Raw genomic sequence first — 53719 nt, forward strand, 5'->3', positions numbered from 1 at the left:
GATGGCGGGGTAGCTCAGGTGGTTAGAGCAGCGGAATCATAATCCGCGTGTCGGGGGTTCGAGTCCCTCTCCCGCTACCATTTTTCCTTAGTTGCGTCCAAACGATCAGTCGAGCGACTATTTCGGCCTCGATGTACGGTAAGCCGCATACCGCCTTGCCCAACGCTATTGTTTGTCCGACATTATCGTCATGATCGACTGGACTTATGTGCAATCCCATTTCGACTGGCTTGGCCATATCGTGGAGGCTCTCATCATGGCTGGCTTCGTCGGGCTGGCGGCCATGGCGCTCTATGAAAGGCGTATTGCCATCTTGATAGGGCTCGCCTTTGCGGGCGGCCATTTTCATGGGCGTGAAAAGCGGGACTACGAGATCAGTGTCGATATGCCGCCGCCGCATCTGGATGGATATCTGATGTGGCGGTGGTCATGGGATCAGATGACGGATTTCTGGCCGGCTGCTTTCGTGGTTCTCGTGCTTTCAATCCTGCTTTACAGGCGGTGGTTCCCAGTGCCCTAGACAGGCGAAATTCCCTTCTTTCGGGAACATCTTCATCCCTCGTGCGTTGCAGTGCAACCAACGAAGGAGAAAAACATGGCCGAAGCCACGACCAACAAGGAAATCGAATCTCTGCGCGCCGAGGTCTCACGTTTGACCAAGATCGTAACCGCCCAAGGGGCCCAGGCTTTCTCCGATGTGCGCCATGGCGCCGCCAATGTCGTCGATGCCGCAACGCCGGCGGCCAAGAAGGCGGCGGAAGTTGCTAGGGCCGAGGGAAGCGCGATTGCACAAACGGCGCGCGAGCATCCGGCGGCGACCGGTAGCGTGCTGTTCGTGGCGGCTGCGATCGGGCTTGGCATCGGTTACATTCTCGGCGCCGCCTCACAGCCTGAACCGACCATTCGCCGGCGTTACTGGTAATGCCCCATGACGGAACCCCGGCTGAAACCTAGGCAGAAACGCGGCGAGCCTTATTCTCTCGAGGAGTTTCGGCGGAAATACGGTTTGAGCGAAGAGGAGGCGCGTACGCTCCATGAGCGCTTTGGGCCGTCGTCCATCGAACTCGATCTGCTGATGCTCGCAAAAGGTAAGCCACCTGTGCAGTGACGGGAACCAAACTGTTACTCGTGCATTTACCCCTCATCGAAGCGAAAGCCCCCTCAGCGCTTCGACATTACCGATGCCATTGCCCCCATGTGCATCGGTTTAAAAGCCAAGGTCTCTCTCCGAGACTTTGGCTTTTTCTTTGCACCCAGCGAAGCGCGCTTGCGGAACATTTCACGCCTGATTCGGTTGAGTTTCTCACCACGAAAACTGATGGAAGGATATTCATATGATGGATCGTGAAACCAAAATCAGGGAGCGGGCGCACAGGCTATGGCAAGAGGCGGGCTCGCCGGATGGGCAGGAGCATGCGCATTGGCTTCAGGCGGAGCATGAAATCGATCACGGCACCACCGACGGCGGCGGGATTGAGCCGGACGAGCGGCCGAACCTCGATGCGATGCGGGAGGCGGCTCGGCAGCGCAGCGATAGCTATGTCGTGGAAGCCGATCTGGAGGACGCCGATCAGCGCGAGGCGGCGGCAGGAACACGCGAGCAGCCGTGACCAATCGAGGCTGGCCGAAAAACAAAGGTTGGACCTGAAAAAAGTGTCAGGGTTCTTGGCGCGTTTCTACCGCGTGAAGAAATAGATCACGGCGCCCCAAAACATCAGGCAGAGAAGAAAGGCAATACCAAGAGCCTTCAGCCGCAGCGTCGGCGAAAAAGGACGCTTCTCTGCTCTCAGATCGCGGTGGTCTTCCTCGAATGCCGAATAGGCGTTTCTTGACTGGTGCCGCATCATGCGATCCTCCTATTGCTTGCGGTGAGGATATCGGGACCCGGTTAAGTGGCTGTCGAGAAGATGCTTAAAATTTGAACGATCATTGATATTGCCGGTGGGGATTGCCACCGGCAATCACCGTGATTATCGACAAATTCCTACGAATGCAGGATCTTTTCGATCATCGTGGTGAAATCGCCGCGTATGCCGCCAAGCTCGTAGACGCCGGTTTCCTCCACCTGCCGGCAGACGAAATTGACGCGGGCCTCATCGTAATCGAGCGCCTTGAGCAGCGTTTCCCGCAGGCCGACCGCTGTCAGCAATGTCGGTTCGCGCAGCAGTTGTCCCTGCCGCCAAGAGCTCAGTTTGACCGTCACTGGCATCATGTGGTGATTCTCTCCATTCCGGGCGCTTATCGCGAAGGAATGGCTCACCGTCGATCCCGAGGATTAGCGATGCCTTTGGCCTGAAAGCAGGGCTGCCGGCGGTTCTTGCCGTGGCATCAACCCTCGCTCAGCAACTCCATCCCGCCGGTCAGACGATCCATCAAGCTGCGGCGGACGCGACCGACATCGCGCAGCGGCGGCTCGCCGAATTGACGGGCATATTCGCGGCTGAATTGCGACTGGCTTTCATAGCCGACCTGATGGCCGGCCGAGCCGGCGTCCAGCATGTCCTCCAGCATCAGCCGGCGTGCTTCCTGCAAGCGCAACTGCTTCTGGTACTGCATCGGGCTCATGGCGGTGATCGCCTTGAAGTGATGATGCAGCGAGGAGACACTCATGCTCACCCGGCTTGCCAGGTTCTCGATCTTCAACGGCATCGCGTAGTGCTCCTTCAGCCAGATACAGGCGCGGCTGATCTGGTGCGACTGGCTCTCCGTTACCGCCATCTGACGCAAACGCCCGCTCTGCGGTCCGGTCAGCAGCCGGTAGATCATTTCCTGCTCGATGAGCGGCAGCAGCGCGGGGATATCGTCCGGGCGGTCGAGCAGCCGCAGCAGCCGGATAGCGGTATCCTCAAGCTCGGGCGTCACCGTGCTTACCGCCATGCCGCGCGCCACGGGAGTGCTGTTTCCGTCCGTCGCATGATCGAGCATGCCGGCGATCCGGTTGGTGTCGATCTGGAAGGTCATGCTGAGATAGGGCATGTCCTCCGATGCTTCGACGATCTGGGTGGTGACCGGCAGGTCGATCGAGGTCAAAAGGTAGTCCGTGCCACCATAACGCAAGACGTCGTTGCCCAGAACCACCTGTTTCGCGCCCTGCGCGATCAGTGCCAGGCTCGGCTTATAGGCACCGCAGGCCTTCATGCCGATTGCCGAGCGCCGATGGACGCTGAGGCCGGGAATAGCCGTAGGGTGGTCACCATCTTCCGTGGCGTAACAGGCAATGAGGTCGATCAACTCCTGACTGCGATAGGTTCTGGGATTTGTCATAATCGAAAGCCTTTCCAGTCATTTAGAATTCATTTCGCGTTTCCGAAATTAGTCATTCGAAACGGCATTTCAAAATGCGATTCCTGTCATTTGCAGGATTGTACAAGAATCTTGCAGGATTGCTCTAACGCCTTTTCTACTGCTGTTGCATAGTGCGCTCGGGGTGAAGCCGATCGTGCTTCCACGTCAAACCCCGTTTCACAGAATTAAAGGAGTGACCCATGGCCCTGGCAAGAGGATATGCGGCGACGGATGCGTCCAAACCGCTTCAGCCCTTCAGTTTCGAGCGGCGCGAACCCAATGATGACGACATCGTCATCGACATCAAGTTCTCCGGCATCTGCCATTCCGACATTCATCAGGTCCGCAACGAATGGGGCAATTCCAGCTACCCCATGGTGCCGGGCCACGAGATCGCCGGCATCGTCACCGCTGTCGGTTCCAAGGTAACGAAGTTCAAGGTCGGTAACCGCGCCGGCGTCGGCTGCTTCGTCAACAGTTGCACCCAGTGCGCAACCCGCGATCTCGACCTCGAGCATTACATGCCCGGCCTGATCGGCACCTACAATGCCTTCGAGGCGGATGGCGTGACCCCGACCTATGGTGGTTATTCGGACAGCATCGTCGTCAAGGAAGGCTATGCACTGTCGATCCCCGAAAACCTGCCGCTCGACGCGTCCGCGCCGCTGCTGTGCGCCGGCATCACGCTCTATTCGCCGCTGGTCCACTGGAAGGCTGGTCCCGGCAAGAAGGTCGCCATTGTCGGCATGGGCGGTCTCGGCCATATGGGCGTCAAGCTTGCCCATGCGATGGGCGCCGATGTCACCGTGCTCAGCCAGTCGCTGTCAAAGAAGGAAGACGGCCTCAAGCTCGGCGCCGATCACTATTACGCCACCAGCGACGCGGAAACCTTCAAGACGCTGGCCGGCACCTTCGATCTGATCCTATGCACGGTCTCGGCCGAAATCGACTGGAATGCCTATCTCGGCCTGCTGAAGGTCGACGGCTCGCTGGTCCTGCTCGGCATTCCGGAAAACGCCGTTCCTGTCCACGCCTTCTCGCTGGTTCCGGGTCGTAAGAACATTTCCGGCTCGATGATCGGCTCGATCAAGGAAACCCAGGAAATGCTGGATTTCTGCGGCAAGCACGACATCGTCTCGGAAATCGAGTTGATCCGCATGGATCAAGTCAACGAAGCCTATGAGCGCGTCATCAAGAGCGACGTCCGCTACCGCTTCGTCATCGACATGGCGACGCTCTGAGAGCGAAAGCTTGATAGCGCCCCTCCCTTGGACAGCCGGGGGAGGGGTCTGCTTTTGACTGCGCTATTTTTACGGCCTGAAGATATCAGTTGGCTTCCGTCAGCACCTCGGTGCCGGAGCCATCCTTGCCGGTGATGGTCCATTTGCCATCGAGCGTGCCGTCGCCATTGACCTTATAGACGACGAGGCCGATCGCGTCGCCGAGCATATAGGCGGCTGCGAACGCATCGCCGTTCAGCATGCAGACGCCGGATGACTTCGAGCCACCCGTGTCCCATTCGATGACGCAGGTCGTGTCGCTCGCCAGTGTGATTTCCACCGTGCCCTTATAGGGCGATCCGTCAAGGTTGGTGCCCTGAAGCGTATATTTCCCGGCATTGACGGTCTGTGCGTGTGCAGTCGAGACAGCCGCCAGCGAAAGCACGGCGGCAATGATGAATTTCCGCATTGAACCCCTCCCCCAAAAGCGCCCGATCATCGAGCGGCGGCGGGAGCCTAAGCGGAATCCGGGAGGTTTGAAAGGATCATCGATATATAGCCCAATTTTGGTGCATGAGCATTTCCGGCCGTCAGATCAACGGCAACGGTCCGTCGTTCTTGATCTCCTCCATGACAGCGTAAGTCCGGGTTTCCTTGACGCCGGGAAGCGTCCAGAGCACGTGGCCGAGGAAGTTGCGGTAGGCTGCCATGTCCTCGAAACGGGTCTTGACGAGATAGTCGAAACCGCCGGCCACCATGTGGCATTCGAGCACCGAGGGCGCCTGCTTGATGGCGGCGGCAAACTTGTCGAAGACTTCGGCCGTCGTCTTGTCGAGCATGACCTCGATGAAGACGAGCAGGCCGAAGCCCAGCTTGTGCGGATCGAGCCGCGCGCCGAAACCGGAGACATAGCCTTCCTTCAACAGCCGGCGTAGCCGTTCGCTGGTGGCGGTCGGCGAAAGGCCGATGCGGTCGGCCAGTTCCAGATTGGTAATCCGGCCATCGGCCTGGAGAATGTTGAGGATCCGCCGGTCGATCTTGTCTATCTCGTGCATGGCGCGATCCTCATGTCATCCTTCGGTCTGCAGGATCAGGCGGCCAGCCGCGTTTCGGCGAGCTTCACCCAGTAGGAGATGCCGTGCGGAATCGCCTCGTCGTTGAAGTCATAGGCCGGGTTGTGCAGGCCGGCGGTTTCGCCGTTGCCGATGAAGATGAAGGCGCCTGGACGGGAAAGCAGCATGTAGGAAAAATCCTCGCCACCCATCATCGGGTCGAGATCGCCCGAGACCTGGCTTTCGCCGGCTATATCGGCTGCCGCCGCCAGCGCATAATTCGTCTCCTGGCGGTGATTGACCGTGACCGGATAATTGCGACCGTAATGGACCCTAGCCTTGGCACCATAAGCAGCGGCAAAGGTTTCGGCGATCTGCTTGATGCGCTGTTCGGCAAGGTCGCGCACCTCCGGCATCAGGGTGCGCACAGTGCCGGCAAGAATGGCCTGTTCCGGAATGATGTTATGGGCAAAGCCGGCATTGAACTTCGTCACCGACACGACGACGGATGCCAGCGGATCGACGGTGCGCGAGGCGATGGTCTGCAGCGCATTGACGATCTGCGAACCGATGACGATCGGGTCCACAGTCTTGTGCGGCTGGGCCGCATGGCCGCCGCGACCGTCGATGGTGATGGAGAATTCATCGGTCGACGCCATGATCGGGCCGGGGCGCGTGCCGAACTGGCCGAGCGGCATGCCCGGCATGTTGTGCATGCCATAGACCTCGGCGATGGAGAAACGCTCCATCATGCCGTCCTTGACCATCTCGTTGCCGCCGCCACCACCTTCTTCGGCCGGCTGGAAGATCACAGCGACGGAACCCTTGAAATTGCGGGTTTCCGAAAGATATTTGGCGGCACCGAGCAGCATGGCGGTATGGCCGTCATGGCCGCAGGCATGCATCTTGCCTGATGTCTTGGAGGCCCACGGCTTGCCGCTGGTTTCCGTCATCGGCAGCGCGTCCATGTCGGCACGCAGGCCGATGGTGCGGCCTTCGCCGAGATTGCCCTTGATCAGTCCGACGACGCCGGTGCGGCCCATGCCCGTCACGATTTCGTCAACGCCGAATTCCCGCAGTTTCTTTTCGACGAAAGCTGCCGTATTTTCGACGGCGAACAGCAGTTCCGGATTCGTGTGGATATGGCGGCGCCATTCTGTCACTTCGTTTTGAAGTTCGGCTGCGCGGTTCAGAATAGGCATTGTTCGTTCCTGTCGGTCCATTGCGGGCATGGGATACGGGATTTTGGCATCGACGTTTAAAGAATGGTCTTTGCCATCACCTCGCCATATAGGTTAAATAGCCGGACGATACGAGGCAATTCCCGAAATTTCGAGGTTTGATTGTGGTGACAACTGGAATTCGTATGGGTGGCAAGGTGAAACTCCTGGCCGTTCTGGCAGGCGCGGGCGCGTCGTTTCTGGCCGCTGTCCTGCCGGCCGCCGCCAATCCGAAACTGGTTGTCGACGTCAACTCGCTGAAGGTCTTCGAGCAGCAGGAAATCTACCAGAAATGGTATCCGGCCTCGCTCACCAAGCTGATGACCGCCTATACGACGTTTCGCGCACTGAAATCCGGCCAGTTGACGCTGGAATCACCGGTGGTGATGTCGAAAAATGCGGCCGGCGAACCGCCGAGCAAGATGTTCTACAAGCCCGGTCAGGCGCTGACGCTGGACAGCGCGCTGAAGATGATGCTCATCAAGTCGGCCAACGATATCGCCGTTGCGATCGGCGAGACCGTTTCAGGCTCCGAGCCGGCTTTCGTCGCGCAGATGAATGCCGAGGCGCGGCGCATCGGCATGTCGTCGTCGCATTTCGTCAACCCGAACGGTTTGCCCGGCCCCGGCCAGTACACCACGGCGCGCGACCTGGCGGTTCTGGCGATCACCATCAAGCGTGAATTTCCGCAATACGCGCCCTATTTTGCTTATGAGGGTTTCACCACCGGCAAAAAGAATTATCCCAATCTCAACATGCTGATCGGCCGTTTTGACGGTGCCGACGGCATGAAAACGGGCTTCATCTGCGCCTCCGGTTTCAACCAGGTCTCGTCTGCCACCCGTGGTGGCCGCAGTGTCGTTTCGATCGTTCTCGGCGCGGACAGCCTCGGTGGGCGCGCGGATGAATCGGCCCGCCTTTTGCAACTCGGCCTGACCTCGAGCGGTGGCGGCAAGCCCGGCCTCGGGCAGATCGCCCCCTATGGCGAAGGCCGCGAGACCGTTGCCGATGTCAGCAAGGAAATCTGCAATCCGAAGGCCGCCAAGATCCGTTCGGAAAACAAGGACGAGGTTGGCCGCCAGAAGCTGCTGTCGCCCTATATTCATGAGATCAACCGGCCGCTGAATCTCGTTGCGGCAGGACTCATTCCTGGCGCCGACAAAGGCAAGGGCGCGAAGGGCGAAGTCGCTGACGTGCCGATCCCGACACCGCGCCCCGTATTCTAAATCCAGCATAATCCGATCGGATAGTTCATGAGCCCTGTTCTCAATGCCGTGCCGGTATCGATCCTTGCCGGGTTCCTCGGTGCTGGAAAAACCTCGCTTCTCAACCGGTTGCTGAAGGATCCGGACCTCACCGATACCGCCGTGATCATCAACGAGTTCGGCGATGTCTCGCTCGATCATCTTCTGGTCGAAGCCTCCAGCGACGGCATTATCGAACTGTCGGATGGCTGCCTTTGCTGCACGGTACGCGGCGAACTGGTCGATACGCTGGCCGACCTGATGGACCGGATGCAGACCGGCAAGATCAAGCCGCTGAAACGCGTCGTCATCGAAACCACCGGCCTTGCCGATCCGGCACCCGTGCTGCAATCGGTGATGGGCAATCCGGTCATCGCGCAGAGCTATCGGTTGGACGGGGTGGTCACCGTCGTCGATGCGGTCAACGGCCTGTCGACGCTCGATCATCATGAGGAAGCGGTCAAGCAGGTCGCCATGGCTGACCGGCTGGTGATCAGCAAGATGTCGCTGGCAATTCCGGACGCCGTCATTGACCTCAAGGTCCGTCTGCGGGACCTCAATCCGCGCGCGCCGATGATCGATGGCGATCTTCCGGAAGCCGGCAAGGCTGAACTCTTTCACTGCGGTCTCTATGATCCCGCGACCAAGATCGCCGATGTCGGCCGTTGGCTGCAGGACGAGGCGGCTGCTGATCACGATCATGACGACCACCACCACCATCATCACGACCATGATTGCGGCCACGATCATCGTGGACATGACCACCATCACGACGCCAATCGTCATGGAGCCGATATCCGCTCGTTCAGCATCGTCCATGACCGGCCGATCGATCCGATGGCACTGGAAATGTTCATCGATCTCTTACGATCCGCCCATGGCGAAAAGCTGCTGCGGATGAAGGCAATTGTGTCGATGTCGGACAATCCCGACAGGCCGCTGATCCTGCATGGGGTGCAGACCGTGTTCCATGCGCCGCAGCGTATGGCGGCCTGGCCGGACCCCGCCGATCGCCGCACGCGCATGGTGCTGATCACCAAGGACCTGCCCGAGGCCTTCGTGCGAGACCTGTTCGACGCCTTCACCGGCAAGCCGCGCATCGACCGTCCGGACCGGCAGGCGCTGGAAGACAATCCGCTGGCGGTGCCGGGACTGCGACTTTAACAAAGTCGACCGAACTGCTAGGATCATGCTCATGGATCGTCGTGATGTCATCGTCCGTTTGAAAGCTGCCGAACCTGCTATCCGAGCGCGAGGTGTGGCAGCGCTTTACCTTTATGGATCGTATGCGCGGGACAACGCCCAACCTGACAGTGACATTGATATTCTGGTGGAATTTGAAGTTGATCGAGGGTCGGGACTTCAAGGGTTCATGGCGCCATACCGCGTTTTGGAGGACCATTTTCCCGGCATGACATTGGTTATGGGACACGCGAGACGCTTGTTGCGCACTATCGATCCCATATCGAGCAAAGCGCGATACGGATTTTCTGAATGACATCGGCCAAGCTACCTGAAGTTCGCCTTCGACATATGTTGGAAAACATTGATGGAATTATCGCCGCAACAGCGGATATGAGGCCAGCCGAAGTTGCAGAAAGCTCTCTGGTTGTCCGTGCGGTCGAAAGATCCATTCAGATCATTTCAGAGGCCGCCAAGGAATTACCGTCGGACCTACGCTCATTGGCACCGGAGGTACCGTGGCGTGAGATCATCGGGATGGGAATCTGCTGCGGCATGAATATTATCGGATTCGGGAAGATGACCTCTGGAATATCCTGCACGTCCATTTGCCGCAGCTTAGGCCCGTCGTGCTGAATCTTTTGGCCCACCTTGAAGACCCGCGCTGAGCAGCGCCATAGCGTCATGCCTTACGGATAACGAAGCGATGGCCGGTGGCGAGCGTTTCGGATCGTTCCAGCCGGTGGCCGTCCTCGTTGCAGAAATGCGGGATATCGATGATCGCCAATGGATCGGTGGTTTCCACGGTGATCAGTGTGCCGGGAGCAAGCGTCAGCATACGCTTACGCGTCCGAAGGACCGGCAAGGGACATTTCAACCCCTTGAGGTCGTAGACCAGGCTGGTTTCCTCGGGCATCAATTGCCCCAGATTTTCCAGAATGGACGTTTCTTCGGCTGCTCGGCCACGACCTGCTCGACGGCAGGCGCGGTGTCCGTTGCGGCAGCATTCTGGCCGGTAGTTGCTGCCGGCTTCACGGCTGTTTCGGTCTTGGCCTTGGCAACCGCCTGCGGTTGTTGGGCGGTCTTTGCGACGGGTTCCTGGTCGGCGTTCGGCTGTTCAGCGGTCGTGTTGACAGGCGCTATAGCCACCGGTGTCACGGTCTGCGAAGCATCACCCTTCGAGAACAGGCTTCCCCAGAAGCCTTTCTTTGCCGGTGGGGTCTGTTCCACGGATGCCTGCTGAAGCGTTGCGGCATCCTGTGCTGCCGCGTCTGATGGTTTGATGGCGGTTTCGGTGGCCACGGTCTTTGCCTTGGCCGCGGTCTCTGCCGCCTGTGCGGTGGCTCCATCCGCATTCTGGTCCGTTGGGCGCAACTCCTCGGGGGTCGTCGGCTCCAATGTCTGGGGCTGCGATCCATTCTTTGTAAACAGGCTCCAGAAGCCCGTCTTCGTCGTCGTCACCTGCTCGGTGGAAGCTTGCTCGACCGGACGCGGCAGCGGGTTCTGGGCTGGAACCGGTACGCTCTTGCCGCCGCGTGTGCTCTTTTCGAGTTCCGCGGTCTGCAGTTCGATCGCCTTCTTGGCTTCAGCGAGTTCCGCGCGACGGGCTTCGAGTTTCGCGAGGTCCTCGGCTTTCATCAGCTTGCCCGCGTCGATGGAACGGCCTGTCGGCGCATAGGCGAGTTCCTTGCCGACGCGATCCTTGGCGACGATCGCCTTGCGCTCGCCTTCGCTCGGTTCGTACCATACCATGCCGTCGTATTTCTTCAGGGCCTTGGCATAGTCGTCATCGTATTTCTTGTTGTAGTTCGCCAAGGCCACCTGCATCGTCGATGGCGTCGACATGGCCGGGCACTGTCCCGCCGGGCTGAACTTGCCGTCGGTCTGCTGGTTGAAGACATACTTCTTTTCGCAGATATTGACTTCCGGCGGCCGCTTGGTGATCTCGAACTGGTCGTAGCCGGTCTTCAGCATCTTCCAGAATTCGATATGCGGGCTGTTCTTGTGACGCGCCATGTTTTCGGCCGTCATGCGGAAGGGCAGGGCCTGCAACTGGATCGACTGCTGGCCGCCCTTATAGGCATCACGCGCCAGCGCAAAGATTTCCTGCATCTGTTCGTCGGTCATAGAATAGCAGCCGGACGACGAGCAGGCACCATGGATCATCAGGTTCGTGCCACGGCGACTGTTCGCCTGATCGTAGCGGTTGGGGTAACCTGTATTGATGGCGAGATAATAGCTGGAATTCGGGTTCATCTGCCCGGGGTTGATCGGATAGAAGCCTTCTGGCGCCTGCCGGTCGCCTTCCTTCACCTTCGGGCCGAGCTTGCCGGACCAGGCGCAGATCTTGTACTCGCGTAGCTTGGCAAAGCGATTGGTGGCATCCGCCTTCCAGATCTCGAGCGCACCTTCTTCCTTGAAGATGCGGATCATGATTGGCGAAGTCTTCGGCATGTTGGCCGAATGCATGTTCGAAACGATCCTGCCGGAAAGCTCGTAGGTCGTCTTGTTCCTGACGCTCCTGATGTCGACCTCGGCCTTGTCGAACGTGTCGAGAGTCTCGTTCGTGCAGCCGGCAAGCAGTGCGGCAAAGGCAGCGGTGGCAACGAGATGTGTCAGACGCATCAGCAAAGGCCCATCAAGAAAACGATCGAACGCGGAATTTCCCGCAGGGCGGACCGCAGGGAATCAATACGTCCTTATACTTCACAAAATATTAACCTTGCAGAGCCGCCTTGCCCCAACCGTTCCAGAGCGCAGGAATATGGCCAAGGTTGGACGTCAAGCCGAGTTTGCCGCGCCCAGCCCGTGGAATCCATCAAATATCTTTAAAGCTGGCGGCCTATGCTCAGATATTTCTGCCGGCGGTCGGAGCGCAATTGCTCGCCCGTGCGGCCGGAAAGCTCTTTCAGTGCGTCGGCGATGACCGTGCCGGTCTTCTCGATCACGGCATCCGGATCGCGATGGGCGCCGCCGACGGGCTCGGTAATGATGCCGTCGATGATCCCCAGCGATTTCAAATCTTCCGCCGTGATCTTCATGTTGGTCGCGGCTTCCTTGGCGCGGGTACTGTCGCGCCAGAGGATGGAAGCAGCACCTTCCGGCGAGATGACGCTGTAGATCGCATGTTCGAGCATGTAGACGCGGCTGCCGGTGGCAATGGCGATGGCGCCGCCAGACCCGCCTTCGCCGATGACGACGGAGATGATCGGAACCTTCATGTTGAGGCACATTTCCGTCGAGCGGGCGATGGCTTCCGCCTGGCCGCGCTCTTCCGCGCCGATGCCGGGATAGGCGCCGGCGGTGTCGATCAGCGTGATCAGCGGCAAGCCGAAGCGATCGGCCATTTCCATGACGCGGATCGCCTTGCGATAGCCTTCCGGACGGGCGCTGCCGAAATTGTGCTTGATACGCGATTTGGTGTCATTGCCCTTTTCCTGGCCGATGACGGCGACCGGCGTGCCGCGAAAGCGCGCCAGACCAGCCTGGATCGCCTCGTCATTGGCGAACTTGCGGTCGCCGGCAAGTGGCGTGAATTCGGTAAAGAGGCTGGCTGCATATTCCTGGAAATGCGGGCGCTGCGGATGGCGCGCGACCTGCGTCTTCTGCCAGGGGTTAAGCTTGGAATAGATTTCGGCCATCGCCTCGCGGGCGCGCACTTCCAAGCGCTCGACCTCGTCCGTGGTGTCGATGCTCTCATCTTCACTGGCAATCTTCTTCAGTTCGTGAATCTTGCCTTCGAGATCGGAGATGGGTTTTTCGAAATCGAGATAATTGTGCATGTGATGCGTTTCCGATCATATTGCGCCAGTGTTCGCGGACATGATGAGCCAAGTCGACGCGAAGGGTTCTGGCGCTCCTAATCCTGTTTTTTCGCCTGTTTGGCAAGGGGGTGATGGTTTTGGACCAGCTGATGAAGCCGCTCTTCCAGTACATGGGTATAGATTTGTGTCGTTGAAATGTCCGAATGTCCGAGAAGTTCCTGGACGGCGCGCAGGTCAGCACCATTGGCGAGCAAGTGGCTGGCGAAGGCATGGCGCAGGACATGCGGTGAGATTGCCGCCACACGGATGCCGGCGCGGGCGGCCAGATCCTTGAGATCGCGGGCAAAGACCTGGCGCGGCAGGTAGCCGGCCTTGCTTGAGGAGGGAAACAGCCAGGGGCTTTCCGGCGCCGGTGTTTTCTGGGCGGCGTTGTCGCGCGCCATCGCCTCGCCATAGGCCTGCATCGCCCGGATTGCCGAATGGGAGAGCGGCACCAACCGCTCCTTGTTGCCCTTGCCCTTGATGACGAGGAAACGTCCGTTTTGTGCCAGCACCGAGGCGGGCAGGGAGACGAGTTCGCTGACGCGCATGCCCGTCGCATAGAGAAGCTCGATCAGCGCGTGCATGCGCAGCCGCGCCACCGGATCGTTGCTACCCGCTGCCGCCTCCTGTTCCGCCTGGCCGATCAGCTTCGACACATCGTCGACGCTGAGAATCTTCGGCAGGGTGCGAGCCTTTTTCGGCGCATCGAGAATGCCGGTGGGATCGTCGGTGCGCAGGCCTTCGGCATAAAGAAATTTGTAGAATTGCCTGAGCGCCGAAAGGCGGCGCGCCTGAGAGGATGCCTTGAAGCCCTGTTCAGCCAGATGCGAGAGATAGGCGCGCAGATCGTCGGAGCCCGCTTCGGTCGGCTTGATGCCGCGCTGCTTCAGGAACGAATAGGCGTCTTCCAGATCGCGCTCATAGGACAAAAGCGTGTTGTTGGCGGCGCCGCGTTCGGCGCTCATCATCTCCAGGAAGGATTCCATATGGGCGGCGGAAAGGTCGATCATGGCGTTTTGTTGATCCTTTCCGAGGGGATGCGGATGGTCACGTCGCGCTCGACCGGATCGACGAAGGTCACCAGCGCCACCATGGTTCCGTAAATCACCCCGGCAACAAGGGCGCAGATGAACAGGAACCGGAACAGGGTGGGCATTTTCAAATCCTCGACTGGTCGTCACTATGACCACGGCTGTTGGCAAGCGCAAGAACGACGGTTTTACAGTCGGTTTCCTTGTCTCATCTATGAGGCCATGTCTTGACGCTTCCCGCTGATTTGTCGATACCGGAAGAGAATGGGGAAATTGAAACTGCATGAGCGACGTGATCGAATCGGTTTCGGAGGCGCTGATCAGCCAGGCGAAGGCCGCGCTGGGGCGACGCAACCTCGTCTTCGTCGGTCTGATGGGGGCCGGCAAGTCGGCGATCGGCCGGCTGACAGCGGCTGCACTTGGCGTTCCCTTCGTCGATTCCGACCATGAGATCGAGCGCGTCTCGCGCATGACGATCAGCGAACTCTTCGCCGCCTATGGCGAAGACGAATTTCGCGCGCTGGAAGCACGGGTGATCAAGCGGCTGCTGCATTCCGGCCCGCGCATCGTCTCCACCGGCGGCGGCGCCTATATCAATGAGCGCACCCGCAAGCATATCAAGCGCCATGGCCTGTCCGTCTGGCTGAATGCCGAACTCGATGTCCTTTGGGAGCGGGTCAACAAGCGCGACACGCGCCCTCTGCTGAAGACCGAGAACCCGAAGCAGACGCTCGAAAACCTCATGCACGCCCGTTATCCCGTTTATGCGGAAGCGGATCTCACCGTGCTGTCCCGTGACGTCAAGAAAGAAGTGATGGTGGAAGAGGTTCTCGCCGCCCTCGTCAACATGCCGAAGAAGTGAAGCCATGACCACTGCCAGCCCGTCCGCTTCCCAGAAAACCGTTCGCGTTGATCTGGGTGACCGCTCCTATGACATCCTGATCGGCCCGGGGCTGATCGCCACGGCTACTGCCGAAATTGCAGGACGGCTGAAGGGCCGGCGGATGGCCGTCATCACCGACGAGAACGTCGCGCCACTCTATCTCGAACCGCTGATGGCAAGTCTCAAGGAAAAGGCCATCGACGCAGTCTCGCTCGTTCTTCCTGCCGGCGAAAAGACCAAGAGCTTCGAGCATCTCATTCCGGTCTGCGAGGCGATCCTCGGCGCCCGCATCGAGCGCAACGATGCGGTGATCGCGCTCGGTGGCGGCGTTATCGGCGACTTGACGGGGTTTGCCGCCGGTATTGCCCGGCGAGGCTCGCGCTTCATCCAGATCCCGACCTCGCTTCTGGCGCAGGTGGATTCCTCCGTCGGCGGCAAGACCGGCATCAACTCGCCGCACGGCAAGAACCTGATCGGCGTCTTCCACCAGCCGGACCTGGTGCTGGCCGATACGGACGTGCTCGATACGCTGAGTCCGCGCGAATTCAAGGCCGGTTATGCCGAGGTCGCCAAATACGGCCTGATCGACAAGCCGGACTTCTTCGACTGGCTGGAGAAGAACTGGCAGGCCGTCTTTGCCGGCGGTGACGCCCGTATCGAGGCGATTGCCATCAGTTGCCAGGCCAAGGCCGATGTCGTCGCCGCCGATGAACGCGAGAACGGTCGCCGCGCTCTTCTCAATCTCGGTCACACCTTCGGTCATGCGCTGGAAGCAGCAACGCAGTATGACGGCGCGCGGCTGGTGCATGGCGAAGGCGTGTCGATCGGCATGGTGCTGGCCCATCAATTCTCGGCGCGCATGAACCTCGCGAGCCCCGACGATGCGGTGCGGGTCGAGGCGCATCTGAAGACAGTCGGCCTGCCGACGCGGATGAACGATATTCCGGGCGGCCTGCCGCCGGCCGAAACGCTGATGGATGCCATCGCCCAGGACAAGAAGGTGAAGGGCGGCAAGCTGACCTTCATCCTGACGCGCGGCATCGGCCAATCCTTCGTCGCCGATGATGTGCCGGCCTCCGAGGTCCTCTCCTTCCTCAAGGAGAAGCACCCGGTATGACAGCGGAAGGCGTTCTCGGCTTTCTGGCAGCGGAGTGGCCGGTTCTGGCCACGATTCTCCTGCTCGTCGCCTGTTCGGCCTTCTTCTCCATGGCCGAAACCGCGCTTGTGAACGCCTCGCAGGCGCGCATGCATGCGCTGGAAGCCAATGGCGATGACCGGGCGCGCCTCGTCACGGAACTCAATACAAGGCAGGACAGGCTGATCGGCACGCTGCTGCTCGGCAAGAACATCGTCAACATTCTTGCCGCGACGCTGGCGGCCGAGCTGTTCATTCCGTCCTTCGGTTGGTGGGGCGTGCTTTACGCGACCCTGACGATGACATTCCTGCTGGTCATTTTTTCGGACGTCCTGCCCAAGAGCTGGGCGGTGGCTTCGCCGGATCGCTTAGCCCGCGCCATGGCCCCTGTCGCCCGCTTCTTCGTGGTTGTGCTCGGGCCTATATCAAGCCTCGTCAACCGCTTCGTCCGCATTATTCTCGGCTCTTTCGGCTACGAGTTTTCAACGGAAAGGCCGATGTTGACGGCGCATGAGGAACTGCGTGGCGCTGTCGATTTCCTGCATCGTGAAGGCGCGGTCGTAAAGGCCGACCGTGACCTGCTCGGCGGCGTGCTCGATCTTGGCGAGCTTGAAGTCTCCGATATCATGGTTCATCGCACGTCGATGCGCGGCCTCAATGCGGACGACCCGCCGGCGGTCAATGTTCGCGCCGTGCTCGAAAGCCCCTACACCCGCATGCCGGTCTGGCGTGGAGCGACAGACAACATTATCGGTGTCGTCCATGCCAAGGATCTTTTGCGCGCGCTCGCCGAGCCGGACGTCGAGCCGGACAATCTCGATATCAGCCGGATTACGCAAAAGCCGTGGTTCGTGCCCGATACCACCAATCTCAAGGATCAACTGAACGCGTTTTTGCGCCGCAAGGCACATTTCGCCATCGTCGTCGACGAGTATGGTGAGGTGCAAGGGCTTGTGACGCTGGAGGATATTCTCGAAGAGATCGTCGGCGATATCTCCGACGAGCACGACCTTGAAATTCAGGGTGTGCGGCAGGAAGCCGATGGTTCGGTCGTCGTCGATGGGAGTGTACCGATCCGCGATCTCAACAGGGCACTGGACTGGAACCTGCCGGATGAGGAAGCGACCACGGTCGCTGGCCTGGTCATCCACGAGTCGAGGACGATTCCGGAGGAACGTCAGGCCTTCACCTTCTATGACAAGCGCTTCATCGTCATGAAACGTGTGAAGAACCGGATCACGCAGCTTCGAATCAGGCCGGCGGAAGATGTGGTGATGCCTCCGCCCCTCAAGAGAGGCGAAGGCACGTAAGTCAGGCGGCAGTTGAGTGTTCAGCGGCTGCCGATAATGCCGCCCAGCGCCCCGCCGAGCAGGCCGCCGGCGAAGGCCGCGCCGGCCGGGTCCATGCCTCCGCCATTGTTGCGGCGCTCGACCCGGCCCTCCAGAACCGCACCGTCGTTGTTCTGGTAGCGTTTCTTGTTCTGGCTGGCCGCTTTCTGGCGGACCTGGGCCTTGCGCAGGGACGCTGCAAGAGCGGCGGCCTTGTCGGCTTCGTACTGCGCCCTGATCTGCGGCATCAACGGATCCGTCTGGACGACGAGGAAAAGATGCTGCTGCTGCGTCAGGTAGGAGGTTTCGATCAGACCGTTCTGTTTCTGCCAGGCGGTGATCGCGAGACGGGATTTCGCCCCGAGCGCGCCATCGGCGCCGCCGGTGACATGGCCAAGCGCGCCCAGCCGCAGCTGAAGGTCGATCCGGCCTTCCTTGTCGAGATCAAGAGTCATTTCCGTTTCCGGTGTGCCGAGGCTTGTCTTGACATCATCCGGCATCGCGACCGCGGTGCGGACCTGCGAGGCCGAGGCCGTCGCTTCGCCGACCGGGGCAATCGAAGCGACTTCCGTCGTTGCCTCGGTCTTCAACTGGTCGAGATTGAGCTTGGCGAGCGTGGCGAAGTTGCCGCTCGGATATTGCTGCAGGTAAAGCTCGTAATGCGCCACGGTGTTGCGCTTGGATGCTTCTTCCCAGAGCTTCTGTTCCACCGTCCAGTTGACGTTGTTGGTGTCGGTCGCGGCGACTTCCGCCGTCGGCTTGACGATGTTCTGCTCGATGGCGATGCCGCGATCCGTCGCGTCGCCGCCGATAAAGACTTCACGGGAGAGCGAGGCATTGTGCCAGGGATGCTGGGTGCCGCCGGTCGCCTCGGAGACGTCCGCCCTTACCCTGGTCAGTGCGCTCTGGATTTCGAGGCCCGGCGTTGTCAGGTGCTTGGCAAGCGCCGTCGTGTAGGGGCTGTTGACGCCCTTGCCGTCCAGCGCCACGGCGCCGGGATCGGTGGAATAGGCGATCAGCAGGCCGCCGGAATTCGATGTCTGTCCGTTTGTCTGGACCGGCGCCAGGCCGCCTGTCGCGCCTGAGCGGCTGGCCGGCAGAGCCTTGGCCAGCGAGCGGGCCAGCGGATTGTCGCGGCAGGCATCGAGAATGACGATGCTGACGGCCGGATCCGGCGGCAGGGCTGAGAGCAGCTTGTCGACCTGGATGGTGCGGGTCTTCAACTGTGCCGCCGTTTCGAGCTGCCCATCGATCGGCACGATATAATTCTGTCCATCGACCTGAAGGCCGTGCCCGGCATAGTAAATGACGGCAATCTCGGCGTCATAGGCCGCTTCCGTGAACTGGTCGACCAGATTGGCCATGCCGTTCTTGTCGAGGTCCTCGCCCTCGATCACGGTGAAGCCCGCCGTGCGGAATGTCTCCGCCATCAGCTTGGCATCGTTCTTCGGATTGGGCAGTTCGACTGCGTGCTGATAAGCACTGTTGCCCATAACCAGCGCGACTTTCTTGGGCGTCGCTGCCGATGCCTGATTGAATGATAGAAACGTGGTGATCAACACCGCGACGAGCCCAAACCTCCTGAGCATATCCCTGACCTCAAAAAAGCAAGGCGGCCTGACAACCCGTGGTCGGCTGCGCCTTAAAAAATGAAAATGTTCTGTATGTCTAAATATTCGACGGATCGCGAGACCCGATTATTCTCCACCCGACACAATTGTAGTTGCAGGCGTGAAAACCGTCAATTCTGCAAAGCGCCAAATACTGCTTGGTTTAGTCTGTCAGTGGCAAATGATTAGCACTGTTGTTCACCAGCGGGTTGTTTCCCCGGGAACAGCCGGCTCGACAGCCAGCGCATGCAGTCCTTCGTCGAATTCGGCCTTCAGGAGATCGTTGATGGCCCGGTGGCGGGCAACGCGGCCCATGCCGATAAAGGCGCTGGAAACGATGCGTATCCGCATATGGGTTTCGCCGGTGCCATTCATGTCGGGATGGTGCCCGGCATGCAGATGGCTTTCATTGATGACAACGAGACGTTCGGGGGAAAAGGCCGCGTTGAGTTTTGTTTCGATACGGCTTTGAAGCGACATGTTTTGGCCCCGTTTGTCTGGCTTTTCCGTGAAGCTCGATCTGAGACTGAAGACCCGCCTCCGCACGGCTTTTTGCGCGGTGCAAAATTGCCCCACAAAGCCTGCAACATTCCGATTTGTCAATTCTTGTTGTGGCGGCTGCCACGCCCCATAATTAGCGCCATGAAACTTGATTCAAAATATTTCGACGGGATCCGGACGCGCCGCAAGGTGAGCCAGAAACCCGAGCCGATGGCACCCAAATGCCAGTGGGACGGGTGCGAGGAGAATGCCGTCCATCGCGCGCCGGTGGGCCGTAACGCGGAAAATGAATTCTTCATGTTCTGCTTCGAGCACGTTAAGGAATACAACAAGGGCTACAACTACTTTTCGGGGCTTTCCGACACGGAGATCGCGCGTTACCAGAAGGAAGCGATCACCGGCCATCGTCCGACCTGGACGGTGGGTGTCAACAAGAATGCCAAGAATGCGCCGCAGCAGTCGCAGCAGCGCTCCGGTTCCGCCGGCGCCCAGGCCCGCATGCGCGACCCCTTCGGCTTTGTCGAGCAGGCACGCGCCCGCAGCTCCCGGCAGGAGCCCCGGTTGCGCAAGCTGAAGACGCTGGAAGCCAAGGCCTTCGAGACGCTCGGCCTGCATGCCAACGCGACGCCCGCCGACGTGAAGTCGGCCTACAAGGAGCTTGTAAAAAAGCATCATCCGGATGCAAATGGCGGAGACAGGGGATCGGAAGAGCGTTTTCGCGCCGTGATCCAGGCATATCAATTGTTAAAACAGGCTGGCTTCTGCTAGGAACCCGTTTTATTACGGTCACACATTTATAAAGGCATAGACGGGATGCCCGCCGCCAGGCGCAAGAGGGCTTCCGTGCTGGAGACATGATGAGCAAGGTAGACCTCGATATTTCCAACCTCCCCGATACGACAGTTTCCGTCCGCGACGTCTTCGGGATCGATACCGATCTGCGCGTGCCGGCCTATTCCAAGGCCGATGCCTATGTGCCGGATCTCGACCCGGATTATCTCTTCGACCGCGAAACGACGCTCGCCATTCTCGCCGGTTTTGCCCATAACCGCCGCGTCATGGTGTCGGGCTATCACGGCACCGGCAAATCGACCCATATCGAACAGGTCGCGGCGCGTCTCAACTGGCCTTGCGTGCGCGTCAACCTCGACAGCCATGTCAGCCGTATCGACCTCGTCGGCAAGGACGCCATCGTCGTCAAGGACGGCATGCAGGTGACCGAATTCAAGGACGGCATCCTGCCCTGGGCCTACCAGCACAATGTCGCGCTCGTCTTCGACGAATACGATGCCGGCCGGCCGGACGTGATGTTCGTCATCCAGCGCGTGCTGGAAGCCTCCGGCCGCCTGACGCTGCTCGACCAGAGCCGCGTTATCCGCCCGCACCCGGCTTTCCGTCTGTTTGCAACGGCCAACACCGTCGGCCTTGGCGATACGACCGGCCTCTATCACGGCACCCAGCAGATCAACCAGGCGCAGATGGACCGCTGGTCGATCGTCACGACGCTGAACTACCTGCCGCACGACAACGAAGTCGATATCGTCGCTGCCAAGGTCAAGGGTTTCACCCAGGCGCGTGGCCGCGACACCGTGTCGAAGATGGTCCGCGTTGCTGATCTCACTCGTGCCGCCTTCATCAACGGCGACCTGTCGACGGTCATGAGCCCGCGCACGGTCATCACCTGGGCCGAAAACGCCCATATCTTCGGTGATATCGCCTTCGCTTTCCGGGTCACCTTCCTCAACAAGTGCGACGAACTCGAGCGGGCTTTGGTGGCGGAACACTATCAGCGCGCCTTCGGTGTCGAGCTGAAGGAAAGTGCCGCCAATATCGTGCTCGAAGCCACGGCCTGATCCATGGCAGGCCGGGGCGACAATTCGAAAGCAAGGCCTGCGGGGATCGTCGATGTCGAACCGTTCCGCCGGGCGCTGACCGGCTGCATCCGCTCGATCGCCGGTGATTCCGAAATCGAGGTGACCTTCGCCAACGAGCGTCCGGGCCTGACCGGCGAGCGCATGCGGCTGCCGGAAATCTCCAAGCGCCCAACGCGCCACGAGCTTTCGGTGACCCGTGGGCTCGGCGATTCGATGGCGCTGCGCAAGGCCTGCCACGATGCCCGCATTCACGCCACCATGTCGCCGCAGGGCGCCGAGGCGCGGGTGATGTTCGACGCGGTCGAGCAGGCGCGCGTGGAAGCTGTCGGCTCGCTACGGATGAGCGGCGTGGCCGATAACCTGAATTCGATGCTGCACGACAAATATGCGCGGGCGAATTTCGGCAATATCGACCGGCAATCGGATGCTCCGCTCGAAGAAGCGCTCGCGCTCATCGTGCGCGAGAAGCTGACCGGCCAGAAGCCGCCGGCATCGGCCGGCAAGGTTCTCGATCTCTGGCGCGATTTCATTGAGGACAAAGCCGCCAAGGACATGCAGAACCTGTCGGCTGCCGTCAACGACCAGCAGGCCTTCGCCCGCGTCGTGCGCGACATGCTGACGTCGATGGAAGTCGCCGAGAAGTACGGCGATGACGAGGTCGAGCCTGACGATCAGGAGAGCCAGACCGACGAAGACCAGCCGCGCAGCCAGGAAGAGGAAGAAAACAGCTCCGACGAAGATGCTGGTGCTGACGCTGCCCCCGCCGACGAGAACGAATCGGCGCAGGAGCAGATGGAAGAGGGCGAGATGGATGGCGCCGAGATTTCCGAAGAGGAAATGTCGGATGACGGCGAGGACGACAGTGAGACGCCCGGGGAGGTCAAGCGGCCGCATCATCCCTTCGACGATTTCAACGAAAAGGTCGATTACGGTGTCTTCACCGAGGAGTTCGACGAGACCATCACGGCGGAAGAGCTTTGCGACGAGGTCGAACTCGACCGCCTGCGGGCCTTCCTCGACAAGCAACTGGCCCATCTGCAGGGCGCCGTCGGCCGCCTTGCCAACCGGCTGCAGCGCCGGCTGATGGCGCAGCAGAACCGCTCGTGGGAATTCGACCTGGAAGAGGGCTATCTCGATTCGGCGCGCCTGACGCGCATGATCATCGATCCGATGCAGCCGCTCTCCTTCAAGCGCGAGAAGGACACGAACTTCCGCGATACGGTCGTGACGCTTTTGATCGACAATTCCGGCTCGATGCGCGGGCGTCCGATCACGGTCGCTGCCACCTGCGCCGATATTCTGGCGCGCACGCTGGAGCGGTGCGGCGTCAAGGTCGAGATCCTCGGCTTCACCACCAAAGCGTGGAAGGGTGGGCAGGCGCGCGAGCGCTGGCTTGCCAGCGGCAAGCCGCAGACGCCGGGCCGTCTGAACGACCTGCGCCACATCATCTACAAGTCGGCCGACGCCCCTTGGCGCCGGGCGCGCCGCAATCTCGGTCTGATGATGCGCGAAGGCCTGCTTAAGGAAAACATCGATGGCGAGGCGCTGATCTGGGCGCACAACCGCCTGCTCGGTCGCTCCGAGCAGCGGCGAATCCTGATGATGATCTCGGACGGCGCGCCGGTCGATGATTCGACGCTGTCGGTCAATCCGGGCAATTATCTGGAGCGCCACCTGCGCGCCGTCATCGAGCAGATCGAGACGAAGTCGCCGGTCGAACTCCTGGCCATCGGTATCGGTCACGACGTCACGCGCTACTACCGCCGCGCCGTGACAATCGTTGACGCCGACGAACTGGCAGGTGCCATGACCGAGCAACTGGCCTCGTTGTTCGACGATGCGGGTTCACGACGGGGTGCTGCCTCCGCGCGGCGGCGTGCCGGCTGAAGGGTTTCCTGAACGGGGCGGCGATGCCTGCCCCGATTCGGCTTTGATAGTGTTATTTCCCTTTTCCGGAAGCGGCTTTCTGCCGTTCCATCCACACCCGGTCCGCCGGAAGGAATGTGTTTGAAAGCGACCCCGATTCTCGCCTCCGTCCTGATGTTACTCTGGGCATCCCTGCCGGCCACGGCCGCATCGCCAGCGCATCAGGAAATCGCTCCAGTGAAGAGCCGCCAGATCGAGACCTTCAAGTTCTCGTCTCAACAGAAGCGGTTCGGAAAGCTGGAATTCATCGGCGGCATCGAGATGTCGTCGAGCAATCCGCTGCTCGGCGCGATTTCCTCGATCCGCTTCCGGCCGGACCGGAAGTCCTTCCTTGCCGTCATGGACACGGGACATTGGGTTGAAGGCGCCGTCGAGCGCGATGCAAAGGGACGCCTGTCCGGCGTCACCGACCTGACGATCACCTCGATGATCGACCACAAGGGCCGCTCGGAACAGGTCAAGGAGCGGATGGACTGCGAAGGCCTGGCACTGCGCGACGGGCAGGTGCTGGCATCATACGAGCGGAATCATCGCGTCGATGTCTATCCCGATCCCGGCTTTGCACAGTCGAAACCGCTGGGCACATTGCCGATCCTCATTCCGCCGAAAGAATTGCGCAGTAATCGCGGACTTGAGACCATTGCCGTCTCGCCGAAGGATAGCCCGCTGGCTGGCGGCGTTGTGGTCGTGTCGGAGTTGAGCTTCGACAAGGCGGACCATATCCTTGCTGCCGTTCTCGACGGTCCGCGCAAGGGCACGTTCAGCGTCAAGCAGACCGATCCCTTCGCGATCACCGATGGGGCGTTTCTGCCGAATGGCGACCTGCTGCTGCTGGAGCGCCGGTTCTCGTTCGCCGAGGGCATCGGCATGCAGATCCGTCGCTTCAAGGGCGACGATATCAAGCCGGGTGCGGTCGTCGACGGCGATGTGCTTGTTAATACCGACATGGGCTACCAGATCGACAATATGGAAGGTCTTGACGTCGTTGTTCAGCCGAACGGCGACATCCACGTCATCGTCGTGTCCGACGACAACCACTCGATCCTCGAGCGCAATCTGATGCTGGAATTCAAGCTGGTGGAGTGATGAGGCTTATTGGGGATAATTCGGAGCAAGCTTGCCCCCCCCTCTGTCACTCCGTGACATCTCCCCCACAAGGGGGGAGATTGGCCGAAACCTCACGGGTCCCCTTAATGAGAGGATCTCGGCAGCTTTTTAAGGGAAAAGAACAATCTCCCCACCTGTGGGGGAGATGTCAGCGCAGCTGACAGAGGGGGGCGAACTTGCTCTGTCCCCCAAAGGCTCTACTCAAGCGCTGGCCTTCACACCCGGCATCGGACGGACAACACTCATCAATGCGCCATAGGGCAGCAGCATCACCAGGCCGACGATGATCTTGACGCCGAGGTCGCCAAGCGCCCAGGAAATCCAGCGCGGGGCTTCCGTCGCCATGACGCCGAAGATCGGCGCATTTTCCAGCGCAAAACCGTCATTCGGGCCGAAGAAAACGAAGAACGGCGCGAAGGCGAAGGAGAAGAAGATCAGCGTATCGAGACCCGAACCGAACAGCGAGCCGATCAGAGGCGCGCGCCACCAACTCTGGGTGCGCAGCTTGTTGAACACCGAGATATCGAGGAACTGGCCAAGCAGGAAGGCCGAGCCGGAGGCAATCGCGATGCGCGGCGTGGCGACGAGCACCGACAGGACAATCGCGACGGCGAAGCCGGCGATCACGACCTTGCGGGCGGTGCGCGGGCCGAACTGACGATTGGTGAGATCGGTCACCAGAAAGGCGATGGGATAGCTGAAGGCGCCCCAGGTCAGAAGATCACCCAACTGCATGCCGGCGATCGAGCCGGGCAGGGGGTACTGCACGAGGACATTGGAAGCGACGACCACGAGGGTCATCAGCGCGACATAGAGAAGGAAGGTACGGTTCGTCAGCATTTTTTTATCCTGGGGTATGCCACCAGTTGGAGGGATCGGGTTCGCGGTCTGTGCATCAAGGCACGGCAATGTCCGCGAACGGTTTTATTATAGGCACACGAGAAAAAGGCCTGCCGGTTGCCCAGGCAAGCCTTTCAAATCGTTCTTCGCAAGCCCGCTGATTAAGCGGCGACTGCGGCTTCTGCCGTCTTCTTGACGATCTGGCGACGCAGCAGGCGGGCGCGCATCGACAGTTCGACTTCGTTGGCCTTGATCAGGAATGCGTCGAGGCCACCGCGATGTTCGACGGAGCGCAGGGCAGCAGCCGAAACGCGCAGGCGGTAACGCTGGCCGAGCACGTCGGAGATCAACGTAACCTGGCACAGGTTCGGAAGGAACTTGCGCTTGGTCTTGTTGTTTGCGTGGCTCACATTGTTGCCCGACTGGACGCCCTTGCCGGTCAATTCACAACTACGGGACATGATGCACCTATTTTTTCTTTTCGCCTTCGGTCCATGCGTTGGCGGGCCATCAAGCCCAGGCCGCATTCCGTTGGCCATGATTGGAAAGTTGCGGTTCTATAGTCAGCGAGAGCCGCGCAGTCAAGCCAAACCTTCATTTTCCGGGAAAACTCTTGGATGCCACGGCGTTCGCAGAGCTTGATATGCCGATTGTTTCGATTTCACCGCCGCCTATACATCTTGAGCGCAAGCAATTCCACTTTGTTTCACATTGGTTTAAGGCTTGTGGCAAAAGCGGGCCGCAAGGCGCAGAAATGCCGCAAACCCGCCGTATCGCTGGCTTTCGTTTGGACGAATTGAAAAGGGCATTCCGGAATGAACCTGCGCATCGGTGTCTCGGCGCTTCTGGCTTTTGCGGTGGCAACGTTTTCCACAGGCGTGGCCGATGCCGTCGAGGTCACGCACAATACGGACTACAGCATTGCTCTCGCCGGCCTGCCGATCGCCAAGGCGTCGTTCCATACCGAGCTGAAGGCCAATCGCTACACAATATCCGGCACGATGAATTCGGCCGGGCTTGCGGATCTCTTTGCCGAAACCTCCGGCCAGACGTCGGTTTCCGGAACCGTCGGCCGCGACCGGCTGAGCGCGTCAGAATACAAGGTCCGGTACCGGACCGGCAAGAAGGGCCGCGACATCGACGTGCAGTTCCGCAATGGTGACGTGACCTCTGCCTCGATGAAGCCGGCGCGCAAGATTCCGAAGAACTGGGTCCCGGTGACCAAGGCCGACATGCGCAATGTCGTCGATCCGCTGTCGGGGTTGATCTTCCCGGCGGATACCCGCGTCTGCCCGAAAAGCGTACCGATCTTCGACGGCGAATCGCGCATGGACCTGAAACTGTCCGCCAAGGGCACCAAGCCGTTCAAGACCGAAGGGTTCCAGGGCGATGTCATCGTCTGCGGCATCAAGTTCGTGCCGAAATCCGGCTATCGCAAGGGCCGGGACGACGTCGATTACCTGCGCAAGCTGGAAACGATGGAGATCTGGTTTGCCAAGGCCGAGTCGGTCAACGTATATGCTCCGGTCTATGTTCGGATTCCGACCAGCTACGGTGCCGTCACCATCTGGGCGACTCGGTTCGGCAGTTGAAGGTCCGCCAAGGCCGGGGGGCAGGGGAATGAATGTCAAGGCAACGCTGATCGGCTTTTCGGCGATCCTCATGTGGTCGCTGCTGGCGTTTTTGACGGCAGCTTCGGGCACCATGCCGCCCTTCCAGCTTTCGGCCATCTGTTTCTCCATCGGCAGCCTTCCCGGCATTGTCGTGCTTTTGCTGAAGCCGGAACGGCTGGTCCTGCTCAGGCAGCCCGCCAAGGTCTGGATCGTCGGCATTGCCGGCCTGTTCGGCTACCACTTTCTGTATTTCACAGCCCTTCGAAATGCGCCGGCCGTCGAGGCCGGGCTGATCGCCTATCTCTGGCCGTTGCTGATCGTCGTCGGCTCGGCGCTGCTGCCGGGCGAGCGGCTGCGCTGGTATCACCTTGCCGGTGCCGTCCTCGGTCTTGCCGGTACGGTCCTGATCGTCGCCCACAATGGTGTTGCGTTCGATAATGCCTATGCGCTGGGTTATGGTGCGGCGCTTGCCTGCGCTTTTACCTGGTCGGGCTATTCCCTGCTGACCCGCAGGTTCGATGCCGTTTCGACCGATGTCGTCACCGGCTTTTGCCTGGCGACGGCCATTCTCTCCTTCTTCTGTCATCTCGGCCTTGAGACGACCGTCTGGCCGGAGACGGCGACGCAGTGGATCGCTGTTGCCGGGCTTGGCCTGCTGCCGGTCGGTGCGGCCTTCTATGCCTGGGATTTCGGGGTCAAGAACGGCAATATCCAGTTGCTCGGGGTAGCGAGCTACGCCGCGCCAGTGCTCTCGACCCTCATCCTGATCGCCTTCGGCTTTGCCGAACCATCCTGGCGCATCGCGCTCGCCTGCCTGTTCGTCACAGGCGGCGCGGTGCTCGCCGCAAAGGATGTCATCTTCCGCAACCGTTCCGACGCTGCACAGGCTGCGGAATAGACTCAAGTCTCCGGCGGCTGCCAGTCGGCTGGCGCCATCTCGAAGGCGGAGAAGTCAAAGCCGGGCGAAACGGTGCAACCGACTAGCGTCCAGTCTCCGAGCGACATCGCCGATTGCCACCAATTTGCCGGCACGATGGCCTGGGGTCGCTCGCCTGAAGGAATGTCCGGCCCGAGCGTGACAGTCGTGGCCGGTTTGCCGTCTTCGGCGATGCTCAGCGTCAGCGGTGCGCCGGCATAGAAGTGCCAGACCTCGACGGCGTCGCGGACCCGGTGCCAGTGCGAACGTTCGCCCCGCTCCAGCAAATAGTAGATCGCCGTGGAATGACCATGTGGGCCGCCGGCCTCGTCCTTGAAGGTCTGGATGTACCAGCCGCCTTCCGGATGCCGTTCCATTTGCAGCGAGTCGATAATGGCTTGCGCCGTGCCGGGCAGAGCGGCCATCAGAAATTGTCCTTGCGCTTGCGGATCTCGGCAAAGACCTCCGGGTCGGTCGCGCCCTGCATGCCCAGATGTTTGCGGATGCCGGTATCCTGCGCCCGCAGGAAGGGGTTGGTACGCTTCTCGATGCCCAGCGTCGTCGGCGCGGTAAAGCCGCCCTTGGCGCGCGTCGCCTCGATCTCTGTGGCCCGGCTCTTCAGGGCCTCGTTGTCGGGATCGACCGTGACGGCGAAGCGAGCGTTCGACAGCGTATATTCATGGCCAAAATAAACCGTCGTATCGTCCGGCAGGGCCATCAGCTTTGTCAGGGAAGCCCACATCTGTGCCGGCGTGCCCTCGAACAGCCGGCCGCAACCGAGCGCGAACAGCGTGTCGGCGGAAAACAGCAGCTTGTCGTCGGGGAAGTGGAAGCAGATATGGCCGGCGGTGTGGCCCGGCGTCTCGTAGACATGCACCTTGTGGCCGGCGAATTCGAAGTCACCGCCGTCGCCGATCGTCATGTCAAGGCCGGGAATCTTGGCAGCCTCGTTTTCCGGCCCGATGATCGTCGCCTCGAACCGGGTCTTCAGTGCCAGGTTGGCCTCGACGTGGTCCTGGTGGTGATGGGTCGTCAGGATATGGGTCAGCGTCCAGCCGCGCCGCTTCAGCGCATCGAGGATCGGCTGTTCCTCCGGCGCGTCGATCGAGGCGGTGGCGCCGCTGTCGGGATCATGGATGAGCACGCCAAAATTGTCGGTGCGACATGAAAACAGTTCGATTTCGAGATTGGTCATGACGGGAGTTCCTGCGGCGGACGGGTCGGTTATCGCGAATGTAGTGACCGCCGTCTTGAAGTCCACCCGTTCGAGGCTAACATGATGGGCATGCACGCAGATATCGTCGATCTTCGCCAGTTCTATCATTCCCGCCTCGGGCGCTTTGCCGAACAGTCGATCAGCATGGCGCTGTCGTCGCTCTGGGCGCGGTTGCCGGAGGAGCGGCTGGTGGGCCTCGGTTATGCCGTGCCGTATCTCGATCGTTTCCGGGCCGATACCGAGCGGACCTTCGCCTTCATGCCGGCGGGGCAGGGGGCGGTGAACTGGCCGGTGGCGGAACTCTCCTCTACAGCGCTGATCTTCGACGAGGAACTGCCGCTGCCCGATTCGTCGGTCGACCGGGTGCTGATGGTGCATTCGCTGGAATTCGCCGAAAACCCGCGCGAGACGATGAAGGAGCTTTGGCGGGTGCTGGCGCCCGGTGGCCGGCTCGTCATCGTCGTGCCGAACCGGCGTGGCGTCTGGGCGCGCATGGAACATACGCCCTTCGGTTCCGGACGGCCCTATTCGCGCGGGCAGTTGACGGCGCTGTTGCGCGAGACCAATTTCACGCCCGGCGCCTCCGCCGACGCCCTGTTCTTCCCACCCTCGAAACTCAAAATGATCCTCAAGCTGCGCCGCGCCTTCGAGCGGGTCGGTCGCTCGCTCTGGCCGATGTTCTCCGGCGTCATCATCGTCGAGGCGCAGAAGCGGCTCTATCAGGGCCTGCCGGTCGCCGCCCGCGCCTCGCGCCGCGTCTTTGTTCCGGTGCTGGCGCCGCAGGGTGTGCCGACGACGCGCGAGAAGCCGCTGAGGCCAGCACATCGAATCGATTTGTGACGCCGGGTCACACTCGACAAAAACCGTCATCACCGGTATTGGCAGAGCGTCATTTTCCCGCCGTTGAAAGCTGATCCCATGAGCGCAGACCTGCAGAACCCCATGCCACGCCCCGGTATCCTCGATATTGCCGCTTACGTGCCGGGCAAGGAGCATGCGCCGGGTGTCGCCAAGGTTTACAAGCTCTCGTCCAACGAGACGCCGCTGGGGCCGAGCCCGAAGGCGATCGAAGCTTTCCAGAAGGCCGCCGCCAAGCTGGAAATCTATCCGGACGGCCAGGCGATCGAACTGCGCGAGGCAATCGCCTCCGTCTATGGCCTGAACACCGCCAATCTGATGTGCGGCAACGGTTCCGACGAGCTTCTGGGGTTGCTCTGCCACGTCTATCTTGCGCCTGGCGATGAAGCCATCATCACCGAGCACGGCTTCCTCGTCTACAAGATCCAGATCATGGGCGCCGGCGCGACGCCGGTCACCGTCCCGGAAACCGATTGCCACGTGACGGTCGACGCCATCCTCGCCGCCGTGACGCCGAAGACCAAGATGGTCTTTCTCGCCAATCCCGGCAATCCGACCGGTACCTATGTTCCGGTTGATGAAGTGCGTCGCCTGCAGGCCGGCTTGCCGAAGAATGTCATCTTGGTTCTCGATGCGGCCTATGCGGAATATGTCCGCCGCAACGATTACGAAGCCGGCCTTGAACTTGTCTCGTCCAACCAGAATGTCGTGATGACCCGGACGTTTTCGAAGATCCACGGGCTCGCGGCGCTTCGGATCGGCTGGATGTACGCGCCGCTCGCGATCATCGATGCGCTGAACCGTGTGCGCGGTCCCTTCAATATGAACGCACCGGCAATTGCCGCTGGTGCCGCCGCCATCCGCGATCAGGCTTTTGCCGCCGCCGCCGTCGAGCACAACCTGCTGTGGCTCGGCAAGGTCACCGGCGCCCTGTCGTCGGTCGGCCTGCGTGTCACGCCGTCGGTCGCCAATTTCGTGCTGATCCATTTTCCCGATATCGATGGCAAGCGGGCGCCGGATGCCGATGAATTCCTCACCAGCCGCGGCTATATCCTGCGCGCCGTGCGGGGCTACGGCCTGCCGAATGCGCTGCGCATGACGATCGGCTCGGCCGAGGCCAATGAGGGCGTGATCGCCGCGCTAACCCAGTTCATGGGCCAACCTTGATGTCAGGACGCGTGATGGCAAAACAGTTTGAAACCATCGCGCTGATCGGCATCGGCCTGATCGGCTCCTCGATCGCGCGCGAGATCAAGGACAAGGGGCTTGCCGCTTCGGTGACCATCTCGACGCGCAGCGAGGCGACGTTGCAGCGGGCGCGGGAACTCAACCTCGGCGACCGTTACACGACATCGGCGTCCGATGCCGTCAAGGATGCGGATCTGGTGATCGTCTCCGTGCCCGTCGGCGCCTCCGGTGCCGTTGCCGCCGAGATCGCCGCCAGCCTGAAGCCCGGCGCCATCGTCACCGATGTCGGCTCGACCAAGGGCTCGGTCATCGCCCAGATGAAGCCGCATATGCCGCAAGGCGTTCATTTCATTCCCGGCCATCCGATCGCCGGCACCGAATATTCCGGCCCGGATGCCGGCTTCATCGGCCTGTTCAAGGGCCGCTGGTGCATCCTGACGCCGTTGCCGGACACCGACGAGACGGCCAAGGTCAGACTGCGCACCTTCTGGGAGACGCTGGGCTCGATGGTCGATGACATGGATCCCGAGCATCACGACAAGGTGCTGGCGATCGTCTCGCATTTGCCGCACATCATCGCCTACAACATCGTCGGTACCGCCGATGATTTGGAAGCGGTGACCGAATCCGAAGTCATCAAATATTCCGCCTCGGGTTTTCGCGATTTCACCCGTCTGGCGGCCTCCGACCCGACCATGTGGCGCGATGTCTGCCTGCACAACAAGGACGCGATCCTCGAAATGCTGTCGCGTTTTTCCGAAGATCTTGCCTATCTGCAGCGTGCGATCCGCTGGGGCGACGGCGACAAACTGTTCGACCTCTTCACCCGCACCCGCGCCATTCGGAGGTCGATCGTGCAGGCGGGTCAAGATACCGACATGGCCGATTTCGGGCGGCATGCGATGGACCAGAAGTAGGGGCAGGCTGTTTGTCCGCCTTCAAAGTTTCGTGGGCCACTTCTGCGAAGCATGCATAACGGTCAGGATGTCGATGGTTGGTCCGACCCGATAAGGTATGATGTAGGGAATATCGGATAGCACCAGTTCACGGGTGCCCGGGATGCGGCCCTCTCGCCCCATGGCAGGAAGTTCGCTGAGTCGATCGACGGCCGATACGATCCGGGCCACGACTCGGGCGGCGGCGTCCGGGTTCTCGTGTTCGATATAGGAACCGATCTCATCAAGGCGCCTGACCGCGCGAACTGTCCAACGAACGCGCAGTTCGCTCATGATTGAGGTGCGGACTTTACGTATTTTCCAATGACACGGGCAATATCGGCGTGGCTTGCGAATTCGCCACGATCAGCCTCTGCCAGACCGGCCTCGATTTCCGCGAGTTGCCATTCTTCGCGCGACACATAGTCCTTGATCGCCTGCGCGGCCATGTACGAGCGGGAGCGGTCAAGTTTTTCGGCCAATTGGTCGAGCTTGGTTGCCACGTCCTCTGCAACGCGGACCGTAAATGCAGCCATGATTGCACCTCCTTGGTTCATGGTGATTATTCGTGAACCAAGAAGGTTCGTCAATGTTTCGGTCACAACTGCGGCAACACCCCGATCGGAAAAAACGCCAGAAACGCCACGCCGTCGCGCACGTTGAGCTTCACCGTCGCCTCGTTCTTGCCGTCGGCCAGGGCAGTCAGCATGTTGGCGATGTTGTTGATCATCGCGGTACCGTCCTTGTCGGTGAAGGCCTTAATCAGATTTTGCCGCCAGCCCTCGATATTCTTCATGGTGACGCTGAACTCGCCGGAAATCAGGCCCTGATCATCGACACTGAACGGACCGGAGGCGGTGGTGACCATGCCGTTGCCGAGGTCGAGCGTCAGGGCGCGCATCTCGCCCTTGGCTCCATGCAGGGCGCCGGGCTGCAGGCCGCCGGCATTCATCAGGGCCGCGCGGCCGACAAATGTCAGGTCGGCGCTGGCGTTGAGCGCAGGCAGAAGGCTCGGGCCGCCGTCGATTTTCGTGTCAAAGCCATCGATACTGGCCGCCGCGTCGAGATCGTCGCCGTTCTGACGCAGATGCAATTCGCCATGATCGGCGGTGAAGGCAAGCCGGTGCGTGTCGCCGGGAATGGCATCTTCTTCGAGCGCGGGTAGTACGGCGGTGCCAGCCAGCGTGTCATAGGTGAGCGAGGTGCGATCGAAGCCCGACAGTGTCGCCTGCAGACTGGCATGCAGCAGGTCCCAGTCGGCCGAAAACGAGATGCCGGGTGAGAAACGGACTTCCGCCGGTCCGTCGAGTTCAATGACGGCATGGCCCGGCCGGTAGACCTGGGCGGCCGAGCGCAACGCACCGAAGGTCGCGGATGCGCCGCGCGCGGTGTCGTCGACCCGAACCTTGTCGCAGAACAGGCCGATACGGAACGGGAAGCCGCGAATGTCCATGTCCGTGCATTCGACCGTACGGGCCGCACTGCCCTGGCTCAGATAGGTGGCGAGCCGGCTTTCGATGCGGTTGGCGGCAAAGAACCAGAGGCCGGTATAGAGCAGGATGAACAGGAGGATGCCGATGCCCAGCCGTCTGATCTTTCTGCTTCCGGTCGTGGGGGCGGCGAGATCCGTGGCCGTCATGAAATGCTCCAGCTGTCATTGTCTCTGACGCTGCGGCACCAGGACTGGGTCTGAAAAATCCGGGCGATCCGGCAGTCGGCCGTCAGGAATTCGATTCCGAATCCGAGGCTTCTGCGCTAGAAAGCTCAAGAGTGCGTATGAGCCGCTCCATGTGTCCTTCATTTGCGGCGCATGGATGGCGGGATGTGAATGGCAGTGGATATGGACGATTTTTGGGTCTTTGGCTACGGTTCGCTGATGTGGAATCCCGGCTTTGCCTTCGAAGACAAGATGATGGCAAGGACGTTTGGCTACCGGCGCTCGCTCTGCGTCCGCTCCTGGGTGCATCGGGGAACGCAGGAACGGCCGGGCCTGGTTCTGGGTCTCGATCGAGGCGGTTCCTGCCGCGGCATGGCCTTCAAGGTTTCCGTCCGGGACAGGGATGCCGTCGTGGATTATCTGCGTGAACGCGAACTGGTGACGCACGTCTACAAGGAACGGACCATGCCCGTCGTGCTGGCGGATGGCCGCCGCGTATCGGCGCTCGCCTACATCATCGACCGTGCCCATGCGCAATATGCCGGCCTGTTGAGCCCCGAGGAAGCGGCAGCGACAGTCTTGGTTTCCCATGGCAAATCGGGCGCCAACACGGATTACGTCATCAACACGGTCGCCCACCTGAAGGAGATGGGCATCAGCGATCCCTGGCTGGAAGCGGTCGTGGCGAAGATCGGAGCCGCTGATCCTCAGGCCTGAACACCCAGCTCCTTGAGCCGTGCTATGGCCGTCGGCGGCAGCGGCAGGTGCGGATTGGCCTTTACCGTTTCCACCAGCAACTGGTCGCTGGCGCTTTCCATCACCTCAACCAGCGTCTTCAGGAAGAGATCGGGATCGAGACCTGGCGCGATCGGCGGCAGGATCTGCACCTTGAAATGGCCGGGATAGCGCAGGAATTTGCGGCGTGGCCAGAACAGGCCCGGATGCATCACCACGGGCACCACCGGCATGCTGAGATCCCGGTAGAGCCGGGCGATGCCGTACTTGTATTCCGGCGGCGCGCCCGGCGGACGGCGCGTACCTTCCGGATAGATGATCAGCTGGCGGCCGGTTGCCATCTCATCCCGGGTGCGCTGCATGACCGCCGCCATCACCTTGCCGCGGGCGCCGCGATCGACGGGCACCATGCGTTGTTTCTGCACATACCAGCCGAACAGCGGGATCCAGACCAGTTCGCGCTTCAGGATGAAGAAGGGATCGGACAACCAGGGCAGCAGCGCATAGACATCCCAGAACGACTGGTGTTTGGGCGCGAAGATGTAGCCGCCCTGGGGGATGTTCTCCAGTCCCTCGATCTCGAACGTCGTGCCGACGATTACCCTGAACAGCCAGTGATTGCTGCGCGCCCAGTTCTTCGGAACGAACCATGATGTCTTGCGGGGAACGAGAAAATAGAACGGCGTCATCACGATCATCTGAAGGATCAGATTGATGTAGAACACGATGTTGAACAGGACGGAACGCAGGATGATCATCAGCGGGCTTTCGCAGCGAAACAGGTCATCCGTGCCCTACACGAATATTCCGAAGGAAAACAGTCTGGCGGCCAAGATTGCAGCCCAACCGTCCCAGAATGTATCAGCTCTTTTCGGTTCGCAGCCCGCTTGCCGTATGCGCCCCCAGGGCGTCGCGCACGGTCGCGATCGTCAGCTTCAGATATTCCGACAGGATGGTCTTCAGTACCATCGGGTTGCGCAGCCAGTTGGTGCTCTTCAGGTCGGAGTTGACGACGGGATAGGCGATGAAATCGATGCTCGGATTGGCGCGGCGCAGTTCCAGCAGGCTGCGCGGCATATGATAATTGTTGGTGACGACCAGGATGCTCCTGTAGCCGTTGTCACGGATCCAGTTGGCCGTTTCGTTGGCATTGCCGATCGTGTCGATCGCGTCGTAACCGATATCGACACAGCATTTGAAGAGATCGGCCGAGCTCTGGGTGTTGCGGCGGATCTGGCCGCCGGTGGTCGATGGGTGAACGCCGGAGATCAGCAGACGCTTGCCGGCGCCGGTCTTCAACAGATCGACGGCCTGGTCGATCCGCTGGAAGCCGCCCGTCAGCACGACGATCGCATCGGCCTTGGGATTGGCGGGCGGCTGCAGCGAGGCGACCGTGTCGGCGAAATAGAGGAAGCCGGCGGCCGCGCATCCTGTAACGAGAAGCAGGACATAGAAGGTCAGCCGCACGAGCCGGCGGCGAAAGCTGATGTGCCTTCGCGTTCGGGTGCCCCGCTGCCGCATGTCACCGTTTTCGGTCATTCCTGCTCCGGATGCTTTGCCAGCCAATCTGATTCCTGGATAGAATCAGATTGCGGCAAGGGGTGGGTGCAAGGCAAAGCAATCATGGCCGTCAGCTCTGGTTGCCGTCGATGCGGGCCGGATCAGAGCGGATCAGGTCGATCTCGTAAATCGTCCGCATGACCGTGAACCGCGCCGTCAGCGTTGTCAGGAGCGCGATGACGACCATGATGGCGGCGATACCGAGATAGCCGGTATAGCCGATGGTGAAACTGCCGAACATCGCCGTGGTCTGGTCGCTCTCCGGCGTCGCCAGCGAGCGCGACTGCCAGAAGCTCGCCACAGCGAAGCAGAGCGCGGCCAGAATGCCGCCGGCGCCGGCGCCCTTGAGACTGATCTTCAGGAAATGGTTCTGGAATTCGGAAGCGACGAAACCCGCCTCGGCGCCAACGAAATGCAGGACCTCGACGATATGGCGATTGCCCGACAGCGTGCCGCGCGTGGCGAAGACGACGGTCAGCACCATCGCTGAAAAGACGAGGACAAGCACGCCGGTGCCGATCAGCGCCGTCGTGTGCGCCATGGCAACCAATCGATCGACCCATGTCCGGTGGTCATCGAGATAGGCCTGCGGGATCGCCTCCGTCAGCGCCTTGCGCATGGCGGTGAAATCCGGCGGGCTCTGCTCGTCGATGGTGATGATGACCAGGCGGGGCACCGGCAGGTCGTCGAGATCGAGGCCTTCGCCAAGCCATGGTTCCAGGAGGCGAGAGGTGGCGGCCTTGTCGACGATCGTGCCGTCCGTGGTGCCGTCGAAGGTCAGCGCCAGGTCGCGCGCGTCGGCGAGCGCCTTTTCCATGTCGAGCTTTTCGTCGGGCTTGATCTGGATGGTGATCTCGCGGGAAATCTGGCTTTGCCAGCTCTGCGCCGTCGCGCGCACCATGCTGACCGCGCCGAGCGTCAGGCAGGCGAGGAAGGCCATGATGGCGATGACCAGCATCAGCGCATTGCCGGAGACATTGCCGGGCGGCACGATCGGCGCGGTCGGGCGCACGCGCAGCGCCGTTTTGCGCTCTTGTGGCGCTGGTGGCTGCGATCGGTCGGTGAGGCGTGCTTCACTCATAGATATCGAGCCGCCCTTGCGAAAGGATCATGCGGCGCGCCTCGACCTGATCCATCAGCGACAGATCATGGGTGGCGATAACGACGGCGGTGCCGAGCCGGTTGAGCTCCAGGAACAGATTGAGCAGACGGCGCGCCATCGGCGGATCGACATTGCCGGTCGGCTCGTCGGCGAGCAGGATTTCCGGTCGGTCGATGAGGGCGCGGGCGATCGCGGCGCGTTGCTTCTCACCGCCCGACAATACCGGCGGCAGGACGTTGATGCGCTCGCCGAGCCCGACCCAGCCGAGCAGTTCGAGCACGTCGGCGCGATAGGAGGATTCGTCCTTGCCGCGCACGCGCAGCGGCAGCGCGACATTCTCGTAGGTCGTCAGGTGATCGAGCAGGCGGAAATCCTGGAAAACGATACCGACCCGGCGGCGCAGCATCGGGAATTCATCGCGCGGAATGGTCGAGATGTTGCGGTCGAACATGCGGATCAGGCCGCGCGTCGGCTGCAGCGACAGGAACAGCAGGCGCAGCAGCGTCGTCTTGCCGGCGCCCGATGGGCCGGTCAGGAACTGGAACGATTTCTTGGGAATGTCGAAGGTCAGGTCCCGGAGAATTTCCGGACCCATTCCATAACGCAATCCGACATTTTCAAAATGAATCAACGGCTAAGTCCAGCTTCTCGTCAGGCGTGCCTGCCACGCGTTCGCGGCGGGTTGATGGCCGTGCCGCGCGACGCAGCGCAGCACCGCTGTTACAGCGTCAACATGGTTAAACAGTGGTTAATTTTCCATGAAAACACGCCGGTCCGCGAGCGCCATTTTCGAAGCATTAACCATTTAGGTTTACGTCTGGGAAAGGTTTGTTTCAATGCCCGAATCTAGCCTTCGAGGCTCACGGGGATTCTGGCGCGGCCGATGCGGCTGCGAGAGGAGAGACCATGAACGCTTCCCGGTCCAGCGGTGCCGCCCGCCAGATGGATTTCCTGCCGCCGGAACGCCCGGCGCGCTCGGCTCCCGCCGCATCCAGGACCCGCGCCGTCGAGATCATCGACGCGGAGTTCGAAACCGTTGCCGTCAACACCCGGCGCGGACCCTATCCGGTCTTCAACGACAACAGCAGGGCAGGGCTGCGCGCGGACCTTCGGTCCACAGCGGTCCCCGAGGGGGGCGTTTTCTCCCGCAGCCTCAATCGCTTCGAGCGCCTGCTGCAGGCGGCGTCGCCAAAGGCCTTTGCTGTGCTCGTCACCTGCCTCTGCGCCCCGGTCTTCCTCTTGGCGCTCGGACTGCCTCAGCCGAAGCCCGCGGTTGCCTCGTCGCCGGCGCTATCGATCAACAGCATCACCACGGCGCTCAACGATGCCAATGGCATGAAAATCCTCTCGGTCTATGGCGCCGTGGAAAACAACACCAATGCGCCCAAGGCCGTGCCGACGATCCTTGTCGATGTCATCGCCAACGGCCATCGCAAGACCGCCAGCCGAATCGAATCCGGAGTGTCGGTTCTGGCTCCGGGCGAAAGCCGTCCATTTTCCACGCGCCTCTTACACACAGGTGGAAAACTGCCGCAGGTGGCGGTTTCCTTCGGTGGAACGGGTGATTCGACGCCCTGACTGTGCTAAGCGGCTAGGCTCCGGAGGCATCAAACGCAGTCTCCCCTGAAATTCGTGGAGACATCCCATGCCCGTCGTTCGTGGAAAAAATATCGATCCGCTCTATTCCGCCGAAGTCATTTCGGAGCGTAACATCGCCATGGCGGAAGAGATCGCCAAGGGTCCGCTCAACGACCTCCTGGTCATCGCGGTGCTCAAGGGCTCGTTCATCTTCGCCGCCGACCTGATCCGCGCCATGCATACCGTTGGCCTTGCACCGGAGGTCGAGTTCATCACGCTCTCGAGCTATGGTACCGGCACCGTCTCGCAGGGCGTCAAGATCATCAAGGATATCGACAGCGACGTGCATGGACGCGATGTCCTCTTGATCGACGATATCCTCGAATCCGGCCGCACCCTGCGTTTTGCCAAGGAACTGATGCTGGAGCGTGGCGCCAAATCGGTGACCATCGCTGTCCTTCTCGACAAGAAGGTCAAGCGCCAGACCGATCTCGAAGCGGATTATGTCGGTTTCGAATGCCCGGATTATTTCGTCGTCGGCTATGGCATGGATGTCGCCTATGCCTTCCGCGAACTGCCCTTTGTCGGCATCGTCACCGGCGACGCCTGATCGCCCTGTTCCGGAATGGCACGATTTGGACGCTGTCGGGCTGTGGACAGCGTCTGATCTCGCCATTCGCGTTTACGGAATACAAAGGATCGTCTGGTGTTTTGGGGCCTGCAGCGGTCGTGCTGTGAGTCGGCGACGGACGCTTTGAATGGCGCTTTCCCGGCGGAGGTGTTGCCGAACAGGAGGCCATGATGGCGAAGATCCTGATTACCGAAGATGAAGATAGTCTGCGCCGCTTCGTGGCCCGCGCCCTCCAACTGGACGGCCACCAGACCGTCGAGGCCGCCGACGGCGCCGAAGGCCTCGCCGCCCTTCAGGACGAAACCTTCGACCTGCTTCTCTCTGACATTCGCATGCCCGTCATGGACGGCATCGAACTCGCCCTCCAGGCCTCCGACGCTTTTCCGGCACTCAAAATCCTGCTGATGACGGGATACGCCGAACAACGCGAACGCGCCGACAACCTGACCGGCAAGGTCATCGATGTGGTGTCGAAGCCCTTTACGTTGCCGGATATTCGGAAAGCGGTTGCGGTGGCGCTGGCGGCTTGAGCGACCATTTCCGCCGGTGTAGCCAAGGGCCTTTCAAATCAGAAGTAATCAAATTTCAGTCGTTGTCGAGTCCCAAAACCGTGCGGCTACAGCTTCTTCAATCTTCTTAAAAAGAGGCTCACCCTCCACTTTAAGCTTATCTGCTGCGTCCCTCATGCGCGGATAAACGTCATGTTCCAAGTTAATTTGGTGTTCAATCACGGCTGAATGGATAAGGTCTATCATCTTAGCGAAGTCGTTTCTAAGCGATGGCTGTACAAAGATGCCGTTTTTGTTCAATCCACTGATGGCTTCTCTAAGCTTGTCAATGACGTCCGAATATCGATAAAGCTCCAGAATTCTGGTGTAGACTTTTTGTTTATCACTGGCGTTTTTCACGTCCCTTTTTTGGGCCTCAGAAAATTTTGTACCATTTAGAAATTCATCAAGTCTCTCATCGTCCATGAGATCGACATTAGCATATTGCTGAAATGCTGCGAGATATCCTCCGGCCCAACTCTTTGCATCGACAAGCTTTGCCCAAATGTCTGGCAGCAACTCAAACTCACGATCATGTAGTCGTTTTGTTCGATCAAAAACGCCGTTTATGCGGTGACGTAAACGCTCCAATTCGCGTGTTTGTTCGGACTTGTAAGCTTCCAATTGCTCAGAAAATTTTTGAGTTATCCACTTTTCTCCAAGAAATTTGAAGATTCCATATGCAGATCCGATAACAACAGCAATGGATAAACCAGCAGCGCCCAAGATTGCGAATATAGACTTTACCCAGTCCAATACTGCCCAAAAATTTTCCCAATAAGGTTCCACCAGTTCTCCCACCTAACGGCTTGTATGCCATTAGGTGGGTATCGGAGCAAAATTTGCAATACTCCGGTGGTCAACCCCCTCTTCGAATATTTTCCGTCACCCCTCACCTGATATCCAGCAACCGCTCCAGATACTGCTTCTCCGTTTCCGGCGACGTATTCGTGCCAAGACGTCTTCGGATTTCGTCAAGAATCTCTCGCGCCCGTTGGGTGTCGATCTCGTCGGGCACCTTGACCTGGTCGCCGAAATCGGGGCCGGCGTTCTGCTGGCGGCGGCCGAGGGGGTCGCGGCCGTTCTGGCCGTATTGCGGCACGCCCTGGCCCTGGCCGGGGCCTTGTCCCTGGCTCTGCATCTGCTGCATCATGTCCTGCGCGCCGTCGCGCAGCGCCTGCAGCGCGCGGCCCTGGCTGCCGACAGCCTGTTCGCCCTGGCCCTTGCCGAGCGCGCCGGCGGCGCCCTTCATTTCGCGGCCGGCCTCGCCAAAGCCCTTGCCGGGCTTGATGCCCATGCCTTCCAGCCCCTTTTGCAGGTCGCCGAGCTGCTTGCCAAGCTGCTCCTGCTGGGCCTGCATGTCCTTCAGCGCCTGTTTCAGCTCCTCGGCGGTCATGTTGTCCATCGGGTTCTGCTGGGCATTCTCGTCGCGCTGCTGGCCCGGCTCCTGCGGCATCTCCTGGTCGAACAGTTGCTGATCCTCTCCATCGAGCGGATCGCCGCGCTGCATCCGGTCGCGCAGGGCCTGGTCATATTTGAACGTCTCGTCCATCAGCCGCTGCTGCTCCTGCATCAGCTGGCCGAGCTTGTCCATCTGCTTGCGCATCTCGCTGTTTTCCTGGCCCTGTTGCTGTTGCTGTTGCTGCTGCATGCGGCCGGCCTGGAGATTGTTCATCATGCGCTGCATTTCAGACAGCAGCTGGCGCGCCTGATCTTTGGCGCCGGATTTCGCCAGGTTCTCGATCTGGTTCATCATCTTTTCCAGATCCTGCTGGCGCATAACGTTGTTCTGGTTCGGATTGGCCGCCATTTGCGGGTTCTTTGCCGCCTGCTTGGCCAGCGCCTCCATGTATTCCTTCATGGCGTCGCGCAGTTCCTGCATCAGCTTGGCGATCTCCTCGTCGGAGGCGCCTTTTTCCAGCGCTTCCGAGAGCTTCTGCTGGGCGTCGCGCAGACGCTTGTCGGCCAGCGCCATGTCGCCGTCCTCGATGCCGAGCGCGATTTCCCAGAGATATCCAGCCGTATCGCGCAGCATGTCGTCATTGCGCGACAGCGCCATGCGGGCGCGGGCGGATTGCAGCAGCAGGAAATGGGTGAGGTTGGGGATCGTTTCGTCCGGGCGCACCATCAGCGCATCGTTGAGCTCGATCGCACGCGGCAGGTCCTTGGCGTTCAGCGCAAATACCTGCCGCTGCTCGGCGACCGCGCCGGCCAGCGGCTCGAAGAAGGGGCGGGCGGGCAGGATCATGTCCTGCGGTACGCTGCGGCCCTCCTGCCCGGCGGCATCGCGGGCAACGAGCGTGACGCGCACGCGCTTGCCGGAAAGCGGATGTTCCGAGAGATTGCGGCTGGTCAGGCCCTTGGCCTCGCGGGCGTTGCGCTTGGGCAGGTCGAGACGATAGTCCGGCAACGGATAGAGCGGTCGCGCGTCGGCCGTAGGCTTGTCCAGCGGCGTGATCTCGGCCCAGGCATCCTGAATGCCGTAATCGTCCTTCGCCGAGAAGCCGATTTCCAGCGCTGCGGCCACGGTCGTGCGCGGCAGGCCGTCGAAGGCGATGTCCGGCACGCTGTCGGGAATGACCGTGAAAGCCCATGTTTCACCCGCGACGGAGAGCGTGCCGTCCTTGGTGATCTTCAGCAGATGGGTTTCGCTGCCGGGCTTGGCGGGGTCGGCAGTTGCTGGCTGTACCGCAGCTTTCTCGACAGTGCCGTCCTTCGGTTTCTGACCCTGCGCCGCGATCAAGAGCGGCTCGACCGCGCCATCTTCCAGATAAGTCACCGGCGTATCCTCGCCGCTGCTGGTGATGCGAACCGTCAGTTCGCTGAACTGCGGAATGCGCAGCGGCTCCGTGCTGGCGGCGACTGGTTCCGCGCCTTGCCGGCCGGTCAGGAAGACCGGGGCCCGGCCGGTATAGGCAGGCGGCGTCACCCAGGCATCGATGCGGGTGTCAGGCGTCGTGGCCACCGGTTGCGGCGGATGGAAGACATCCGAGATCATCCCGGCCTTGTTGGAATAGGAATAGGCGAAGGCGAGGCAGGCCAGAAGCACCGGGACAGCGCGCAGGCCATGGCGGTCGCTGCGGGCGATATCGGGGCGAGGAGGGCCCGCCTCCAGTGTGCCGATCAGCCGCGCCATGCGCGTTTGATGTTCCTGCCACAGGGCTTTGCCGAAGGCGCCACTGGTGGCGGGTTCGTCGTCCTGCACGCGGATCGCCTGATGCGGCAGGTTGTTGCGCTCCTCCAGCATCCGGTCAGCTTCCGATATGCCGGGCACGCGGACACGCAACAGGGGAACGAGCAGGACGAAGAACGCGGCGGCGAAGGCAACGAGGGCGGCGATGTGCAGCCAGGTCGGCGCAATCCGGAAGAAGCCGAACCATGCGGCGGAGACGAAGAGGAGGGCGGTGACGAGCAGCGGCAGCGCCCGGGGCACGGCGCGCTCGATCACCAGCACGATGCGGGCAAGCGTCCGCTTGATCGCAAGGCTTCCTGCAAAACCAGCCGCTTCTTTCGAAGCCTCGCGCCGGATTTCCGTCATCCGTTCCCTTTCAGCATTTCATAGGCTGTAAAGGATAACACTCTTTGTGGCGAAGACGAGGGCGACAACGCAAACGTGATCGATTTCGACGCTTGCGGCATCGCTTTCAACAGGAGCGGTCAGGAAGGATGGAAGCTTTTTATTCCAGCCAGTCCGGAACCGAATCCAGCCCGATCAGCTCCTCGTAGGACTTGCGCGGGCGAATCACGTGGAAGCGGTCGCCCTTGACCAGCACTTCCGGCACCAGCAGGCGGGTATTGTAGGTGCCGGCCTGCACCGCGCCATAGGCGCCGGCCGTGCCGACGGAAATCAAGTCGCCGGGCTTGGGCATGGCCATTTCCCGGTCGAGCGCCAGGTAGTCGCCGGTTTCGCAGACCGGGCCGACGATATCGGCCTTGATACGCGGCGCGTTGGCTGCGGAAATGCGCACCGGCTGGATTTCGTGATAGGCGTCGTAGAGCGTCGGCCGGATCAGGTCGTTCATGGCGCCATCGACGATGACGAAGGTCTTCGAGCCGCCGTCCTTCACATAGATGACCTCGGTCACCATGATGCCGGCATTGCCGACGATCAGCCGGCCAGGCTCCATGACGATCTTGCAGCCGAGTTCGCGCAACTGGTCCTTGACGATTTCCGCATAGGCGTCCGGCAAAGGCGGGGGGCTGTTGTCGACCTTGTAGGGAACGCCGAGCCCGCCGCCGACATCGACGTGATCGATCACATGGCCGTCGGCACGCAGCGTATCGACCAGTTCACGCAACAGTTTGAAGGCGTCGGCGAAGGGCTGAAGCTCGGTGATCTGGCTGCCGATATGCATGTCGATGCCGGTCACCTGGATGCCGGGCAGTGTCGCCGCATGGGCGTAGACGGCGCGGGCGCGCTCGTAGGCGATGCCGAACTTGTTTTCCTTCTTGCCGGTCGAGATCTTGGCATGGGTCTTGGCATCGACATCGGGATTGATGCGGAAGGAGACATGCGCCTTCTTGCCTTCGCGCACGGCGCGGGCGTTGAGGATTTCCAGTTCCGGCTCGGATTCGACGTTGAAGCAGTAGATGCCGGCATCCAGCGCCAGGTCCATCTCGGCGACGGTCTTGCCGACGCCGGAGAACATGATGCGGCTTGCCGGGATGCCGGCCGCCAGCGCGCGGCGCAGTTCACCGCCGGAAACGACGTCGACACCGGCGCCGAGACGGCCGAGCGTCTTCAGCACGGCCTGGTTCGAATTGGCCTTCATCGCATAGCAGACCATCGCGTCGATATCGGCAAACGCCTTGGAGAACACCGAATAGTGCCGCTCCAGCGTCGCGGTGGAATAGCAGTAGAACGGCGTGCCGACCGCCTTGGCGATGTCGATGACGGAGACGTCTTCCGCAAAGAGAATGCCGTCGCGATATTCGAAATGGTTCAAGGGAGCGCTCTGTTACAGGAGGGGATCGAGGAGAAAGGGCTTGCCCGGCGCTTCATCCTTCTTTTCGACGGTGCCCGGCGCCGCCTTGGTATTGATCGGCTGGGACGAGCCCGGACGGTCGAGGTCGCCCTTGCGACCGCAGCCGGACAGGGTCAGGCCGGCAACGGCGAGGGCAACAAGCACGTAAGTGGTTTTTCTCAAGAGCATGAAAGATTCCCGGTCCGGGCGGTCAGGCCCATGGTCAAATTCGTCAGGACTCATATCGAGTTTTCAAGGCGTTGTGCACCCTGAATCTTGCCTCAGTTCCTTGCCCGCCACCAGGCGATCTGCTTGCGCACTTCGCTCGGGGCGGTGCCGCCAAAGCTCTGGCGGCTGGCGACGGAGGCTTCGACAGTCAGAACGTCAAAAATCTTATCGGTGATGGCCGAGTTCAGCGCCTGCAGTTCATCGAGCGTCAGTTCCGACAGTTCGCAGCCTTTCTTTTCGGCCAGCGCCACGGCATGGCCGGTGACGTGGTGGGCGTCGCGGAAGGGCAGGCCCGCCTCGCGCACCAGCCAGTCGGCAAGGTCGGTCGCGGTGGAATAGCCGGAGCCGGCGGCGGCCTTCATGCGGTCGGCGCGGATGGTCATGTCGCGCACCATGCCGGTCATGGCGGCGATCGCCAGTTCCAGGCTCTCGGCGCTGTCGAAGACCTGTTCCTTGTCTTCCTGCATGTCCTTGGAATAGGCGAGCGGTAGGCCCTTCATGACGGTCAAAAGCGCGATCAGCGAACCGTTGATGCGGCCGGTCTTGGCGCGCACCAGTTCGGCTGCATCGGGGTTCTTCTTCTGCGGCATGATCGAGGAGCCGGTGGAAAAGGCGTCCGATAGCCGGACGAAGCCGAATTGCGGCGTCGACCAGATGACGATCTCTTCGGCCAGCCGCGACAGGTGTACGGCGCAGATCGAGGCCATCGCCAGGAATTCGAGCGCAAAATCGCGGTCGGAAACGGTGTCGATCGAATTGCGGGTCGGGCCGGCAAAGCCGAGTGCCCTGGCGGTCATGTGGCGGTCGATCGGAAAGCCGGTGCCGGCGAGCGCCGCGGCACCAATCGGGCTTTCGTCCATATGCTCGATGGCGTGGCGCACGCGCGAACGGTCACGGCCGAACATCTCGACATAGGCCATGCAATGATGGCCGAAGGTAACAGGCTGGGCGGTCTGCAGATGGGTAAAGCCCGGCATGACCGTTTCGGCATGTTCTTCCGCGCGGTCGAGGAAGGCTGATATCAACGCCGTCAGCATCTTCTCGGTCTTCTGCAGTTCTTCCTTCACCCAGAGGCGGAAATCGAGCGCCACCTGGTCGTTGCGGGAGCGGGCGGTGTGCAGGCGACCGGCGGCCGGACCGATCAGCACGGCGAGCCGTGCCTCGACATTCATGTGAATGTCCTCAAGCCGACGGGAGAATTCGAACTGGCCGCTTTCGATCTCTGACAGAATCGTGGTCAGGCCGTGAACGATCTTGTCTTTATCATCGGCGGAAATGATGCCTTGATGGGCCAGCATGGTCGCATGCGCCATTGAGCCGCGGATGTCCTGGGCGAAAAGCTTCTTGTCGAAGCCGATCGAGGCATTTATCTCCTCCATGATCGCCGCCGGTCCCTGAGCGAAGCGTCCGCCCCACATCTGGTTGGAGCTTTTGGTTTCGGAAGTGCCGTCAGCCATGAAAAATGCCCGCCCTAAGGATGATCCGCTTGGAAAATGAAGTGACAGACCAGAAGAAGCGCTTTCCCCCTGGCAAATTCGTGGTGATCGCCGCCCTTGCCGGGCTGATCGCCGGTGCGGCAGTCGTATACGTCAGGGAAAGCGGGTCTGGCAATGGTATCGCCGTCGAAACCGCTGATGCGAAGACCTGCGAGGCCTCAAAAGACAAGGTTGCCGCCATCACGCCATTCCTGAAAGGCCAGGTCGCGGCCATGGCGCCGGTCAGCGAGCCGCGCCCGATCGCCGGATTGAACTTCAAGGGCAAGGACGGCAAGGACCTGACGCTTGCCGATTTTGGCGGCAAGACCGTGCTGCTCAATCTGTGGGCGACATGGTGCGTGCCCTGCCGCGAGGAAATGCCGGCGCTGAATGCCCTGCAACAGTCGGCCGGCAGCGACAAATTTGAGGTCGTCGCCGTCAACATCGACATCGGCGATGACGAAAAGCCCAAGGCCTTCCTCGACGAGACCAAGGTTCACGACCTCGGCTTCTATCGGGATTCGTCAATGGGCGTCTTCAACACGCTGAAGAAGGAAGGTCTTGCCTTCGGCCTGCCGGTCACCCTCCTGATGGATGACAAGGGCTGCCTGATCTCCTCGATGAACGGCCCCGCCGTCTGGGACAGCGACGATGCCAAGGCACTGGTCAAGGCGGCAATCACGCCGGCAAGCTGACCGAACTCAGCCGATGGTGTAAATTCGTTGACGGGTGATGCCGAGACGACCGTCCGCATCGATCTCTCCGGCGAATTCCGGCGGGGCATCGAATTCGATGGTTTCGCCGTCTTCCGTCGTCGCCAGCACGCGGCGCGAATCCGGTCGGTCGATGATCTGCGTGATCCGTGCGGGAATACCGGGGCCACCCGGCTGCCAGGAAACGTCGCGCGGACGAAAGAGGATTTCGGCCGAGCCATCGGCAACGGCCGGAGCGTCGAAGAATTGGCCCGCGACATGCGCCTTGCCGTCCGAAACAGTTGCGGACAGCCGGTTGGTGTCGCCCAGGAACTTCATCACGAAGGCGCTTTGCGGATTGCGACACACTTCTTCCGGCGTGCCATTTTGGACGATCTTGCCGCCATTCAGGATGACCACGCGGTCGGCGAGATCAAGCGCCTCTTCCTGGTCATGGGTGACGAACAGCGTGGTGATGCCCAGCGTCTTGTGGATCTCGCGCAACCAGCGCCGGAGGTCGCGGCGGACATTGGCGTCGAGCGCGCCGAAGGGTTCGTCGAGCAGCAGCACCTTCGGATCGACGGCCAGCGCGCGGGCGAGCGCCACACGCTGGCGCTGGCCGCCGGAGATCTGGGCGGGGAACCGATTTGAAAGCCCTTGAAGCTGTACGAGTGTCAAAAGTTCTTCGACACGAGCCTTGATCTGCTGCGGCGTCCGGCGTGTCTTCGAAACCTTCATGCCGAAGGCGATGTTTTCGCCGAGCGTCATGTGCGGGAACAGGGCGTAGTGCTGGAACACGAAGCCGACGCCGCGATCACGGACGGGAATATCCGTGGCATCCTGCGCGCCGAAATGAATGCTGCCGCTGTCGACATATTCGAGACCGGCCACCATGCGCAGGATCGTCGTCTTGCCGGAACCGGATGGACCGAGCAGCGCAACCAGTTCGCCGCTCTCGATATCCAGCGACACGTCGCGCACGGCGCGGAAGGTGTTGAAGGTCTTGACGACATTGTCGAGGCGAATTTTCACTTGGGGACCTCCGCAGGGGATGAAACGAGGCCTGGCCGGCTGATGCGGCCCGCGCCCTGCCGTTCCAGCAGGACCTTGGCAATCAGGGTGACGATGGCGAGCACCGCCAGGATGGAGGCGGCGGCGAAAGCGCCGACGGCGTTGTAGTCGTGATAGAGCAGTTCGATGTGCAGTGGCAGCGTATTGGTTTCCCCGCGGATGTTGCCTGAGACGACGGAAACCGCGCCAAACTCGCCCATGACCCGCGAATTGCACAGGATGACGCCGTAGAGCAGCGCCCATTTGATATTGGGCAAGGTCACGGAAAAGAAGGTCCGCCAGCCGCTGGCGCCAAGCGATGTCGCGGCCTCTTCCAAATCCCGGCCCTGCGCCTGCATCAGCGGAATGAGTTCGCGGGCGACAAAGGGGGCCGTAACGAACATGCTGGCAAGAACGATCCCCGGCAGAGCGAACAGGATCTTCACGTCGGCCGATTGCAGCGCCGGCCCGAACAGCCCCTGCAGGCCGTAGACGAAGAGGTAGGCGACGCCGGCGACGATCGGCGAGACCGAGAAGGGGATCTCGATGACGATCAGCAGCACCCGGCGGCCCGGAAAGTCGAACTTGGTGATTGCCCAGGCGGCGGCGATACCGAATGCGGTGTTGATCGGAACCGCGATCAGGGCCGTCAGTGCGGTCAGGCCGATGGCGCTCAGCGTATCCGCGTCGGCGATGGCGGCGCCGAAGAAGGCGAGGCCCTTCGAGAAGGCTTCGAACCCGATGACGGCCAGGGGCGCAACGATGATGATGAGCGACAACGCAACGACGACGCCGATCAGCCCGTAACGGAAAAGCGGCGCATCGCCGACGCGTGGTGCGGTTCCGGGTTTGCGTGCCGTCATCTCAGCCTCTCTCGGAGTAACGCAGGGCGCGGGCCTGCAGCAGATTGGTGACGGCAAGCATCAGGAAGGCGGCCAGCAGCATCACCGAGGCGATCGCCGCCGATGCCGGATAATCGTATTCCTCGAGCCGAATGAAGGCGAGGAGCGCGGTGATCTCCGTCTCATAGGGCTGGTTGCCGGCGATAAAGATGATGGCGCCGAATTCGCCGAGGCTGCGGGCGAAGGAGAGCGAGACCCCGGCCAGAAGTGCCGGCGCCAGCAGCGGCAGCATGACGCGCAGGAAGATTGACAGATCGCCGGCGCCGAGCGTCTGGCCGGCCTCTTCAAGCGCCGGGTCCAGTTCCTCGAGAACCGGCTGCACGGTTCGCACGATGAAGGGCAGGCTGGTGAATGCCATGGCGATCATGATGCCCAGCGGCGTATAGGCGACCTTGATGCCGATCTGGGCCAAGGCCCCGCCGAACCAGCCATTGCTGGCGAAAAGGGTCGTCAGCGCGATCCCGGCAACGGCCGTCGGCAATGCGAACGGGAGATCCACCACGGCATCCAACAGCCGGCGTCCGGGAAAGCGGTATCGCACCAAAACCCAGGCCAGCGCCAGGCCGAAAACAAGATTGAACAGCGTCGCGGCCAGCGCGCAGAGAACGGTGACACGGTAACTTGCGACAGCACGCTCGGAAGAGATGATGCGCCAATAATCCTCCGGCCCCAGGCTCGCCGCCTTGAAGATCAGCGCGCCGAGTGGCAGGACGATGATGATCGATATGTAGACAAGGGTCAGCCCCAAGGAAAGCGGCAGTCCCGGCAATATGCGCCGTCTCACATTCAATACCTTTTGCAAATGCCAAATCGGCGGATGCCCAGCATCCGCCGATTCAGTATGACCATTAAGCGGACCTGTTAGCGGCTGCCATAGAGGCTGTCGAGCACCGCGCCTTCGGCGAAATGTTCCTCGGAGATTTTTTTCCAGCCGCCGAAGACGTCATCCACATTAACCAGGCGGATTTCCGGGAACTGATCCTTGAATTCGGCGGCGACCGTCGGGTCGTTGACGCGGTGGCCGAACTCGGCGGCGACCTTCTGGCCTTCCGGCGTGTAGAGGAAATCGAGGTAGGATTTCGCCAGGTCACGCGTGCCGCGCTTGTCGACCACCTTGTCGACGATCGCGACCGGGAATTCCGACAGGAGGCTGACGGACGGCACGACACTGGTGAACTTGTCCTCGCCATATTGCTTGGCAATGCCGCGCGTTTCGGCTTCGAAGGTGATCAGCACGTCGCCGATCTCGCGCTCTACGAAGGTCGTGGTGGCTGCGCGGCCGCCGGTGTCGAAGACGGGGACGTTGTCGAAGATCTTGGCGATGAATTCCTTCACCTTGGCGTCGTCGTTGTTGAATGCTTCCTTGGCATAGGCGGTTGCCGCGAGATAGGTATAGCGGGCGTTGCCGGAGGTCTTCGGATTGGGGAAGATGACCTTCACATCGTCACGGACGAGATCATTCCAGTCCTTGATGTTCTTCGGGTTTCCGGCGCGCACCAGGAAAGACGGGAAAGAATAGAACGGCGAGGCGTTGTTCGGAAAGCCCTTCTGCCAGTCTTCCGAAACGAAGCCGTTCTTGGCGAGGAAGTCGATATCGGTGACCTGGTTGAAGGTCACGACGTCAGCTTCCAGCCCTTCGGTGATCGCGCGTGCCTGCTTGGATGTGCCGGCATGCGACTGGTCCACGGTGATACCCGGATGCTGCTTGATAAAGGCTTCGTTTTCAGCCGCGAACAATTCGCGCGCAACGTCGTAGGAAGCATTGAGGAGTTTTGTTTCCTCCGCCTGGGCGGCGAAGGGCGCGGCAAACGCAAGAACGGCAGCGCCGATCAGCAGAAGGTTTTTCATAAAGGTGTGAACTCCCGGTGGGTTTCGTGATCTGTGATCAGGAAACTACAGGGCAGTCGCTGCAAATCCGAGGCATCCGGGTTTACGGCCAGGGGCGGGCGGAAAATAAAATTGCGTCAAATTTCGATCAAGAGGAATTGAACACTGCCGGGTGGAATGCGGCAGCATTGAAAGTCTTTGATATCAATATGATAGAAGACGAATATAAGCGCTGGTTCTTACCGGGTCGGAACGGGAACTTCGCCGCGATAGTCGTAGAAGCCGCGGCCGGACTTGCGGCCGAGCCAGCCCGCTTCGACATATTTGACCAGCAGCGGGCAGGGGCGGTATTTCGAGTCCGCCAGCCCGTCATGCAGCACCTGCATGATCGACAGGCAGGTGTCCAGCCCGATGAAATCGGCGAGCTGTAGCGGGCCCATCGGATGGTTGGCGCCGAGTTTCATGGCGGTGTCGATCGCGTCGACGCTGCCCACCCCTTCATAAAGCGTATAGATCGCCTCGTTGATCATCGGTAGAAGGATGCGGTTGACGATGAAGGCCGGGAAATCCTCGGCGACGGTGATCGTCTTGTCGAGCGTCGCGACGAACTGCTTGGCGGTCGAGAATGTGCCCTCTTCCGTCGCAATGCCGCGCACCAGTTCCACCAGCTTCATCACCGGCACCGGATTCATGAAGTGGATGCCCATGAAGCGTTCCGGCCGATCGGTGGCGGAGGCAAGCCGGGTGATCGACAGCGACGACGTGTTGGTGGCAAGGATGGCGTCTGCCTTCAGGACAGGACAGACCTGGCCGTAGATCTTGCGCTTGACGCTTTCGTCCTCGGTCGCGGCCTCGATCACCAGATCCATCGGCGAGAGGTCGTTGAGGTCGGCGGAGCCCTTGATCAGCGCCAAGGCCTTCTTGCGTTCCTCGTCGGTCAGCTTGCCGGACGAAACCTGGCGCGCCATGTTGCCGTTGATGGTGGCAAGGCCGGCTTCGACCCGGTCAGCGGAAATGTCGTAGATGTGCACCTTGTAGCCGGCCGAGGCCGATACCTGGGCAATGCCGCAGCCCATTTGTCCAGCGCCAACAATTCCGACATTCTTGATCATCGAGCAGTTTTTCCATCTTCAATCCGGAAGGGCGGTCGCGCTTCCGGTCAGGCACAGGCCATGTGTCACCCGGCAGGGCAACATCTTCGGATGCCAGTGATAAAGACAACGCACCGAATTTTCCAGCCTTTATTCGCACCTGCGATGGTCGCATTGACCGGAAAATCATGTCGCCAGAACGAAAAACGGCCGCGTCAATGCGCGGCCGTTTCGTGGATGTTGTCAAAGAAGGCTTAGAGCGCCTTCTGCAGTTCCGGCAATATGTCGAACAGATCGCCGACGAGGGCATAGTCGGCGACCTGGAAGATCGGGGCTTCCTCGTCCTTGTTGATGGCGACGATGACCTTGGAGTCCTTCATGCCGGCCAGATGCTGGATGGCGCCGGAGATGCCGACCGCGATGTAGAGTTGCGGCGCGACGACCTTGCCGGTCTGGCCGACCTGCCAGTCGTTCGGCGCATAACCGGCATCGACGGCAGCGCGCGAGGCACCGACGGCGGCTCCGAGCTTGTCGGCGACCGGCAGGATGACCTCCTGAAATTTTTCCGAACTGCCGAGCGCACGACCACCGGAGATGATGATCTTGGCCGAGGTCAGTTCCGGACGATCCGATGAGGACAGTGCGTCCTTGACGTGGCTCGACAGGCCCGGATTGACGGCAGCGGAAATGGTCTCGACCGAGGCCGAGCCGCCTTCGGCAGCGGACGCGAAGGAGGCCGTGCGCACGGTGATCACCTTCTTCGCATCGGTGGACTGCACCGTCTGGATGGCGTTGCCGGCATAAATCGGCCGCTTGAACGTATCGGCCGAGACGACCTCGGTGATTTCCGAGATCTGGGCAATGTCCAGAAGAGCGGCGACGCGTGGCAACACGTTCTTGCCGACCGAGGTGGCGGCCGAGACGATCGTGTCGTAGGAACCGGCCAGCGAGACGATCAGAGCGGCTAAGGGCTCGGCCAGATTGTTGGCGAGATCGTCGCTGTCGGCGAGCAGGACCTTGGAGACGCCGGAGAGCTTGGCAGCGGCATCGGCTGCGCCTTGGGCAGCCTTGCCGGCCACCAGAACATGGACGTCGCCACCGATCTTCGAAGCCGCCGTCAGTGCCTTGGCGGTCTGGTCGGACAGGGTTGCATTGTCGTGGTCAGCCAGAAGAAGAATGGCCATGATGTAATCTCCCTTTGAGCATGCAGGGTCTTGAAGACCGCGCTCGATAATCTTGATGTGTTCACTGGCCTTGCGGCTTTGCCCCTCATCCGCCCTTCGGGCACCTTCTCCCGTCTCGACGGGGAGAAGGAATAGGCGGCACCCTCGATAATCCCCTCTCCCCGCGAGCGGGGAGAGGGTTAGGGTGAGGGGCGAAGTCTGGCCCTAGAGCACGCCGGCTTCGTTCTTCAGCTTGTCGACCAGTTCGGCAACGGTCTTCACCTTGATGCCGGCCTTGCGGCCACCCGGCTCCTCGGTCTTCAGGACCTTCAGGCGCGGTGCGGTCTCGACGCCGAAATCGGCCGGCGACTTCTTGTCGAGCGGCTTCTTCTTCGCCTTCATGATGTTCGGAAGCGAGGCATAACGCGGCTCGTTCAGGCGCAGGTCCGTCGTCACCACCGCCGGCAGCTTGATCTCGATCGTCTGCAGGCCGCCATCGACTTCGCGCGTCACCACAGCCTTGTCCGAACCCAGCGCGACCTTCGA

The 53719-nt window shown here is 60.9% G+C and carries 61 protein-coding genes, 1 tRNA gene and 2 pseudogenes (1 of these 64 cut by a window edge); 28 read left to right on the top strand and 36 right to left on the bottom strand.

Going from position 1 to position 53719, the window contains the following annotated elements:
* Positions 1-3: 3 nt before the first annotated feature.
* From ACST81_RS06135 to ACST81_RS06155, 5 genes are all read left to right on the top strand, one after another.
* Positions 4-80, top strand: a tRNA-Met gene (locus ACST81_RS06135).
* Between the two features lie 110 nt (positions 81-190).
* Positions 191-520: a hypothetical protein gene (locus tag ACST81_RS06140; RefSeq protein WP_438751956.1), complete on the top strand. Its 330-nt coding sequence runs from the start codon at positions 191-193 to the stop codon at positions 518-520.
* A gap of 75 nt (positions 521-595) precedes the next feature.
* The gene (locus ACST81_RS06145) at positions 596-922 is read left to right on the top strand and encodes a hypothetical protein (RefSeq protein WP_438751957.1); all 327 of its coding nucleotides are present in this window, start codon (positions 596-598) and stop codon (positions 920-922) included.
* A gap of 6 nt (positions 923-928) precedes the next feature.
* Complete coding sequence (locus ACST81_RS06150; RefSeq protein ID WP_438751958.1) at positions 929-1108, top strand: hypothetical protein; 180 nt, start codon at positions 929-931, stop codon at positions 1106-1108.
* Positions 1109-1334: 226 nt separating this feature from the next.
* A complete protein-coding gene (locus ACST81_RS06155) occupies positions 1335-1610 on the top strand; it encodes a DUF2934 domain-containing protein (RefSeq protein ID WP_438751959.1) in 276 nt (91 codons plus the stop codon).
* Between the two features lie 66 nt (positions 1611-1676).
* Here the strand turns inward: ACST81_RS06155 and ACST81_RS06160 are convergent, their stop codons facing one another.
* From ACST81_RS06160 to ACST81_RS06170, 3 genes are all read right to left on the bottom strand, one after another.
* Entirely contained in the window at positions 1677-1847 is a 171-nt protein-coding gene (locus ACST81_RS06160) for a hypothetical protein (RefSeq protein ID WP_438751960.1), read from the bottom strand.
* Between the two features lie 137 nt (positions 1848-1984).
* A complete protein-coding gene (locus tag ACST81_RS06165) occupies positions 1985-2212 on the bottom strand; it encodes a hypothetical protein (RefSeq protein WP_438751961.1) in 228 nt (75 codons plus the stop codon).
* Positions 2213-2328: 116 nt separating this feature from the next.
* The gene (locus ACST81_RS06170) at positions 2329-3264 is read right to left on the bottom strand and encodes an AraC family transcriptional regulator (protein WP_438751962.1); all 936 of its coding nucleotides are present in this window, start codon (positions 3262-3264) and stop codon (positions 2329-2331) included.
* 221 nt (positions 3265-3485) lie between these two features.
* Between ACST81_RS06170 and ACST81_RS06175 the strand changes: the two genes are divergently transcribed.
* Positions 3486-4526: an NAD(P)-dependent alcohol dehydrogenase gene (locus ACST81_RS06175; RefSeq protein ID WP_438751963.1), complete on the top strand. Its 1041-nt coding sequence runs from the start codon at positions 3486-3488 to the stop codon at positions 4524-4526.
* Between the two features lie 85 nt (positions 4527-4611).
* Here ACST81_RS06175 and ACST81_RS06180 read toward each other — a convergent pair whose 3' ends face one another.
* From ACST81_RS06180 to ACST81_RS06190, 3 genes are all read right to left on the bottom strand, one after another.
* Positions 4612-4974 carry a hypothetical protein gene (locus tag ACST81_RS06180; RefSeq protein WP_438751964.1) on the bottom strand — a complete coding sequence of 121 codons (363 nt, stop codon included), beginning with the start codon at positions 4972-4974 and terminating at the stop codon, positions 4612-4614.
* A gap of 121 nt (positions 4975-5095) precedes the next feature.
* On the bottom strand, positions 5096-5560 hold the full coding sequence (locus ACST81_RS06185) for an Lrp/AsnC ligand binding domain-containing protein (RefSeq protein WP_438751965.1): 465 nt from the start codon (positions 5558-5560) through the stop codon (positions 5096-5098).
* A gap of 35 nt (positions 5561-5595) precedes the next feature.
* A complete protein-coding gene (locus tag ACST81_RS06190) occupies positions 5596-6759 on the bottom strand; it encodes a M20 aminoacylase family protein (RefSeq protein WP_438751966.1) in 1164 nt (387 codons plus the stop codon).
* 164 nt (positions 6760-6923) lie between these two features.
* Between ACST81_RS06190 and ACST81_RS06195 the strand changes: the two genes are divergently transcribed.
* From ACST81_RS06195 to ACST81_RS06215, 5 genes and pseudogenes are all read left to right on the top strand, one after another.
* Entirely contained in the window at positions 6924-8003 is a 1080-nt protein-coding gene (locus ACST81_RS06195; RefSeq protein WP_438751967.1) for a D-alanyl-D-alanine carboxypeptidase family protein, read from the top strand.
* Positions 8004-8030: 27 nt separating this feature from the next.
* Positions 8031-9185 carry a CobW family GTP-binding protein gene (locus tag ACST81_RS06200; RefSeq protein WP_438751968.1) on the top strand — a complete coding sequence of 385 codons (1155 nt, stop codon included), beginning with the start codon at positions 8031-8033 and terminating at the stop codon, positions 9183-9185.
* 31 nt (positions 9186-9216) lie between these two features.
* Positions 9217-9519: a nucleotidyltransferase family protein gene (locus tag ACST81_RS06205; RefSeq protein ID WP_438751969.1), complete on the top strand. Its 303-nt coding sequence runs from the start codon at positions 9217-9219 to the stop codon at positions 9517-9519.
* Positions 9520-9596: 77 nt separating this feature from the next.
* Positions 9597-9683 (top strand): annotated as a pseudogene (locus ACST81_RS06210) (hypothetical protein); the annotation flags it as partial.
* A gap of 89 nt (positions 9684-9772) precedes the next feature.
* On the top strand, positions 9773-9871 hold the full coding sequence (locus tag ACST81_RS06215; protein WP_438753403.1) for a hypothetical protein: 99 nt from the start codon (positions 9773-9775) through the stop codon (positions 9869-9871).
* A 14-nt stretch (positions 9872-9885) separates the two neighbouring features.
* Here ACST81_RS06215 and ACST81_RS06220 read toward each other — a convergent pair whose 3' ends face one another.
* The 5 genes and pseudogenes from ACST81_RS06220 to ACST81_RS06240 form a co-directional block, all read right to left on the bottom strand.
* Entirely contained in the window at positions 9886-10119 is a 234-nt protein-coding gene (locus ACST81_RS06220) for a sulfurtransferase TusA family protein (protein WP_438751970.1), read from the bottom strand.
* Positions 10120-10418: 299 nt separating this feature from the next.
* Positions 10419-11828: pseudogene (locus tag ACST81_RS06225) on the bottom strand (L,D-transpeptidase family protein); the annotation flags it as partial.
* Between the two features lie 203 nt (positions 11829-12031).
* Entirely contained in the window at positions 12032-12985 is a 954-nt protein-coding gene (locus ACST81_RS06230) for an acetyl-CoA carboxylase carboxyltransferase subunit alpha (RefSeq protein WP_438751971.1), read from the bottom strand.
* A gap of 77 nt (positions 12986-13062) precedes the next feature.
* Entirely contained in the window at positions 13063-14019 is a 957-nt protein-coding gene (gene xerD / locus ACST81_RS06235) for a site-specific tyrosine recombinase XerD (protein WP_438751972.1), read from the bottom strand.
* Positions 14016-14165 (bottom strand): hypothetical protein, encoded by a 150-nt coding sequence (locus tag ACST81_RS06240; protein ID WP_438751973.1) that lies wholly within the window; start codon positions 14163-14165, stop codon positions 14016-14018. Before ACST81_RS06240 ends, xerD begins: the two co-directional genes overlap by 4 nt.
* Before the next feature lie 158 nt (positions 14166-14323).
* On the opposite strand from ACST81_RS06240, the gene ACST81_RS06245 reads away from it, so the two are divergent.
* From ACST81_RS06245 to ACST81_RS06255, 3 genes are read left to right on the top strand one after another with little or no spacing between them, the layout of a single operon-like run.
* Positions 14324-14902, top strand: coding sequence for a shikimate kinase (locus ACST81_RS06245; protein WP_438751974.1), 579 nt, complete (start codon positions 14324-14326; stop codon positions 14900-14902).
* 4 nt (positions 14903-14906) lie between these two features.
* Positions 14907-16040, top strand: a complete 1134-nt coding sequence (gene aroB / locus ACST81_RS06250; RefSeq protein WP_438751975.1) for a 3-dehydroquinate synthase — start codon at positions 14907-14909, stop codon at positions 16038-16040.
* Positions 16037-17368, top strand: coding sequence for an HlyC/CorC family transporter (locus ACST81_RS06255; RefSeq protein ID WP_438751976.1), 1332 nt, complete (start codon positions 16037-16039; stop codon positions 17366-17368). Before aroB ends, ACST81_RS06255 begins: the two co-directional genes overlap by 4 nt.
* A gap of 20 nt (positions 17369-17388) precedes the next feature.
* On the opposite strand, the gene ACST81_RS06260 is transcribed toward ACST81_RS06255, so the two are convergent.
* A complete protein-coding gene (locus tag ACST81_RS06260) occupies positions 17389-18975 on the bottom strand; it encodes a caspase family protein (protein WP_438751977.1) in 1587 nt (528 codons plus the stop codon).
* A 219-nt stretch (positions 18976-19194) separates the two neighbouring features.
* Positions 19195-19476 carry a BolA family protein gene (locus ACST81_RS06265; RefSeq protein WP_438751978.1) on the bottom strand — a complete coding sequence of 94 codons (282 nt, stop codon included), beginning with the start codon at positions 19474-19476 and terminating at the stop codon, positions 19195-19197.
* A 153-nt stretch (positions 19477-19629) separates the two neighbouring features.
* Here ACST81_RS06265 and ACST81_RS06270 point away from each other — a divergent pair, with 153 nt between their 5' ends.
* The 4 genes from ACST81_RS06270 (at position 19630) to ACST81_RS06285 (ending at position 24383) form a co-directional block, all read left to right on the top strand.
* A complete protein-coding gene (locus ACST81_RS06270; RefSeq protein WP_438753405.1) occupies positions 19630-20265 on the top strand; it encodes a J domain-containing protein in 636 nt (211 codons plus the stop codon).
* Between the two features lie 89 nt (positions 20266-20354).
* On the top strand, positions 20355-21350 hold the full coding sequence (gene cobS / locus ACST81_RS06275; protein WP_438753406.1) for a cobaltochelatase subunit CobS: 996 nt from the start codon (positions 20355-20357) through the stop codon (positions 21348-21350).
* Between the two features lie 3 nt (positions 21351-21353).
* Positions 21354-23258, top strand: a complete 1905-nt coding sequence (gene cobT, locus ACST81_RS06280) for a cobaltochelatase subunit CobT (RefSeq protein ID WP_438751979.1) — start codon at positions 21354-21356, stop codon at positions 23256-23258.
* A gap of 153 nt (positions 23259-23411) precedes the next feature.
* Positions 23412-24383: an esterase-like activity of phytase family protein gene (locus ACST81_RS06285; protein WP_438753407.1), complete on the top strand. Its 972-nt coding sequence runs from the start codon at positions 23412-23414 to the stop codon at positions 24381-24383.
* A gap of 222 nt (positions 24384-24605) precedes the next feature.
* Here the strand turns inward: ACST81_RS06285 and ACST81_RS06290 are convergent, their stop codons facing one another.
* Positions 24606-25244 carry a queuosine precursor transporter gene (locus ACST81_RS06290; protein ID WP_438751980.1) on the bottom strand — a complete coding sequence of 213 codons (639 nt, stop codon included), beginning with the start codon at positions 25242-25244 and terminating at the stop codon, positions 24606-24608.
* Between the two features lie 161 nt (positions 25245-25405).
* Positions 25406-25705: a 50S ribosomal protein L28 gene (gene rpmB, locus ACST81_RS06295; RefSeq protein ID WP_438751981.1), complete on the bottom strand. Its 300-nt coding sequence runs from the start codon at positions 25703-25705 to the stop codon at positions 25406-25408.
* Positions 25706-26059: 354 nt separating this feature from the next.
* On the opposite strand from rpmB, the gene ACST81_RS06300 reads away from it, so the two are divergent.
* Together ACST81_RS06300 and yddG are read left to right on the top strand one after the other, a co-directional pair.
* The gene (locus ACST81_RS06300; RefSeq protein ID WP_438751982.1) at positions 26060-26836 is read left to right on the top strand and encodes a DUF3108 domain-containing protein; all 777 of its coding nucleotides are present in this window, start codon (positions 26060-26062) and stop codon (positions 26834-26836) included.
* A gap of 28 nt (positions 26837-26864) precedes the next feature.
* Complete coding sequence (gene yddG, locus ACST81_RS06305) at positions 26865-27755, top strand: aromatic amino acid exporter YddG (RefSeq protein WP_438751983.1); 891 nt, start codon at positions 26865-26867, stop codon at positions 27753-27755.
* Between the two features lie 2 nt (positions 27756-27757).
* On the opposite strand, the gene ACST81_RS06310 is transcribed toward yddG, so the two are convergent.
* Positions 27758-28198: a cupin domain-containing protein gene (locus tag ACST81_RS06310; protein WP_438751984.1), complete on the bottom strand. Its 441-nt coding sequence runs from the start codon at positions 28196-28198 to the stop codon at positions 27758-27760.
* Positions 28198-28968 carry a hydroxyacylglutathione hydrolase gene (gloB, locus tag ACST81_RS06315; RefSeq protein ID WP_438751985.1) on the bottom strand — a complete coding sequence of 257 codons (771 nt, stop codon included), beginning with the start codon at positions 28966-28968 and terminating at the stop codon, positions 28198-28200. Before gloB ends, ACST81_RS06310 begins: the two co-directional genes overlap by 1 nt.
* 90 nt (positions 28969-29058) lie before the next feature.
* Between gloB and ACST81_RS06320 the strand changes: the two genes are divergently transcribed.
* The 3 genes from ACST81_RS06320 (at position 29059) to ACST81_RS06330 (ending at position 31952) form a co-directional block, all read left to right on the top strand.
* Positions 29059-29829, top strand: coding sequence for a class I SAM-dependent methyltransferase (locus tag ACST81_RS06320; RefSeq protein ID WP_438753408.1), 771 nt, complete (start codon positions 29059-29061; stop codon positions 29827-29829).
* 78 nt (positions 29830-29907) lie between these two features.
* The gene (gene hisC / locus ACST81_RS06325) at positions 29908-31014 is read left to right on the top strand and encodes a histidinol-phosphate transaminase (RefSeq protein ID WP_438751986.1); all 1107 of its coding nucleotides are present in this window, start codon (positions 29908-29910) and stop codon (positions 31012-31014) included.
* A gap of 14 nt (positions 31015-31028) precedes the next feature.
* Entirely contained in the window at positions 31029-31952 is a 924-nt protein-coding gene (locus tag ACST81_RS06330) for a prephenate/arogenate dehydrogenase family protein (RefSeq protein ID WP_438751987.1), read from the top strand.
* A 21-nt stretch (positions 31953-31973) separates the two neighbouring features.
* On the opposite strand, the gene ACST81_RS06335 is transcribed toward ACST81_RS06330, so the two are convergent.
* The 3 genes from ACST81_RS06335 to ACST81_RS06345 are packed head-to-tail and all read right to left on the bottom strand — an operon-like array spanning position 31974 to position 33609.
* Complete coding sequence (locus tag ACST81_RS06335) at positions 31974-32264, bottom strand: type II toxin-antitoxin system RelE/ParE family toxin (RefSeq protein WP_438751988.1); 291 nt, start codon at positions 32262-32264, stop codon at positions 31974-31976.
* Entirely contained in the window at positions 32261-32509 is a 249-nt protein-coding gene (locus tag ACST81_RS06340; RefSeq protein ID WP_438753409.1) for a CopG family ribbon-helix-helix protein, read from the bottom strand. Before ACST81_RS06340 ends, ACST81_RS06335 begins: the two co-directional genes overlap by 4 nt.
* 59 nt (positions 32510-32568) lie before the next feature.
* Positions 32569-33609: a DUF2125 domain-containing protein gene (locus ACST81_RS06345; protein WP_438751989.1), complete on the bottom strand. Its 1041-nt coding sequence runs from the start codon at positions 33607-33609 to the stop codon at positions 32569-32571.
* A gap of 189 nt (positions 33610-33798) precedes the next feature.
* Between ACST81_RS06345 and ACST81_RS06350 the strand changes: the two genes are divergently transcribed.
* Positions 33799-34344, top strand: coding sequence for a gamma-glutamylcyclotransferase (locus tag ACST81_RS06350; protein WP_438751990.1), 546 nt, complete (start codon positions 33799-33801; stop codon positions 34342-34344).
* Here the strand turns inward: ACST81_RS06350 and ACST81_RS06355 are convergent.
* The 4 genes from ACST81_RS06355 to ftsE all read right to left on the bottom strand — a co-directional run bounded on the left by ACST81_RS06355 (position 34335) and on the right by ftsE (position 37655).
* Positions 34335-35120 (bottom strand): lysophospholipid acyltransferase family protein, encoded by a 786-nt coding sequence (locus ACST81_RS06355; protein WP_438751991.1) that lies wholly within the window; start codon positions 35118-35120, stop codon positions 34335-34337. The genes ACST81_RS06350 and ACST81_RS06355 overlap by 10 nt on opposite strands.
* Positions 35121-35223: 103 nt before the next feature.
* The gene (locus tag ACST81_RS06360) at positions 35224-35901 is read right to left on the bottom strand and encodes a YdcF family protein (RefSeq protein WP_438751992.1); all 678 of its coding nucleotides are present in this window, start codon (positions 35899-35901) and stop codon (positions 35224-35226) included.
* 91 nt (positions 35902-35992) lie between these two features.
* The gene (locus tag ACST81_RS06365) at positions 35993-37003 is read right to left on the bottom strand and encodes a cell division protein FtsX (RefSeq protein WP_438751993.1); all 1011 of its coding nucleotides are present in this window, start codon (positions 37001-37003) and stop codon (positions 35993-35995) included.
* Entirely contained in the window at positions 36996-37655 is a 660-nt protein-coding gene (ftsE, locus tag ACST81_RS06370) for a cell division ATP-binding protein FtsE (protein WP_082546812.1), read from the bottom strand. Before ftsE ends, ACST81_RS06365 begins: the two co-directional genes overlap by 8 nt.
* Before the next feature lie 275 nt (positions 37656-37930).
* On the opposite strand from ftsE, the gene ACST81_RS06375 reads away from it, so the two are divergent.
* From ACST81_RS06375 to ACST81_RS06385, 3 genes are all read left to right on the top strand, one after another.
* Positions 37931-38602 (top strand): hypothetical protein, encoded by a 672-nt coding sequence (locus ACST81_RS06375; RefSeq protein ID WP_438751994.1) that lies wholly within the window; start codon positions 37931-37933, stop codon positions 38600-38602.
* 67 nt (positions 38603-38669) lie between these two features.
* Positions 38670-39212, top strand: a complete 543-nt coding sequence (hpt, locus tag ACST81_RS06380) for a hypoxanthine phosphoribosyltransferase (protein WP_438751995.1) — start codon at positions 38670-38672, stop codon at positions 39210-39212.
* Between the two features lie 191 nt (positions 39213-39403).
* Positions 39404-39763 (top strand): response regulator, encoded by a 360-nt coding sequence (locus ACST81_RS06385; protein WP_438753412.1) that lies wholly within the window; start codon positions 39404-39406, stop codon positions 39761-39763.
* 48 nt (positions 39764-39811) lie between these two features.
* On the opposite strand, the gene ACST81_RS06390 is transcribed toward ACST81_RS06385, so the two are convergent.
* The 5 genes from ACST81_RS06390 to argH form a co-directional block, all read right to left on the bottom strand.
* Entirely contained in the window at positions 39812-40570 is a 759-nt protein-coding gene (locus tag ACST81_RS06390; RefSeq protein ID WP_438751996.1) for a hypothetical protein, read from the bottom strand.
* A gap of 103 nt (positions 40571-40673) precedes the next feature.
* On the bottom strand, positions 40674-43319 hold the full coding sequence (locus tag ACST81_RS06395; protein WP_438751997.1) for a TIGR02302 family protein: 2646 nt from the start codon (positions 43317-43319) through the stop codon (positions 40674-40676).
* Between the two features lie 139 nt (positions 43320-43458).
* Positions 43459-44727: a diaminopimelate decarboxylase gene (gene lysA / locus ACST81_RS06400; protein WP_438751998.1), complete on the bottom strand. Its 1269-nt coding sequence runs from the start codon at positions 44725-44727 to the stop codon at positions 43459-43461.
* A gap of 12 nt (positions 44728-44739) precedes the next feature.
* A complete protein-coding gene (lptM, locus tag ACST81_RS06405; RefSeq protein WP_438751999.1) occupies positions 44740-44934 on the bottom strand; it encodes an LPS translocon maturation chaperone LptM in 195 nt (64 codons plus the stop codon).
* A gap of 92 nt (positions 44935-45026) precedes the next feature.
* Entirely contained in the window at positions 45027-46430 is a 1404-nt protein-coding gene (gene argH / locus ACST81_RS06410) for an argininosuccinate lyase (RefSeq protein WP_438752000.1), read from the bottom strand.
* Between the two features lie 41 nt (positions 46431-46471).
* Between argH and tlpA the strand changes: the two genes are divergently transcribed.
* A complete protein-coding gene (tlpA, locus tag ACST81_RS06415; protein ID WP_438752001.1) occupies positions 46472-47143 on the top strand; it encodes a thiol:disulfide interchange protein TlpA in 672 nt (223 codons plus the stop codon).
* A 6-nt stretch (positions 47144-47149) separates the two neighbouring features.
* On the opposite strand, the gene ACST81_RS06420 is transcribed toward tlpA, so the two are convergent.
* The 7 genes from ACST81_RS06420 to ACST81_RS06450 form a co-directional block, all read right to left on the bottom strand.
* Complete coding sequence (locus ACST81_RS06420; RefSeq protein ID WP_438752002.1) at positions 47150-48172, bottom strand: sulfate/molybdate ABC transporter ATP-binding protein; 1023 nt, start codon at positions 48170-48172, stop codon at positions 47150-47152.
* Positions 48169-49053: a sulfate ABC transporter permease subunit CysW gene (gene cysW / locus ACST81_RS06425; protein WP_438752003.1), complete on the bottom strand. Its 885-nt coding sequence runs from the start codon at positions 49051-49053 to the stop codon at positions 48169-48171. The genes ACST81_RS06420 and cysW overlap by 4 nt, the downstream gene beginning before the upstream one ends.
* 1 nt (position 49054) lies before the next feature.
* Positions 49055-49876: a sulfate ABC transporter permease subunit CysT gene (gene cysT / locus ACST81_RS06430; RefSeq protein WP_438752004.1), complete on the bottom strand. Its 822-nt coding sequence runs from the start codon at positions 49874-49876 to the stop codon at positions 49055-49057.
* 77 nt (positions 49877-49953) lie between these two features.
* Positions 49954-50940 carry a thiosulfate ABC transporter substrate-binding protein CysP gene (gene cysP / locus ACST81_RS06435; protein WP_438752005.1) on the bottom strand — a complete coding sequence of 329 codons (987 nt, stop codon included), beginning with the start codon at positions 50938-50940 and terminating at the stop codon, positions 49954-49956.
* A gap of 218 nt (positions 50941-51158) precedes the next feature.
* Positions 51159-52031: a 3-hydroxybutyryl-CoA dehydrogenase gene (locus tag ACST81_RS06440; protein WP_438752006.1), complete on the bottom strand. Its 873-nt coding sequence runs from the start codon at positions 52029-52031 to the stop codon at positions 51159-51161.
* Positions 52032-52264: 233 nt separating this feature from the next.
* On the bottom strand, positions 52265-53194 hold the full coding sequence (locus ACST81_RS06445; protein ID WP_438752007.1) for an electron transfer flavoprotein subunit alpha/FixB family protein: 930 nt from the start codon (positions 53192-53194) through the stop codon (positions 52265-52267).
* A gap of 204 nt (positions 53195-53398) precedes the next feature.
* Positions 53399-53719 carry the final stretch of an electron transfer flavoprotein subunit beta/FixA family protein gene (locus ACST81_RS06450; RefSeq protein ID WP_438752008.1) on the bottom strand. 429 nt of this gene lie beyond the right edge of the window, so only the last 321 of its 750 coding nucleotides appear in the window; its start codon lies beyond the right edge, outside the window — the gene reads right to left on this strand; its stop codon occupies positions 53399-53401.

This window comes from Pararhizobium sp. O133 (assembly GCF_051669845.1).
In the GTDB taxonomy this organism is placed as follows: Bacteria; Pseudomonadota; Alphaproteobacteria; order Rhizobiales; family Rhizobiaceae; genus Pararhizobium.

What these genes read in the sequence shown, in the direction of transcription:
- ACST81_RS06140 (WP_438751956.1), top strand. Translation starts at nt 191, where the DNA reads ATGATCGACTGGACTTATGTGCAATCCCATTTCGACTGGCTTGGCCAT.
- ACST81_RS06145 (WP_438751957.1), top strand. Translation starts at nt 596, where the DNA reads ATGGCCGAAGCCACGACCAACAAGGAAATCGAATCTCTGCGCGCCGAG.
- ACST81_RS06150 (WP_438751958.1), top strand. Translation starts at nt 929, where the DNA reads ATGACGGAACCCCGGCTGAAACCTAGGCAGAAACGCGGCGAGCCTTAT.
- ACST81_RS06155 (WP_438751959.1), top strand. Translation starts at nt 1,335, where the DNA reads ATGATGGATCGTGAAACCAAAATCAGGGAGCGGGCGCACAGGCTATGG.
- ACST81_RS06160 (WP_438751960.1), bottom strand. Translation starts at nt 1,847, where the DNA reads ATGATGCGGCACCAGTCAAGAAACGCCTATTCGGCATTCGAGGAAGAC.
- ACST81_RS06165 (WP_438751961.1), bottom strand. Translation starts at nt 2,212, where the DNA reads ATGATGCCAGTGACGGTCAAACTGAGCTCTTGGCGGCAGGGACAACTG.
- ACST81_RS06170 (WP_438751962.1), bottom strand. Translation starts at nt 3,264, where the DNA reads ATGACAAATCCCAGAACCTATCGCAGTCAGGAGTTGATCGACCTCATT.
- ACST81_RS06175 (WP_438751963.1), top strand. Translation starts at nt 3,486, where the DNA reads ATGGCCCTGGCAAGAGGATATGCGGCGACGGATGCGTCCAAACCGCTT.
- ACST81_RS06180 (WP_438751964.1), bottom strand. Translation starts at nt 4,974, where the DNA reads ATGCGGAAATTCATCATTGCCGCCGTGCTTTCGCTGGCGGCTGTCTCG.
- ACST81_RS06185 (WP_438751965.1), bottom strand. Translation starts at nt 5,560, where the DNA reads ATGCACGAGATAGACAAGATCGACCGGCGGATCCTCAACATTCTCCAG.
- ACST81_RS06190 (WP_438751966.1), bottom strand. Translation starts at nt 6,759, where the DNA reads ATGCCTATTCTGAACCGCGCAGCCGAACTTCAAAACGAAGTGACAGAA.
- ACST81_RS06195 (WP_438751967.1), top strand. Translation starts at nt 6,924, where the DNA reads ATGGGTGGCAAGGTGAAACTCCTGGCCGTTCTGGCAGGCGCGGGCGCG.
- ACST81_RS06200 (WP_438751968.1), top strand. Translation starts at nt 8,031, where the DNA reads ATGAGCCCTGTTCTCAATGCCGTGCCGGTATCGATCCTTGCCGGGTTC.
- ACST81_RS06205 (WP_438751969.1), top strand. Translation starts at nt 9,217, where the DNA reads ATGGATCGTCGTGATGTCATCGTCCGTTTGAAAGCTGCCGAACCTGCT.
- ACST81_RS06220 (WP_438751970.1), bottom strand. Translation starts at nt 10,119, where the DNA reads ATGCCCGAGGAAACCAGCCTGGTCTACGACCTCAAGGGGTTGAAATGT.
- ACST81_RS06230 (WP_438751971.1), bottom strand. Translation starts at nt 12,985, where the DNA reads ATGCACAATTATCTCGATTTCGAAAAACCCATCTCCGATCTCGAAGGC.
- xerD (WP_438751972.1), bottom strand. Translation starts at nt 14,019, where the DNA reads ATGATCGACCTTTCCGCCGCCCATATGGAATCCTTCCTGGAGATGATG.
- ACST81_RS06240 (WP_438751973.1), bottom strand. Translation starts at nt 14,165, where the DNA reads ATGCCCACCCTGTTCCGGTTCCTGTTCATCTGCGCCCTTGTTGCCGGG.
- ACST81_RS06245 (WP_438751974.1), top strand. Translation starts at nt 14,324, where the DNA reads ATGAGCGACGTGATCGAATCGGTTTCGGAGGCGCTGATCAGCCAGGCG.
- aroB (WP_438751975.1), top strand. Translation starts at nt 14,907, where the DNA reads ATGACCACTGCCAGCCCGTCCGCTTCCCAGAAAACCGTTCGCGTTGAT.
- ACST81_RS06255 (WP_438751976.1), top strand. Translation starts at nt 16,037, where the DNA reads ATGACAGCGGAAGGCGTTCTCGGCTTTCTGGCAGCGGAGTGGCCGGTT.
- ACST81_RS06260 (WP_438751977.1), bottom strand. Translation starts at nt 18,975, where the DNA reads ATGCTCAGGAGGTTTGGGCTCGTCGCGGTGTTGATCACCACGTTTCTA.
- ACST81_RS06265 (WP_438751978.1), bottom strand. Translation starts at nt 19,476, where the DNA reads ATGTCGCTTCAAAGCCGTATCGAAACAAAACTCAACGCGGCCTTTTCC.
- cobS (WP_438753406.1), top strand. Translation starts at nt 20,355, where the DNA reads ATGAGCAAGGTAGACCTCGATATTTCCAACCTCCCCGATACGACAGTT.
- cobT (WP_438751979.1), top strand. Translation starts at nt 21,354, where the DNA reads ATGGCAGGCCGGGGCGACAATTCGAAAGCAAGGCCTGCGGGGATCGTC.
- ACST81_RS06285 (WP_438753407.1), top strand. Translation starts at nt 23,412, where the DNA reads ATGTTACTCTGGGCATCCCTGCCGGCCACGGCCGCATCGCCAGCGCAT.
- ACST81_RS06290 (WP_438751980.1), bottom strand. Translation starts at nt 25,244, where the DNA reads ATGCTGACGAACCGTACCTTCCTTCTCTATGTCGCGCTGATGACCCTC.
- rpmB (WP_438751981.1), bottom strand. Translation starts at nt 25,705, where the DNA reads ATGTCCCGTAGTTGTGAATTGACCGGCAAGGGCGTCCAGTCGGGCAAC.
- ACST81_RS06300 (WP_438751982.1), top strand. Translation starts at nt 26,060, where the DNA reads ATGAACCTGCGCATCGGTGTCTCGGCGCTTCTGGCTTTTGCGGTGGCA.
- yddG (WP_438751983.1), top strand. Translation starts at nt 26,865, where the DNA reads ATGAATGTCAAGGCAACGCTGATCGGCTTTTCGGCGATCCTCATGTGG.
- ACST81_RS06310 (WP_438751984.1), bottom strand. Translation starts at nt 28,198, where the DNA reads ATGGCCGCTCTGCCCGGCACGGCGCAAGCCATTATCGACTCGCTGCAA.
- gloB (WP_438751985.1), bottom strand. Translation starts at nt 28,968, where the DNA reads ATGACCAATCTCGAAATCGAACTGTTTTCATGTCGCACCGACAATTTT.
- ACST81_RS06320 (WP_438753408.1), top strand. Translation starts at nt 29,059, where the DNA reads ATGCACGCAGATATCGTCGATCTTCGCCAGTTCTATCATTCCCGCCTC.
- hisC (WP_438751986.1), top strand. Translation starts at nt 29,908, where the DNA reads ATGAGCGCAGACCTGCAGAACCCCATGCCACGCCCCGGTATCCTCGAT.
- ACST81_RS06330 (WP_438751987.1), top strand. Translation starts at nt 31,029, where the DNA reads ATGGCAAAACAGTTTGAAACCATCGCGCTGATCGGCATCGGCCTGATC.
- ACST81_RS06335 (WP_438751988.1), bottom strand. Translation starts at nt 32,264, where the DNA reads ATGAGCGAACTGCGCGTTCGTTGGACAGTTCGCGCGGTCAGGCGCCTT.
- ACST81_RS06345 (WP_438751989.1), bottom strand. Translation starts at nt 33,609, where the DNA reads ATGACGGCCACGGATCTCGCCGCCCCCACGACCGGAAGCAGAAAGATC.
- ACST81_RS06350 (WP_438751990.1), top strand. Translation starts at nt 33,799, where the DNA reads ATGGCAGTGGATATGGACGATTTTTGGGTCTTTGGCTACGGTTCGCTG.
- ACST81_RS06355 (WP_438751991.1), bottom strand. Translation starts at nt 35,120, where the DNA reads ATGATCATCCTGCGTTCCGTCCTGTTCAACATCGTGTTCTACATCAAT.
- ACST81_RS06360 (WP_438751992.1), bottom strand. Translation starts at nt 35,901, where the DNA reads ATGACCGAAAACGGTGACATGCGGCAGCGGGGCACCCGAACGCGAAGG.
- ACST81_RS06365 (WP_438751993.1), bottom strand. Translation starts at nt 37,003, where the DNA reads ATGAGTGAAGCACGCCTCACCGACCGATCGCAGCCACCAGCGCCACAA.
- ACST81_RS06375 (WP_438751994.1), top strand. Translation starts at nt 37,931, where the DNA reads ATGAACGCTTCCCGGTCCAGCGGTGCCGCCCGCCAGATGGATTTCCTG.
- hpt (WP_438751995.1), top strand. Translation starts at nt 38,670, where the DNA reads ATGCCCGTCGTTCGTGGAAAAAATATCGATCCGCTCTATTCCGCCGAA.
- ACST81_RS06385 (WP_438753412.1), top strand. Translation starts at nt 39,404, where the DNA reads ATGGCGAAGATCCTGATTACCGAAGATGAAGATAGTCTGCGCCGCTTC.
- ACST81_RS06395 (WP_438751997.1), bottom strand. Translation starts at nt 43,319, where the DNA reads ATGACGGAAATCCGGCGCGAGGCTTCGAAAGAAGCGGCTGGTTTTGCA.
- lptM (WP_438751999.1), bottom strand. Translation starts at nt 44,934, where the DNA reads ATGCTCTTGAGAAAAACCACTTACGTGCTTGTTGCCCTCGCCGTTGCC.
- argH (WP_438752000.1), bottom strand. Translation starts at nt 46,430, where the DNA reads ATGGCTGACGGCACTTCCGAAACCAAAAGCTCCAACCAGATGTGGGGC.
- cysW (WP_438752003.1), bottom strand. Translation starts at nt 49,053, where the DNA reads ATGACGGCACGCAAACCCGGAACCGCACCACGCGTCGGCGATGCGCCG.
- cysP (WP_438752005.1), bottom strand. Translation starts at nt 50,940, where the DNA reads ATGAAAAACCTTCTGCTGATCGGCGCTGCCGTTCTTGCGTTTGCCGCG.
- ACST81_RS06440 (WP_438752006.1), bottom strand. Translation starts at nt 52,031, where the DNA reads ATGATCAAGAATGTCGGAATTGTTGGCGCTGGACAAATGGGCTGCGGC.
- ACST81_RS06445 (WP_438752007.1), bottom strand. Translation starts at nt 53,194, where the DNA reads ATGGCCATTCTTCTTCTGGCTGACCACGACAATGCAACCCTGTCCGAC.